Below are 57,671 nucleotides of genomic sequence, written 5' to 3' on the forward strand. Positions count from 1 at the left end.
GCAGTCCGATCCGGCCGATGTAGTAACGCTCCCCGTCGCGCAGGTCGAGCCGCCCGAAGCAGAGCCCGTTCTCGGCCGCGTCGTACCGCGCGACCTGCCCGGCGTACCGGGCCGCGGCGGCCTCCCGCTCCAGCCGCCCCTGCCGGGTCCCGCCGGTCTCCCGCAGCACACCGGTCAGCTGCTGCCCGGCGTACGCGCGCAGCGCCTCCACACGGGCGTGAAGCATGTCGAGACGGTTCTGCTCGTGTGCGATCTCAACTCTGGACAACGGTGTACTGACCCCCTGCGGGCGGTGGTGGGCGGCAGCCCAGGGTGCCTTACAACGGGGCGAAACGGGAGCCGTGCAGGTCCGGGCAGGTACGGGCACGGGCGGGAAGGCGCCCGGACCGGTCCGGGCAGGCGCGGGAAGGCGCCGGAAGGCGCCGGAACGGCCCGGCACGGGCAGCGGACCGTGCCGGGCGGGTCCGGGCCGGTGTCAATCCCCTCGGGCGGCGATCCTGCGCACCGTCTGCAGCAGGTACTCCTTGCGGTTGAGCGGATTGCGGTCGGTGCGCGGCCGGTCCGGGACCGTACCGACGACGGCCCGGTAGCAGTCGAAGTCGGATTCCAGGACCCCTTCGCCACGCGTCAGGGCCGGAAGCTGCTGTTGCAGTTCATGGACCCGGGCCGCCGGGATCTCTCCCTCCAGCACACCGGCCGCACCGTGCACGGCCGGTGTTCCGGGGACGGCCCGCAGCCGTGCGAGTACGGGCAGGAGCGGGCCGAGCAGGTCGGCGGGGAATTCCAGGCGGAAGCGGTGCATCGGCTCGTACACCGTGGTGCCGGCCCGCTGCAGCGCGCTCATGAGGACCAGCGGGGTCAGATTGCGGAAGTCCCCGGCGGTGCTCGACATGCTCTTGTCGAAGACGGCGTGGGAATGGCTCTGCCGGGGCCAATAGCCGGAATGCGTCATGGTGACGACGCAATCGGTGACCTGCCAACCGTGGATTCCCTGACGCAGGGTCTCGCCGACGGTCTCCTCCACCGCCCTCATCAGGGAGAACGGCATCGATCCCAGTTCCACCTCCCGCCGGTATTCGATACCGCTTCCGATCGGGGCGGGATCGACGCGAAGGCCGATGGTCGCCAGAAAGGGATTGGGGTCCTGATCGCCGACCTCGTACGCCGAACCACTGCCGTTCGGCCGCTCCAGACAAATGGTCGTGGTCTCGCGGAAGGTGACGTCGATTCCGAATTCATCGGCCAGCGTCGCCTGGATGACTTCCTTCTGCACCTCGCCGTAGAGCGAGACGGACACCTCTTTCCGGATGTCGTCCTGACGCAGATTGATCAATGGGTCCTGCTCGGCGAGCTGTGCGAGTGCGAAATGCAGCTCGCCCCTGCTCGCCGGAGGACAAGGGACCACGACCGATTCCAGTGTCGGCGGGGCGAACCAGCGGTCCGGCGCGCTCGTCCCCGGTTCGCCGACCGTATCGCCGATCCGGATGTCCCCGAGGCCCCGGAGCTTCGCGATGCGGCCCGCGCCGACCGCGGGCTCGCGCACGGCCGCACCGCGGTCGAAGACGCTGATCCCGGTCACCTTCCCCTCGCCGCGCCCGTCGCCCCGTTTCCCGTCGCCCCGCTTCCCCTCGCCCTTCCCGTTTCCTTCGCCCTGTCCGTCGCCGTGCTCTCCTCCGCCCCGGCCGAAGGGCACCCGGTCGCGGATCCGTACCGTGCCCGAGAACATCCGGACGTACGCGATCTTCTCGCCGCCCGGACCCCGCTCCACCTTGAAGACGGTGCCCGAGACCGGCCCGTCCGCATCGCCCTCGCTCACCGGCAGCAGCTCCTTGATCCCGCCGATCAGGGCGTCCACCCCGGCGCCGGTGATCGCCGAGCCGAAGAACACCGGATGCACCAGCGCCCGCCCGGTCTGCGCCGACAGCGCCTCGCGCAGCGTGCCGTACGGGAGGGCCGCCGCGCTCTCGACGCAGGCGGCCAGCAGCGCGTCGTCGTGATCGGCGAGCAGTTCGGTCAGCCGGTCCGCGAAGTCCGCGTCGGCGGCGGTGTACGGCGTACAGCGGGCGGCCCTGCCACCGGCCCCGTCGACCTTCCCCATGGCGACGACGGCCGGGGTCAGCTTCTCGGAAATGCCGCGCAGAACGGACTGCTCCCGCGCGCCGCCGCGATCGACCTTGTTGACGAAAACGAGCGTCGGAATGCGCAGGCGGCGCAGCGTCCGCATCAGAACACGGGTCTGCGCCTGGACGCCCTCCACCGCGGAGACGACCAGCACGGCACCGTCGAGCACGTTCAGTACCCGTTCCACCTCTGCGATGAAATCCGGGTGGCCGGGTGTGTCGATCAGATTGACGGTGATGTCGTCGATGGCGAACGAGACGACCGCGGATTTGATCGTGATGCCGCGTCGCCGTTCCAGGGCCAGGGAATCGGTCTGGGTGTTCCCGTCGTCGACGCTGCCGATCTCGTCGATGACACCGGCTGTGTGAAGCAGCCGCTCGGTCAGGCTCGTCTTACCGGCGTCGACATGCGCCAGAATTCCCAGATTCAGCGTGTGCACGAAACTCCATGTATTCGAGAGCGGTGGCAATTTCCGTCTGAATGAACATGAGATTTCCGCGCATGATCTTCTCCTCGGTCGATCGACTGCTGCGGGGAGTACAGCAGGCGCCGCCCCCCACGACAACCGATTTACCGGCGGCTTCACCGGCGGCGGGTCGTCACTCCGCTTCCGGGGCCGCGGCGGTGCTGGAACGGATGACGAGGCGGGTTGGGCGGTTCCCGGGCCACCGCGGCGGGAGCGGCCGAACGCCGTCCGGTGCGTCCGAGCAGCAGCCGGGCCGCCGTCTCGCCCTTGTCGTCGGTGGGCTGGTGCACGGTGGTGAGGGGTACGGACGCGGTGGCCGCGAGGGGCCGCCCTCCTCGACGTCGCACCGATCGTCATCGGGGCCGACGTGCAGATCGGTCCGAACGTCCAGCTCCTCGCCCCGACCCACCCGGTCGAGCCCGAGCCCCGCCGGGCGAAGTGGGCGGCGGCACGGCCCATCACCATCGGTGACAACGTCCGGCTCGGCGGCGGGGTCATCGTCTGCCCCGGTGTGACGATCGGCGAGAACACCGTGGTCGGCGCGGGTGCGGTCGTCACCAAGGACCTGCCGGCCGATGTCGTCGCGGTCGGCAACCCGGCCCACGTGGTGCGGGAGATCCGAACCGGCCGGGAGTCCGTCCAGGACGGCCCGGCCACCTGACGGCCAGCCGGCGGGTGGGTCGGTGGCACGACGGGCCGACGTCCCGCCCGCGCGTCGACCACCCCGGCCCGCACGCCCGCCGCCCCTCGATCACACCGAGGCGGTCGAGGGCAAGCACCCCGGCTTTCGGCGCGTCGCCGGTTCACAAGCACCGCCACGCGGATTCGAGGGGTGATTCCCGACAGCACCCCAGCGGGCGTCGCACCTTTGCACCTCACCGTACGCACCGAGAGCACCATCCGAACCACCCCTGTTCCAGGCGTCGTTCACGTCAGTCCGAGGGATGGCCGCCGGGCGGGAACACGGCCGGACGGCGGTACCGCCATGCCAGCAAACGGGTGGAAGGGCGCCGCCCAAACCTCGCGCGGCACCGCGTGCAGTCCAACGGGTGATAATCGGCACTTCGCCACCCGAAGGGACCAGGGCTTAGCTCGAATGCGGCGCGTCCCGATGGCGCGGAACCGCATTCCGGCTGACGGTGGATCACGTCGCCACTGCTTCACACTGAGTCGACACCCAGTCACTCTTCGCAGTCGCGGCGGAAGGAATGTGTTCAGATGCGCTCTGCCCGCACACTGTTCGCTTCGGCCGCTGTCACAGCGGTCCTCGCCATCACTGGCCCCTCCGCCTACGCCATGGTCACGGCGGCGGACTCGGGGCCCAACAACGGCGCCACGTCCTCGCGCGGCGACGACCACGGACGTGACGACCACGGCGACCGCGGTGGAGACCGCGGGGGCCGGGACAACGACTACGGCGACCGCGGCGGAGACCGCGGCGGCCGCGACGAGGGCGGTCGCGGTGGAGACCGCGGCGGCCGCGACGAGGGCGGGCCCCGCGGTGGCGTCCACGCCGGTGGCGGCTTCATGGCCGGCATCATCGCCGGCGACCACGACCGCGGTGGCGACGAGGGCGGTCGCGGTGGCGACCGCGGCGGCCGTGGCGGCGACGAAGGTGGCCGCGGCGGCGACGAGGGCGGCCGCGGTGGCGACCGCGGCGGCCGTGGCGGCGACGAAGGTGGCCGCGGCGGCCGTGGCGGCGACGAAGGCGGTCGCGGCGGCGACCACGGCCGTGGCGAGGGCAAGCCCAGTGGCGGTGTTCACGCCGGCGGCGGCTTCATGGCCCGGGTCACCACCGGCGACGAGGGCGGCCGTGGCGGCGACGAAGGTGGCCGCGGTGGCGACGAAGGCGGTCGCGGCGGCGACGAAGGCGGTCGCGGCGGCGACGAAGGCGGCCGTGGCGGAGACCGTGGCCGTGACGAAGGCGGTCGCGGCGGAGACCGCGGTCGTGACGAGGGCAGGCCGCGTGGCGGCGTCCACGCCGGCGGCGGCTTCATGGCCCGGGTCACCACAGGCGATGAGGGCGGCCGTGGCGGCGACGAAGGTGGCCGTGGCGGCGACTACGGCGGCGGCCGTGGCGGCGACGAGGGCGGCCGCGGTGGCGACGAAGGCGGTCGCGGTGGCGACGAAGGCGGCCGTGGCGGCGACTACGGCGGCGGCCGTGGCGGCGACGAGGGCGGCCGTGGCGAGGGCAAGCCCCGTGGCGGCGTCCACGCCGGTGGCGGCGGGATGGCGATGACCGGTAGCAGCCTGGCCGCCGGCTCGGCGCTGCTGCTCGGTGGCGTCGGCGTCGGCGCGTACAAGCTGCGCCGCCGTCAGTCGTCGGGTGGCGCGATCGCCTGACCGGGCCCAGACCGCAGCCGGTCGTCACATTGCCGCGGCCGTCGTCCCCCGGGGCGGCGGCCGCGGCGCCTTCGTTTCCCCACCGGTCGACACCGGCCGAGCCCCAGCACACCCCTCCTCCAGCACCGCGCAAGTGAAAGGCACGTTCCCATGGCCGCGCCGCAGTCGCCCGGTTCCACCCCCACCCGGACCGCCCCCGGAACCACACTAGGCCGCGCCTTGATGTGGCCCGCCGTGACAGCCGGGCTCGGCATGCTCCTCATCTACAACTCCATCAACACCTCGGTCGACGACAAGCCGCCGGCCCCGCCCGCCGCCGTCGCGCCCGCCATGCCCGCACCCGAGATCCTCGGCTCCCATGCAGCACCTCCTCCCGTCACCCCGTCGCAGTCGCCCGTCGGCCCGGCGATGGCACGCTCGGCCCCCGCGCGGCTGCAGATTCCGTCCATCGGCGTCAACGCGCCCTTCACCGACCTGGCCGTCGGCGCCGACGGCCGCCTGAACCCGCCGCCCGCCACCGACCCCAACCTCGTGGGCTGGTTCAAGGACGGCGTCACCCCCGGCGAGCGCGGCGCCTCGATCGTGGCGGGCCACGTCGACACGATGACGGGCCCGGCCGTGTTCCTGCAGCTCCAGTTCCTCAAGCCGGGTGCCGCGGTCAACATCACCCGCGCCGACGGCTCGGTCGCCACGTTCGAGGTCGACACCGTCGAGACGTTCAGCAAGGCGAAGTTCCCGGACAAGCGCGTCTACGCCGACACCCCTTCCGCCCAGTTGCGTCTGATCACCTGCGGCGGCCCGTACAACAAGACGGTCAAGGACTACGAGGACAACGTGGTGGCCTTCGCCCACCTCGACTCGCCCAAGAAGGGCTGACGGCCGCCCTGCGGCGGCCCCGCCGGAAGAACGGCGCACGGGGCGCCGCGGCCCCGGATCCGTGCCGCCCCGGCTTCCGTTGCGCGCAACGGAAGCCGGCCGATGCGTCGATGCACTCCCTCAGTGCCGCGGACCGCCGTCGCCTTGGCCGCCGTCACGAACGTCGCCCGTACCGGCACCGACGAACGGACGGGCGGGAGCCCGAGGTCGGCGCCACCAGTGCACTCGTGATCTTTCCGGACAACACGCATGCGTCGGTCGCAACAAGCGGACATCGCCGGAGACATGGCGCCTCGCATTCCGCTTCGGCCTCGGCAGAACAGCGGCCGACGCAAGAGACGGTGACCGCGTCATATTCCACTTGTCTGCCGCGAACGCATCACCGAGGGCACGGGGCGCACATCTCGCCCCCTCACCTCGGCGTACCAGTTCTGGCCACGAAGACCTGAACCGCTTGATGCCCCCTGGGCACCGTGTGAAGCTCACCTCGGCCGACGACCAAGGCGCGGACTCTCATGCCGCATCGGCAACCGCGCCTGCTCGGTCCGCCCATGAGTCCCACGGCACGGGAGGGGAACAGAATGTCCGGACTCAAGTTCATCGCCGGAGCGGTTCTCACCGTCGGTCTCGCATTCCCGGCCGCCGGTGCGCTCGCGCTCGACGCCAAGGGGGGCGGCGTCACCGCGACGGCACCGTACGGCGGCAAGCCCGGCGTGATATCCGTGTACGACGGCAGCGACGACGGTGACTCGGGCAAGGCGGAGTACTACCGCCGGACCACTGCGGGTACCGAGCGGACTCTGTGGAACCACAGCGGCTACAGGGCGAGGGCCACCTCCGCAGACGGATCAAAGATCATCAAGTTCCAGGCCTGCGACGACAACGACTGGGCTCCTGACGACTGCTCGGGCTGGAAGGCCCCCTGAGGACGGCCACGGATCCCGCCGGGGCCGGCCGACCTCGGCCGGCCCCGGCGGATCGCCTTCCCGCCCTCGGTGCCGCGTGCATCCGAGGCGGCCCGAAGTGTTGATGAGGGAGCAAACGATGGTGACGGCCGGCAATGCAACGGGCCTGCACGTGAGGGGCCTCAGCTATCGGCTGGGCGAACGGGTACTGCTGGACGGCGTCGATCTGGACGTCGGCCCGGGCGAATCGGTGGCCGTCACCGGTCCCAGCGGCTCGGGGAAGTCGACGCTGCTGATGTGCGTCCTCGGCCTGGTGACGCCGGACAGCGGCACGGTAGAAGTGGCCACACACCAACTCACCGGGATGCGCACGAAGCAGCTGGCGCAGGTACGCCGCGAACACATGGGCGTCGTCTTCCAGTTCGGAGAGCTGCTGCCCGAACTGTCCCCTGTGGAGAACGTGGCTCTACCCGTTCTCCTCGACGGCGGCGATCACCGCGACGCGTACCAGCGAGCAGCGGGACTCCTGTCCGAGCTCGGGGTACCGCAGGACGGAACACCGACCGGAATGCTCTCCGGCGGTGAGCGCCAGCGCGCGGCCGTCGCTCGTGCCCTGATCACTGATCCCCACGTACTCCTGGCCGACGAGCCGACCGGGGCCCTCGACCCAGAGGCCCGGGAAGCTGTGGCGGACCTTCTGTTCACCGTGTCCCGGAAACGCGGTTGTGCTCTGCTGGTCGTCACGCACGACCCGTCGGTGGCCGCACGGGCCCAGCGGACGCTCCGCCTCGAAGCCGGTGCGCTGACGGATGCCCTGGACGGAGTGGGCGCGTGAGCACGGTCACCACGGAGCGCCCGCGTACGGGCGGTTCCTCCGGACGGAAACCTCGGGGCGGACGCCTGTGGTGGCAGTTGATCCGCATCGGGGCCGCAGCCGGGCGCGGCACCCCAGGTGACCGGCTGCGCTTCTGGTCCCTGCTCGCTGCCGCGGTCGCGGTCGCCCTCGTCGCCCTGGGGGCCACCGCCGCGCTCGCCACCTACGACGGGCGCGAGGCACGGAACCAGGTGCGGGGCCCCCTGCTCACCGACCGGCAGCGCGACGCCGTGGCGCTGTGGCGGGAAGCGTTCGACATGGCCGGCGAGATCCAGCACACCGTGATCTACCTCCACCCATTGAAGCCGGACGCTCCGCCTCCACCGGGGCTGAGCCACTGGCCGGCCCCTGGGGAAGCCGTGCTGTCCCCGGAACTGGTCCGTGCGGGGAAGCCGGAGCGGATCACCAGCCGGTACGGCCACTACGCCGGCACGATCGCCAAGGAGGGCCTCGTCTCTCCCTCGGAACGCTTCGCATACGTCAGACCCGCGCACACGCCCGACCCTGGAAAGAACAACTCCTGGTGGTACGTCAAGGGGTTCGGGCAGAGCTACCCGATGGGCGAGACACTCAACTCCCGCCCGGTCAGCCATGTGCTGCTCGCCCTGGGCGGTCTGACAGGCGTACCCGCGATCGCTCTGCTGGTGGTCGCCTCCCGGGTCGGCTCACGCACACGCGATCGCCGCAGCGGTCTCCTCCAGGCGCTCGGTGGGACATGGCGGCACCGCGCGATCGTCAACATCGGCGAGGCGACGCTGCCCGTCGCGGCCGGAACGGCACTCGCGATCCTCCCGGCTCTCGCGGCGATGACGACGGACGTCAGGATCCCGCCCACCGGATACCTCCTGGACAGCGACGACCTCCGTTCGGCCTGGGGCATGATGGCCATCGCACTGGTCCTGTCCTTCACGATCACCCTCGGCGTGGTGGTCCTTCTCCATCGCGTCGAACGCAACGGTGCCGCCACCCGGCCCCGGTCGTTCTCCACACGAATTCCTCGGTGGCGGCCCATCGGGTGCGGTGTGGGTGTCTCGGTCGTCGCGTTCAGTCAGTACCTCCGCGGGCCTCCCGGCCTCTTCGCCTTTGTCGGCGGCACCGTTGCCATGTGGGCGCTGCTCCCCTCGGTGGCAGCCGTGGCCGGCCGCCGTCTGGGGAACAGAATCGCGGCACGTGGGTTCCGTACCGGCAGTCCGGGGCAGCTGATCGGGGGGCGTTGGACGGCTGCGCACCCCGGCGTCGTGGTCCGGCTGTCCCTGGCCATGGTGATCGGACTCGGGCTGGTCGGCCAACTCCAGGTGTGGAACAGCCGACTCGGCGACAAGGCAGCCGCAGCACGAGCCTCGGAGGCGCGCGTCGGTGACACCGTGCTCGGTGTCCGGGGTGCGGACCTCACGGCGTCCGGGGTCGAGGAGCTGTCCCGGTCGCTCCCGACCGGCTCCCATCTGCTCGTGGTGAAAGTCGGCCCCGAACAGCAGACGGTGCTTCTTCAGGGATCGTGCGGCGCGCTGAAGTCACTGGGGCTCGCGTGCCCTGGGGAACCGACGGAGCTGGCTGGCGGGGCGGGCCACGACAAACGCGTGGCGGAGATCCGTGCCTGGTACGGGCCGGATCCACGCATTCAGGCGACTCCGGTCGCACCGCGTTTCGATGGAACCCAGGACTCACTCGCCGTGGTCTCCCCCGCCCCGGGTGTGCGCGCCGAGGTGAAGCAGGCGGCGTATGAGCTGGCCCCGGCAGTGACCGTGGAGACTCCGGGAGAAACCTGGCTGGTCGGTGCCTCGAACAAGGCACGGCTGACCAACTGGGTCCTGCTCTTCGGGCTCCTGGGGCTCGCTCTGTTGCTGCTGGCGGGGAGCCTGAGTGCGGCCGCCGAGTTCGGCACGGTCCGGCATGCCCTGGCACCGCTCAGCGTCCTGACCGGAGGTCACGCCGTTTTCCGGTCAGTGGCGCAATGGCATCTGACGGTCCCGCTGCTCATCTCGGCCTGCACCGCCACCGTCATCACGGCCTGGCATTCGTTGTTCTTCATCTCCGTGGTGCAGGAGGGCTATGTGTCCTGGGGCGTGCTCACCGTCGGGGCGTGCGGGTGCGCCGTGCTGGCGGTCGTGGTCGGTGTCCTGGCAGGCCGGTCGGCGACGCGTGCCGCTCAGCGGTGGCGGCCGACCGCGGACTGACGCCTCGCCGGGGCGGGCGAAGGTGTGCACCGGCACGTGTGCTCGGAGGCGCGTCGCACCACAGAACCCCTGGCCGGCGCTCTACAGCCAGCCCTTCTCGCGGGCGATCCGGACCGCCTCCGCGCGGTTGCGGGCCGCCAGTTTCTGGATCGCCATGGAGAGGTAGTTGCGGACCGTGCCCTGGGACAGGTGGAGCGCTGCCGCGATCTCCGCGTTGGTGGAGCCGTCCGCCGCCGTGCGCAGCACATCGCGTTCACGGTCGGTGAGCGGGCTCGCCCCGTCGGCCAGCGCCGCCGCCGCGAGGGTGGGATCGATGACCCGCTCCCCGGCGAGCACCTTCCGTACCGCTGCCGCCAGTTGGGCGGCGGGGGCGTCCTTCACCAGGAAGGCGTCCGCGCCCGACTCCATGGCCCGGCGCAGATAGCCGGGGCGGCCGAAGGTGGTGACGACGACGACCTTCACGGCGGGGAGTTCGCGCCGCAGGACGGCCGCCGCGTCGATGCCCGTCATCCCCGGCATCTCGATGTCCAGGAGCGCCACGTCGATGCGGTGCTCGTGTGCCGCGGCCAGCACCTCGTCCCCGCGGGCGACCTGGGCCACCACCTCGATGTCGGGTTCCAGGCCGAGGAGTGCCGCGAGGGCCTCGCGCACCATGGACTGGTCCTCGGCGAGGAGGAGTCTGATCATGCTCATTCCGTGGATCCTAGGCCGGAACCGAGCGGAACACTCAAGGTGAGGGTGAAGCCTTTACCGGAGCCGCCGGACCGGGTGGTCAGCGTGCCGTCGACCGTGGCGAGGCGTTCGGTGATGCCGGTGAGGCCGTTGCCCGGCTTCGTCCCCGCGGCTCCGACGCCGTCGTCCGCGACGGTGAGTTCGAGGACCCTGCCGTCGAGGGTCTGACGCGGGGCGAGGGTGACCGTGCAGTGCCGGGCGTCGCTGTGACGTACGACATTGGTGACGGCTTCCCGCAGCGCCCAGGCGAGCACCTCCTCCGGCTTCTCGGGGAGGCCGTCGGGGGCCTCGGCCGGTACGTCCGCGGCGATGCCCGCGGCGGCGAGGGCGGTACGGGCTCCGGCCAGTTCGCCGGGGAGGGTCGGCCGGCGGTAGCCGGTGACGGCGCTGCGTACGTCGACCAGTGCCTGACGGCTGACCTTTTCGATGTCCGCGACCTGGGCCGCGGCCTGCTCCGGGTGGTCGGGGAGCATCCGCCCGGCCAGCTCGCTCTTGAGCGTGATGAGCGAGAGCGAGTGGCCGAGCAGGTCGTGCAGATCGCGGGCGAGCCTGAGCCGCTCCTCGTTGGCGGCGAGCTGGGCGACGGTCGCGCGGGCCTCACGCAGCTGGATCGTCGTACGGATCATCTGCCGTACGCCGGTCATCGCGAACCCGCCGAGCAGCGCGGGGAAGACCAGGGCGGTGATGATCTCCCGGGAGTGGTCGCCGGTCAGACCGATCGCGACCAGGACGGCGGTGACGACGGGGATCAGCCAACGGGCGGTCCGCAACGGCATGGTGGCGCCGACGGAGACCGCGACGTACACGAAGAGGACCAGCCACGCGGTGCCGAGAGTCAGCGAGAGGACGGCGGCGAGGGCGCCCAGGAAGGCGATCGTGGAATGGACGAGGCGCCGGTCCAGGGCCTTCGCCGTCTGGCGGAAGACCAGCACGAGATACGCCCCGACGAACACCACCAGGCCGAAGGTGCCGAGCGCCGTCGCCCACGCGGGGTGGTTGCCGTCGATGAGGTCCTTGACGGGAGCGCTCATGAACGCGAGCCAGACACCGATCCAGAGCAGCTTGATCCAGACCTGTCGGCGACCCGTCGGCGGGCGCCCGACGCCCACGGACGTCTCGTCGTCGTTCACGCCTTCAGGGTGTCCTTCCGGTAGAGCCAGGCCGCCCCGCCCGCGAAGATCAGGAAGTAGACGCAGAGGATGGCGACGTCCTTGGCGTGCGGCGATCCGCCCATCGCGATCGCCTGGCCGAGAGAAGCGTACGCGTGCGTCGGGAGCCATTCGGAGATGTTCTGGAGCCACTGCGGGAAGGTGGCGCTCGGCATCCACAGGCCGCCGAGGATGGAGAGACCGAAGTAGATGATCATCGTGATCGGGCGGACCGCGTCACCGCTGGCGATGTAGCCGATGGCGACCCCGAGCGCGGCGAACACCAGTGAACCGGCCCAGATGACCCCGGCCAGCGCGAACCACTGCCAGGTCTCCACCCGGACGTGCTTGACGGCGGCGGCGACCAGGAAGACGACGACGATGCAGGGCAGGGTGACCATCGCCGCGCCGGCGATCTTCGCCAGGACGTAGCCCCGGCCGGGCAGTGCGGTGAGCCGGAGCTGGCGGACCCAGCCCTTCTCGCGTTCCTTCGCGATGCGTTCACTGTTGCCCATGAGGACGGCGGTCAGCGCGCCGAAGGAGGCCATCGAGACCATGAAGAACGCCTGGAAGGTGAGATCGGTGTGCGGGATCCTGTCGCTGGTGTTCTGGGTGCCGGAGATCAGCAGATAGATCACCGAGGGGTAGATGACCGAGAAGAACATGAACTTCTTGTTCCGCAGAGTGCGGGTCACTTCGAGCCTGATGAGAGCCCACGAAAGGTGATTCAGCATGCGGTCCTGGCCTCCTCGGCCTCGGTGATGGCTACGAAGGCCTGCTCCAGGCCGAGTCCCGCGACTTCGAGTTCGCGCGGGTAGAGGCCGAGCCCGTAGACCGCGTGGACGGTCGCGTCGGCATCGTGCGACTGGATACGGACCCGGTTGCCGGTGATGTCGAACGTGGCGAGGAACGGCAGCCCGCGCAGGGCCGCCTCGTCGACCGGACCGTCCAGCTCGAAGGAGATCCGGCGGGCCCCGGCCTTCGCCTTGATCTCGGCGGCGGTGCCGTCGGCCAGCAGCCGGCCCTTGTGGAGGACGAGGACACGGTCGGCGATCGCGTCGGCCTCTTCGAGGTAGTGGGTGGCGAACAGGACGGTGCGGCCCTGCTCGGCCTGCTCGCGCATCGTGGCCCAGAAGGCCTGGCGCGCGGTGACGTCCATGCCGGTGGTCGGCTCGTCGAGGACGATCAGGTCGTTGGCCCCGGCGGTGGCGAGCGCGAACCGTACGCGCTGCTCCTGGCCGCCGGAGAGCTTGTTGACCATACGGTCGGCGATCTGCGCGATGCCGGCGCGGGACAGCACCTCGCCCACCGGGTAGGGCTTGGGGTGCAGATCGCAGGCGAGGCGGACCAGTTCCTCGACCTTGACGTCCTCCATCAGGCCGCCGGTCTGCAGCATCGCGCCGACACGGCCCGCGGCGATGGCGTTCTGCGGGGTGGTGCCGAAGACCCGGACCGAGCCGGAGTCGGCGGTGCGCAGTCCGAGCAGCAGATCCAGCGTGGAGGACTTCCCGGCGCCGTTGGGGCCGAGGAGCGCCACGGTCTCACCGGGATGGAGGTCGAGGGTGAGCCCGTCGACGGCACGAACGGCTCCGTACGCCTTGCTGACCCGGTCGAAGCGGACCGCGGCGGTCTTCGCCCCGATGGCCTCGGTTGCTGTCGTTGTCATGCGTCCAGCGTGGCGGATCGAGGGGTACGCCCGGCAGGGTCGCGGATCGTGGAATCGGGATGACAGATGTCATGCCGAGCACATGACTCCACGGCCGGGCCCGCGCATGAACCCGGCCCCGTCATCGGAACGCCGCCCTGCACGCACGGGGCCCCGCCCCTGCCCGTACACGCACACGGCCCCGCCCCCGGCCGGAGATCCGGGCGGGGGCGGGGCGGGTGGGGTGCCGTTCGCCGCTGTGGGGCGGTTATCCGTTGCCGTTCAGGTTGATCGTGGCCGTCCGCTCGGCGGTGGTCTTGCCGAGCAGCGCGGTCTGCATGGCATGCGCCACATCGTCCGCACTGAGCTGGTGCTGCTTGCCGTCGCCCTTGGTGATCATGACACCGTTGAAGACGCCGTCGCACAGGGTGTCGATGGCCTTCTTGTCGTAGTGCTCGACCAGCCGGCCCTGGACCGGCACCATGGTGAGGATCTGCGGCAGCGACTTGGCCGGGCCGAACTGGATCTGCTTGGGACCGGCCTTGATCGTGATCAGACCGGACATCGCGGGCTTCGCGAACTCCCTCATCGCCCGGTCCAGTTCCGCCTGGTTGATCGTGGGTTCACGGGTGGTGACGGGCAGTTTGACGGTGGCCGCCTTGCCGGTCTGCACCTGGGCCCGGTAAGCGTCGCGCACCGAGATCATCGAGCGGTTGACATCCAGCGCCTTGCCCGACTTGCCGGGTACGGCGACGGCCTTGCCCGGCTCGAACGTGATCGTGCCGTCGTTGGCCGAGCCGGAGACGCCCGCCAGATCCGCCAGCGCGACACCGAGCTTCTCCTCGTCGACCGGGATCACCGGGTCGACGACGCGCTTGCCGCCGAAGAGGGACCCGATGACGGAGACCGGGTTGTAGTCGCTGCCCGCGGCGGACCGCACGGTCTCCTGGCTGTCCAGGCTGAGCCCGGCCTTGTCCGGTGCGAGCTCGGTGTTCTTGCCGTCCACCGACAGCTGGAGGGGCGCCACGGCGCGCTTGCCGAGAGCGGCGTCCAGCTTCGCGACGCCGTCGTCCTTCGTGCCGCCGCCGATGTCGACGCCGAGGACGGTGGTGCCCTTGGGGACGTCGGAGTGGTTCATCAGCAGCCCGGCACCGTACGCGACACCGAGCAGGCCGACGATGCCGGCGCACAGGAGGACCAGCTTGGAGCGGCCCTTCTTCTTCGCGGGCGCGGGCGCCGGGGCGGGGCGCGCCGCGGCGGGGGCCGGCGACGGGACGGCCGGACCGCCGGGGCCCGCCGGTCCGGTGCCCATCGCGTCGTCCGCGATACGGGGCGTCAGATCGGGGCGTCCGCCGCCGGGGCCGCCCGCGCTCGCGAACGGGGACGGGGAGCGGTGCTCCGGCGGAACGACGGGGATGCCGCTGGTGAGCGTGTCACCGGAGACGTTGCCGCCGGGCCCGGCGGCGGCCGGGCCCGCGAACTGGGGCGTCAGCACCGCCGTGTCGTCGGACATCCGCGGGGGCGTGCCACCGGGGCCGCCGGAGCCCGGCCCGCCCGGCTGGCCGGAGCCCGGTGCGCCCGGTGCGCCGAGGTTCGGGGTCAGGGACGAAGTGCCGGTGACCGGGCCCGTGGTGGGTCCCGAGGGGCCCGGCGTACGCACTCCGAGGTTCGGCGTGGGGCGCGAGCCGCCCGCGCCGAACTCGTCGAGGGCGCTGCCGCCGGGGCCGGGCGCGTCCTGGTCGCCCGTGCGCTGCGGACCGTCCGAGAAGTACGGCAGGTCGGGGCGGGGCGGGGCGGGCGCGGCGCCCTTGGGGCCGTCGGCGCCGCCCGGCGCGCCGCCGGTGCCGAGGACCGAGGTGTTCATGGGGGCCTTGCGCGGGGCGAACCAGTCGCTGCCGCTCTTCTCCCTGGCCGGCTTCTCGGCGGTCGGTTCCGCGGTCGCCGGACCGGCCGACGCGTCGGCGCCCGGCGCGGCGTCGGAGGCGTCCGGCGTGCCGTTCGGCGCGGGCGGGCCGGGGCGCGGGATGGTGCCCGTGCGCTCGGCGTCGGCGGTGTCGGCGTCGCTCATGGGCGTACGCATGACCACGGGCGGGATGGGACGCGAGCCCGGGATGTTGATCCGGATGCGCGTCGTCAGCGTCGTCTCGGTCCTCGGCTCTTCGGACTGAGGCGGGTCCGCAGGCTCCAGGGCCCCCTCCGGGGCGTCCTGCGAGGGGTGCAGCGACGGATACTGGCGGGATCCGTACGGCGGCGTCCCCGAGGGGTACGCGGCTCCTCCGCGCCCCTGGGGCCCGGAGGACGAACTGTCAGTTTCACGACTCAAAGCAGGTTCTCCCGGTTGGCTCCGCCGCCCGTACTTCCCCCATGCCGCAGGCCAGGGGACGGCTCGGCGCGCGAACCACCATACTGGCCGCGGCCGACAGACACCCCGCGACCGGGGGAAACGACCGCATGACCGACGAACGGACAAGGGGCATTACGGGATCGGACGTGGCACATTACTTGCCAGGCCGGCCGCTGTCGGTGCCCGGACGGGGCGACCGCGACATGGTGGCACAGATCACAGCGACGGCCATCCCGCCCAGCATGAAGAGGGTGAGACCCAGTTCATTGCCGAAGACATAGTCGCCTTCCGGCCGTCCGCCGAGCAGCAGAACGACCGAAATCAGCCAGCCCGCCGCAGGGGTCAGAGCACCGAGCTGGGTGTCGAAGACGCGGCGCCCGCCGTAGAACAGCCCGGCGCAGGCGAGCAGCGCCAGCAGCAGTCCGGCGGGGAACCAGGCTGCTTGGACGAGCGCTCCGGCGATCCCGACGAGCGCGCCGAGGACGGCCAGGCCCACGTAGGCGGCGATCCGCCCGGGGTTGAGGGGGGCGGCCAGGCCGGTCGCCGGAACGCCCCCGGAGGGCGCGCCGGAGCGCGGTGCGCGCTGCTTGCCGTCGCTCATCGCTCCGCTCCCGCCACGCCGGCGAACAGGTCGTCCTCGCGCGCCCCTCGCGGGGCTCCGGAGGTGCCGCGCACCAACTCGTAGTACTCGGTGGTGAGGACGGGCTGGCCGAGGTCGTTGGAGAGGGCGAAGAAGGGGCCGTCCACGGCGATCTGGGTGACATGGGCCCGCATCGCCGCGCTCTTGGCCTCGACATGGGCCGAGCCGTCGATCCGAGCGGTGATCCTCGCGTCGTCGACCACACCCGGCACGTCGTCGATGGCGGCGATCCCCGGGAAGGCGTCCGGCGCCGTGTCCCGCAGACGCGTGAAGCCCTCTTCGACGACCGAGCGCGGCACCCGGTTCCAGTAGATCTTGGCGACGGTGTGCGGGGCGTCCGGTCCGGGGCGGTACGCGGGATCGGCGGCGAGCTCGGCGGCGCGCATCGCGACGCGGTGGGCCTGGATGTGGTCGGGGTGTCCGTAGCCGCCATCGGGGTCGTAGGTGACGAGGACCTGCGGGCGCACCGAGCGGATCACCTCCACGAGGTACCCGGCGGCGTCGTCCACGTCCGCGTTCCAGAAGGCGCCGGGGCGATGGTTCTGCTCGGCGCCCATCATCCCGGAGTCGCGGAAGCGGCCGGGGCCGCCGAGGAGCCGGTGGTCGGTGACCCCGAGCTCCTTCATCGCCGCGGCGAGTTCACCTCGGCGGTGGGGGCCCAGGGTGTCGTCCCGGTCCGCCGCGAGATGGGCGAGTCCGGGCGGGATGACCTCACCCTCCTCGCCGAGCGTGCAGGTGACCAGGGTGACCTGGGCACCCTCGGCCGCGTACCTGGCCATGGTGGCGCCGTTGTTGATCGACTCGTCGTCGGGGTGCGCGTGCACCAGAAGCAGACGCCGGGCTGGATGGTCCGTCATGGGGACCACCCTACGAGCCGAACGCCCCGGGGCCGTGCCGGGCGTCGCGCCCCTGGCCCCGTTCCGCCGGCCGGACCCCGGCCGACCGCCCCCGCGCACCGGCCGCCGACGAGTCGGGGCTCAGAACTTGAGGCTTCCGATCATGCCCGCCACATTCGTGGTCAGGTTCGAGATGCTGGGGGCAATGGACGAGCTGGCGAGATAGAAACCGAGCAGTGCGCAGACCACCGCATGTCCGCCCTTCAGTCCGGATTTCCGGATCAGCAGGAAGACGACGATCGCCAGCAGCACCACCGCCGAAATCGAGAGTGCCACGGCGGTTCACCTCCATCAGTACGGTCGGGACGGGCAGCACACATGGAGCCAGCAGGTTCATACCCACCGAGCGCTACGGATCATAACTATCCGTCGGACCGCATTGATCGGGGCACAGCAGCACGAGGGGCGCACGACCGGGCGGTCGGGCACTAGGTTCGGGCCCATGACTTCGCAGAAGATCTCATTTCCGCGTCAGCACGCCAGGACGATGCGATTCACCCTCGGCGCCCCCCGCGCGTTCACCGTGTCACCCGACGGAGAGCGGGTGATCTTCCTGCGGTCGGGATCCGGCACGGACCGGACGGGCCGGCTGTGGGTGCTGGACCTGCCGGAGGGCGGTACGCCCGAGGAACGCGTCGTCGCCGACCCCGAGACGCTGCTGGGCGGTTCGGCGGAGCGGTTGTCGGCCCAGGAGCGGGCCCGGCGCGAGCGCAGCCGTGAGGGCTCCTCGGGGATCGTGGGCTACGCGGTCGACGCGGCGGCCGAGTTGGCCGCGTTCGCGCTCTCGGGGAAGGTGTACGTCGCGGAGTTGCGGGCGGGTACGGCGCGGGCGCTGCCGGTGCCCGGCCCGGTGATCGACCCGCGGCCGTCGCCGGACGGGCGCCTCGTCGCGTACGTCGCCAAGGGCGCGCTGCGCGTCGTGGGCGCCGGGGGCGACGGGGATCTGGCGCTCGCCGAGCCGGAGGGGCCGAACGTCTCGTACGGCCTCGCGGAGTTCATCGCGGCCGAGGAGATGCAGCGCTCGCGGGGCTTCTGGTGGTCGCCGGAGTCGGACCGGCTGCTGGTCGCCCGGGTGGACGACAGCCCCGTACAGCGGTGGTGGATCGCGGATCCCGCGCACCCGGACCGCAAGCCGGCCGAGGTCGCCTACCCGGCCGCGGGAACACCCAACGCCGAGGTGCGGCTCTTCGTGGTGAGCCTGGACGGCACCCGTACCGAAGTGGTCTGGGACCGGACGCGCCACCCGTATCTGGCGCAGGTGCACTGGTCGTCGGCCGGGGCTCCGCTACTCCTCGTGCAGGCCCGTGACCAGCAGAGTCAGCACTTCCTCGCGGTGGACCCGGAGACCGGTACGACCCGGACGGTGCATGTCGACGAGGACCCGGTCTGGCTGGAAATCTTCCCCGGTGTGCCCGCCTGGGCGCCGGACGGGCGGCTCGTGCGGATCGCGGACGAGGGCGGGGCGCGGGTGCTCGCGGTCGGCGACCGGCTGCTGACCGGGGCGCAGCTGCAGCTCCAGGCGGTCCTGGACATCGGTGATTCGGATGTCCTGGTGTCGGCGTCGGCGGGCGAGGAGGCCGTGGAGCCGGAGATCGGCGAGAGCCATGTGTACCGGGTCAACGAGCTGGGTGTCGAACGGGTCTCCGAAGGGGCCGGAGTGCATTCGGCCGTCCGCGCGGGCGGGGTGACGGTGCTGGTCTCCCACTCCCTGGAGCAGCCGGGGGCCCGTGCCGAGGTCCTCCGGGACGGCAAGCGGATCGCCACCGTGGCGAGCTTCGCCGAGGAGCCGGTCCTGTCGGCGCGGGTACGTCTCACCGAGGGGGGCGCACGGCGAATTCCGTGCGCCGTGCTGCTCCCCGATGGGTACAAAGAGTCGGACGGTCCCCTTCCGGTACTGCTGGACCCGTACGGCGGGCCGCACGGCCGACGGGTGGTCGCCGCCCACAATCCGCATCTGACCTCGCAGTGGTTCGCCGACCAGGGTTTCGCGGTGATCGTCGCGGACGGCCGGGGCGCACTGGGGCGTTCGCCGGCCTGGGAGAAGGCCGTCAAGAACAATCTCGTCCTCACCGTGGACGACCAGATCGAGGCGCTGCACGCTCTGGCCGAGCGGTTCCCGCTGGACCTCGGCAAGGTGGCGATCCGCGGCTGGTCGTTCGGCGGATATCTGGCGGCGCTGGCCGTGCTGCGCCGGCCGGATGTCTTCCACGCGGCGGTGGTGGGCGCGCCGGTGACCGACCAGCGGCTGTACGACACCCACTACACCGAGCGCTATCTCGGCGATCCGGCGAAGCAGCCGGAGGTGTACGCGCACAACTCGGTGCTGACGGACGAGGGGCTCTCCGAGGCCGCGGACGAGGCGCGGCCGATGATGATCATCCATGGGCTGGCCGACGACAACGTGGTGGTCGCGCACTCGCTCAGGCTGTCGTCGGCGCTGCTCTCGGCGGGGCGGCCGCACGAGGTGCTGCCGCTCAGCGGGGTGACGCACATGACGCCGCAGGAGCAGGTGGCGGAGAATCTGCTGCTGCTCCAGGTGGACTTCCTGAAGCGGTCGCTGGGGCTGCGGGGGTGACCTGAGCAAGGCGGCGCCGGCCGCGCCCGTCACCAGCCCGGCGGGGGCTGGGACGGGGGCGGCGGACCGAAGACGCCGGGCCGCGGGTAGCCGTACCCCTGTCCGTAGCCCTGGTGGGGCGGGGCAGAGGCGTCCGCGCGGCCCCGCCGGGCCAGCACGATCAGTACCACCGCCGCCGCGATCGTGTCGAAGACCCAGCTCAGCAACGTGAGTTGGTCCTCGGTCCGCAGATCGGCGAAGTGGTCCAGCATCTTGTCATGCGCGGCGCGGACCACTCCCAGCACTCCGGCGGACAGCAGCACACCGGCCGCGATCAGGCCGAACGGCCGTGCGTGCACGGCGTGGAAGAGCGCGCTCGTCCCCGCGAACAGACAGAGCAGCGCGAGGACGGCATTGTTCCAGCCGGGCGGTGCGTCGATCAGCCCCTGGAGGAGCTGGTCCCCGCCCACGTACCAGTCGGGGTAGACGAAGGGGAACCGCACCGCCTGGCGGATCTCCCCGGCGATCACCACCGCTCCCGAGGCGCCCAGCAGCAGAAAGGCGGTCACACTCGCGCCCTGGCCCGGCCGGGTCGGGGTGCGCTCGGAGAAGTCGCGCGGCGGTCTGCGGCCGGCGCCCGCGGTGATGAGCAGCGCGATGGCCACCGCGAGGGCCGCGAAGGCGCAGATCAGGGCGCGGGTGCGGAGATCGTCGGAGAACCGGCCGTTCATCCGGGACGTACCGATGATCCAGAGCCCCGGCAGCCGTACGGCGAGAGTGACCACTCCGGTGGCGACCAGCGCGGTAGCGGCCACCACGGACCGCAGGGCCGCGAACGCGGCGACGACATAGACCAGGAGCAGCACCACGTCGTCGGCCGAGGTCGCGGGCACGGCGGGCAGTCGCGCTTCGCGGTAGCCCGCCCAGTACCGCCACAACTGGCCCGGATCGTCGACCGCCCTGACATCCCGTACGAGCCAGCCCGCGACCATCACCGCGAGCAGGGCGCAGAGAACGGCGCCGGTGACCCTTGCCCCCCGTGTGAGTATCACCCCAGCGATACTCCACCGCCCCCGGCCGCCGGACAAGGGCCGGGCCGCGACAATGCGCGAACGGGCAGCCGGACGGGTGGACTTGAGGACCCTCCGGCCGGTTCACGGCACCCGCACGGCCGTACGCGGACCATGGTGGCGCGTTCGTACACCGGACGTGAGACGGCCGGGTTGTCCCGGCGTCAACGGCCTCCCCCACGATGGGGAGCGGCCTCCCTGTCGCGGGGGAGGCCGTAACGTGCGGGCCGTCAGACGGCCCGGCTGCTACCGGAGGGCGGCGGCCCGTCCTCCTCGTCCTCGGCGTCCCGCGTGCCCGCCCCGCTCGTCCCGTCCTCGCGCGTCTGCGGTGGCGCCCCGGCCTGCTCCACCATCGTCTCCCCCGGCGTCTCCAGCAGCCCCTCCGGCGGCACCACCTGCTTCTCCTCCGCGAAGTGGCACGCCGAGTCGTGTCCGGCGGGTGTGTCCGTCAGCCGGAAGACCGCCGGAACCGCCAGCAGCGGCACCTCCAGTTCGCACCGCTCCCGCGCCTTCCAGCAGCGGGTGCGGAAGCGGCAGCCGGAGGGCGGGTTGGCGGGTGAGGGGACGTCGCCGTGCAGGATGATCCGCTCCCGGTGCTCGCGGGCCGTCGGGTCCGGCACCGGGACGGCGGACAGCAGCGCCTGGGTGTACGGGTGCGTGGGGTGGTCGTAGATCTGCTCGTCGGTGCCGATCTCGACGATCCGGCCGAGGTACATCACGCCGACCCGGTCGGAGATGTGCCGGACGATCGACAGGTCGTGCGCGATGAAGACGTAGCTCAGCCCGAACTCCGTCTGGAGGCGGTCCAGCAGATTGACGACCTGCGCCTGCACGGAGACGTCGAGGGCGGAGACGGGTTCGTCGGCGACGATGATCTCGGGGTTCAGGGCGAGGCCGCGGGCGATGCCGATGCGCTGGCGCTGGCCGCCGGAGAACTGGTGCGGATAGCGGTTGATGTACTCCGGGTTGAGCCCGACGACGTCCAGCAGGTCCTGCACCTTGCGGCGCCGGTCGCCCTTCGGGGCCACCTCGGGGTGGATCTCGTACGGCTCACCGATGATGTCGCCGACCGTCATCCGGGGGTTGAGGGAGGTGTACGGGTCCTGGAACACCATCTGGATGTTGCGGCGCACGGCCTTCAGGGCCCGTCCCGACAGCTTGGTGATGTCGTCGCCCTTGTACCTGATCGCGCCGGCCGTCGGCCGTTCCAGATGCACCAGCATCTTGGCCACGGTCGACTTGCCGCAGCCCGACTCCCCGACGATGCCGAGCGTCTCGCCCGCCGCCAGGTCGAAGGAGACCCCGTCGACCGCCTTGACGGCGCCGATCTGCTTCTTGATCAGGATGCCCTGGGTCAGCGGGTAGTACTTGACCAGGTCGCGGACCTCCAGGATCGGCTCGCGTCCGGCCGCCGGAAACCCGGCCCGCTCCTCGGCGAGCAGGGCGCGGGCCGTCCCGCCCCCTTCGCGCGCTTCCTCCTGCCCCGAGTGGTCAGCGTGCATCGAGCGTCTCCTTCCAGAAGTAGCAGGCGCTCTCACGGTGCTCGTCCACCTCGAACAGCGGCGGGACCTCGCCTCGGCAGATCTCCTGGGCCATCGGGCAGCGCGGGTTGAAGGCACAGCCCGGCGGAATGTGCAGCAGGTTGGGCGGCAGGCCCTTGATCGCGTAAAGCTCCTGGCCCTTCTGGTCCAGGCGCGGGATCGACTGGAGCAGGCCCTTGGTGTACGGGTGGGCGGGGGCCCGGTAGATGTCACGGACGGGGGCGGCCTCGACGATCCGGCCCGCGTACATCACGGCGATCTTGTCGGCGACGTCCGCGACCACGCCCAGGTCGTGGGTGATCAGGATCAGGCCCATGTTCAGCTCGCGCTGGAGCTCGGCCAGCAGGTCCATCACCTGGGCCTGGACGGTCACGTCGAGGGCGGTGGTGGGCTCGTCCGCGATGATCAGCGACGGTTCCAGCGCCAGGGCCATGGCGATCATGATGCGCTGGCGCATTCCGCCGGAGAACTGGTGCGGATAGTTGCCCACGCGCTCCTTCGCGGCCGGGATGCGGACCCGGTCCATCAGTTCGACGGCCTTCAGCCTGGCGTCCTTGCGGGACATCCCGCGGTGGACGACGAACATCTCGCCGAGCTGCTCCCCCACGCTGAGCACGGGGTTGAGGGAGGAGAGCGCGTCCTGGAAGATCATGGCCATCTCCTGGCCGCGGATCCTGCGCCGCTCCTCCTTCCGCATCTTCAGCAGATCGCGGTCCTTGAAGAGGATCTCGCCGCCGCCGATCTTCCCGGGCGGCATGTCGAGAATGCCCATGATCGCCTGTGCGGTGACCGACTTGCCGGAGCCCGACTCGCCGAGGACGGCCAGTGTCTCGCCCTCGGCCACCGAGTAGTCGACCCCGTTGACGGCCTTGGCCACCCCGTCGCGGGTGTGGAACTCCACGTGCAGATCGCGCACTTCGAGCAACATGGCAGTGGGCTCCTCAGCGCAGCTTGGGGTCGAGGGCGTCGCGCACCGCGTCGCCGAGCATGATGAACGCGAGCACGGTGACCGCCAGCGCGCCGGCGGGCCAGAGCAGCATGTGCGGGGCGTTGCGGATGTACTGGGACGCGGCGGAGATGTCGATGCCCCAGGAGACGGCCGGCGGTTTCAGGCCGACACCGAGGAACGAGAGGGTCGCCTCCAGCGAGATGTACGTACCGAGTGCGATGGTCGCGACGACGATCACCGGCGCGACGGCGTTCGGGGTGATGTGGCGCAGCAGCATCCGCGTGTTGGAGGCGCCGAGCGCCCGTGCCGCCTGCACGTAGTCGTTCTGTTTGGCGGTGATCACGGAGCCCCGGCCGATGCGGGCGATCTGCGGCCAGCCCAGCAGCACGATGAAGCCGATGACCGGCCAGACGGTGGCGCTGGTGACCACCGAGAGGAAGACCAGGCCGCCGAGGACCACCGGGATGCCGAAGAAGATGTCCGTGAGGCGGGAGAGGACCGAGTCCCACCAGCCGCCGAAGAATCCCGCCAGGCCGCCGAGGAGGCCGCCGAGCAGGGTGACACCCAGGGTGGCGCAGACGCCGACGGTCACCGAGTTCCTGGCCCCGTAGACGGTACGGGTGTAGACGTCGCAGCCCTGCCCGTCGAAGCCGAAGGGATGACCGGGCTGGGAGCCCTGCTGGGCCTTGGCCAGGTTGCAGTTGAGCGGGTCCTGGTCGGCGATCAGCGACGGCCAGATCGAGATGATCACCAGGAAGAGGATGATCAGCGCGGAGATGATGAAGACCGGGTTGCGGCGCAGGTCCCGCCAGGCGTCGGACCAGAGGCTGCGCGGTTTCTCGGCGGGGCCGGTGCCTTCCGGCCCGCCCGGTGTCTTTTCGAGGGTCGTGCCCTCCTCCAGGGCGAGGTCCATCACGCCTCCCGCTCCGGCTGGTGAGATCGCCTCGTCCGGTGTCTGCTCAGGCATAGCGGATCCTCGGGTCGAGTACGGCGTACAGCAGGTCGACGATGAGGTTCGCCGCCAGGAAGACGAGGACCAGAATCGTGACGAAGCCGACGACGGTCTGCGAGTTCTGGCGCAGGATGCCCTGGTAGAGCTGGTAGCCGACGCCGTGGATGTTGAAGATCCGCTCCGTGACGATCGCCCCGCCCATCAGGGCGCCCACGTCCGTACCGATGAAGGTGACGACCGGGATCAGCGAGTTGCGCAGCAGATGCCGGATCACGACGCGGCGCCCGGGCAGTCCCTTGGCGACGGCGGTGCGGACGTAGTCGGCGCGGGCGTTCTCGGCGATCGAGGTCCGGGTGAGCCGGGTGACGTACGCCAGGGAGACCGAGGCGAGGACGAGTCCCGGGATGAGGAGCTCGTTGAAGGGCGCCTCCGGGGAGACGGACGGCTTGATGACGCCCCACTCCACCCCGAGCAGGAGCTGGAGCAGCAGACCGGTGACGAAGGTCGGGATGGAGATGACGACCAGGGTCAGGATGAGCACGGTGGTGTCGACGGGGCGGCCACGGCGCAGGCCGGTGACGACGCCGAGGCTGATGCCGATGACGATCTCGAAGACGATCGCGACGACGGTGAGCCGGATGGTGACGGGGAAGGCGCTGCCCATCAGCTCGGTGACCTTCTGCCCGTTGAACGCGGTGCCGAAGTCGCCGGTGAAGACATTGCCCATGTAGGTCGCGTATTGCTGCCAGACAGGCTTGTCGAGGCCGAATTCCGAGCGGAGTTGGGCGGCGGTCGCCGGGTCGCACTGGCGTTCGCCGCAGAGGCCCGCGATGGGATCGCCCATCACGTTCACCATGAGGAAGATCAGCAGTGTGGCGCCGAAGAAGACCGGGATCATCTGCAGCAGCCGCCGGATCACATAACGTCCCATGAAGGGCTCCGGGGGTCGCGGGGGTCGGAGGCTCGGGGCTGGGGAGTGACACGCCGAGGGGACGGCGAGGCCGGGCGGCCGGCGCGTTCCTCGGGCCGGCCGCCCGGCCTCGACGGATCACTTGACCTTGATCTGCTCGTACACCGGGACGCTGAACTGGTTCAGCGACACATTGGTGACCCGGTCCGAGTAACCGGCGCTGCCGTTCTGGTACCAGAGCGGGATGACGGGCATCTGGGCCGCCAGGACCCTCTCCGCGTCCTGGAAGGTCGAGACGGCCTTGGCCTTGTCGGACTCGGCGTTGGCCTTGTTGACGAGACCGTCGAACTGCTTGTTGCTCCACTTGCCGTCGTTGGACGAGGCGTCGGTGTAGTACACCGGCTGCAGGAAGTTCTGGATCAGCGGGTAGTCCATCTGCCAGCCGGCCCGCCAGGCGCCGGTCAGCTTCTGCTGGGAGACCTGGCTGCGGAAGTCGGCGAAGGTACCGACGGGGCCGCCGACGCACGCCTTGTTGTTGCCCAGCACCTTGTTGATGCTGTTGCAGACGGCGTCGACCCACTCCTTGTGCGAGCCGGTGTCCGCGTTGTACGAGATCTTGAGCTGGCCGCCGGGGATGCCGCCGCCCTCCTGGATCAGCTTCTTGGCGTTCGCCGCGTTGTACTCGCAGGGCGCGCCGCACAGCCCCTTCTTGAAGCCGCCGCCCGTGCCGAGGACCGGGGAGGTCCAGTCGGAGGCGGGGGTGCGGGTCTTCTGGAAGATCTGGCTGGTGATCTGGTCACGGTTGATGGCCATCGACAGGCCCTGGCGGACCTTGATGCCACCGGGGGTGTCCCACCTCTTGTCGTAGAAGGGGAAGGCGAGGGTCTGGATGATGCCGGCCGGGGTGTTGATGTACCGGTCGCCGAGGTCCGCCTTGACGTTCTTCAGCTGCGAGGCGGGCACATCGTCGACGAGGTCGAGGTTGCCGGCGGTCAGGTCGGTGTAGGCGGTGTTGTTGTCGGTGTAGACCTTGAGGTCGATGCCACCGTTCTGCGCCTTGTCGGTCCCGGGGTACTTGTCCCACTTGCGCAGGTTCATCGACGAGCCCTTGGTGTACGTGTCGATGGTGTACGGGCCGTTGCCGATCGGCTTGGACAACCAGGCGGAGTGGTCGGTGAAGAATGCCTTGGGCAGCGGGGCGAAGGCCGGGTAGCCGAGGGTGTCGGGCCAGAGGGAGAACTTCTGCGACAGCTTGACCGTGAAGGTCTTGTCGTCGACGAGCTTGAGGCCGGAGAGCGTGTTCGCCCTGGAACTGCCGGAGTCCGGGTGGACCTTGTCGTATCCGTCGATGTACCCGAAGAAGTAGGCGTTCTTCTGATTGTTCTTCAGCAGGGCCCCGTAGTTCCAGGCGTCCACGAAGGACTTCGCGGTGATCTTCTCTCCGTTGCTGAAGGTCCAGCCGTCCTTCACGGTGATCGTGAAGTTCTGGTTGTCCTTGGACTCGATCTTCTCGGCGAGCATGTTGGTGGCCGCGCCGGTCTTCGGGTCGTACCTCTTGAGTCCCCGGAAGATCAGGTCGAGGACCTTGCCGCCCTGCACCTCATTGGTGTTCGCGGGTTCGAGCGGGTTCTGCGGGTCACCCCAGGAGGAGCTCACGATTCCGTTGGCCCCACCGCCGCCACCGCCGCCCCCTCCGCCACAGGCCGTCGCCGTCAGGGCGACGGCGACCGCGCATGCGGCCCACTTGGCCTGTGTGGCTCCGCGCATGGAGTGCCTCCTCTTGGTGCTCCGTCTCACTTGGAGTCAAATATCACCTCATAACGCGTATTGCGCATATTTTCTCCACCCATTCGGGCGCGCGGAAAGCGGTCCGAGTGGCGCGCGGGGCTCGGACCCCGCACGGATCGACTCCTCCACCGCACAGCCGCACCCGGCCGAACGCCGCCCCGACGGACATCGGAGCGATAACGGCCCCGCATCGAATGCGCATCGACGACGTACCCACCTGACCGGATGTACGAATTTCGAGACATTGCCGCCCGAATATCGGACTCATTGCCGGACTTGACCCATTTGGCGGCGAACGCACCTTCGAAAAGATCAAACGGAGGCAAAGATACACCCATTCACGGGTAATGAATGGGTCAAATTTCCAAAGAGCGGACCAAGGGCGACAGACATTCATTGACCCTGCATGAATTGCGTTGAAAAAGTCCGGGTAGCCCGTAGGTGTGCCTGCGGAGTCCTTCGACCCTCCGGGCCAGGAGCACCATGACGATTCCAACCCCGCACGCAGCCACTCCCCTTGAGGTGGAGGACGCGAAGCCGCAGCAGACGCCGGACCCTTCGGCGCTCAAGGGCGGCGCCGGCCGTTCGCCGGGAAAGCTCGCCTGGCGGCGCTTCAAACGCGACCGCACCGGCGTGATTTCGGCCTACGTGGTCCTCTTCTTCTTCCTTCTGGCCATCTGCGCGCCGCTGATCGCCAAGGTCTACGGCAAGGATCCGTACACGACCTACGGCCAGAACCAGGAGGGCCTGCTCAACGACTTCGGCTTTCCGATCAAGCCCAACGGCGGTATCAGCGGGGACTTCTGGTTCGGCGTCGAACCCCAGCTCGGCCGCGACCTCTTCACCTTCCTGATCTACGGCATCCGCAACTCGCTGTTCATCGCCGGCGTGACGACCCTCCTGGTGACCGTCCTCGGGATCGTGATCGGCGTGACCGCCGGATACCTGGGCGGGAAGACCGACTACTTCATCGGCCGGGTCATCGACATCCTGCTGGCCTTCCCCTCGACGCTGTTCTTCATCGCGTTCTGGCCGGTCCTCATCTCGATCCTCGTCTCCCCGGAGGAGGCCACCCCGATCTGGCTCACCATCACCAGCCTCATCCTGGTGATGACGGCGTTCGGCTGGGCGTCCATCGCGCGACTGCTGCGCGGGGAGGTACTCGCCCTGCGCGAGCGGGAGTTCGTCGAGGCGGCGAAGGTGACCGGCGCCTCACCGGCGCGGATCATCTTCAAGGAACTGCTGCCCAATCTGTGGACGCCGATCCTCATCCAGGCGACCCTGGCTCTTCCCATGTTCGTCACCGCCGAGGCCGGACTCGCCTTCCTCGGCGTCGGGCTGACCGCGAAGACGCCCGACTGGGGCGTCATGCTGCAACGCGGCGCCGATGTCTATCAGGACGACATCACCTTCATGCTCTTCCCGGGGGTGACGATGGTGGTCTTCGTCCTCGCCTTCAACCTCCTCGGCGACTCGGTCCGCGACGCTCTCGACCCGAAGACCAAGCGCTGACAGTTCCGCGCCGGAACGGAGCGACGGGGCTCCGCCGGATCATTCGTCCCTCTTCATCGACCAGGGCAGGTTGCCATGTCTCTCTCCCGCAGAAACTTCGTCATCGCCACATCCGTCGCGGCGGGCGGCTCCCTCGTTCTCTCCGCGTGCAGCAGTGGTGACGCGGGCGGGGGCGGCGGCAAGAACACGCCGAACGCCGGCGCCACCGAGTACACCGGTTCGACCGTCAAGATCGGCACCAAGGAGGACTCGGCCGGCCCCGCCGCGGAGATTCCCGGCGCCAAGAAGGGCGGGACGATCTACGGCGTCTCCGAGGACGACTTCTCCCACCTCGACCCGCAGCGCATCTACTTCGCGTTCAACTCCACCGCCGCCCTGATGCTCCACCGCGGCCTCACCGGCTACAAGGTCGACTCGAAGGGCGCCCTGACCCTCGTCGGCGACCTCGCCACCGACGTCGGCACCGCGTCCGCCGACAACAAGACCTGGACCTTCACGCTGAAGGACGGGCTCAAGTGGCAGGACGGCAGCGAGCTGACCGTCGACGACGTCCGCCACGGCATCGAGCGCGCCTGGGCACCGTTCATCACCGAGGGCGCCGCGTACGTCCAGCAGGCGCTGACCGGCAAGGGTGACTGGCGCAAGGGGTACGAGGGCCCGTACGGCGGCAAGCACCTGGACTCGATCGTCACCGACAAGGCCCAGAAGACGATCACCTTCAAGCTGGCCGAGCCCCGCCCGGACTTCAACTTCACGCTGGCCATGAGCTCCTACTCGGCCACCCCGGTGAAGCTGGACACCAAGGAGAAGTACGACAAGCAGCCCGTCGCCTGCGGTCCGTACATCGTCAAGCACCGGGCCATCGACAAGTCGATGACGCTGATCCGCAACAAGCACTGGGACCCGGCGACCGACCCGATCCGCAACGCCTACCCGGACACCTTCGAGTTCGAGTTCGGCCCCACCTCGCTGGAGTCCGCCGACCGCTTCATCGCGGACCTGGGCAAGGACCAGCAGATGGTCTCCATCTACAAGTCCGTGCCGGCCGAGCGCATCCAGAAGGTGCTCACCGACCCGGAGCTGAAGAAGCGCACCTTCAACGGCCTGCTCACCGGCACGTACTACTACGCGATCAACTGCAAGCGCACCACGGACGTCGAGGTGCGCAAGGCGCTCAACACCGCCTGGCCTCTGGAGCAGATCCGCAAGATCTACGGCGGTCCGTCCGCGGGCGACTACGCGACCACCCTCCTCAGCCCCGACATCCTGGGCCGCAAGGAGTTCGACCTCTACGGCAAGCTGAAAGCGCCCCGGGGCGACGCCGAGGCGGCCAAGGCGATCCTCAAGAAGGCCGGCAAGCTCGGCCAGAAGGTCGTCTATGCCTACCCGCAGAGCCCGACGTACGACAAGACGGCCGTCGTCATCGAGAGCGCGCTGAAGCAGGCGGGCTTCACGCCGGTCATCAAGGCCGTGGACTCGACCTCGTACTACGACCAGATCCAGCAGGTCGACAACAACTTCGACGTCATGTGGTTCGGCTGGGCCCCGGACTGGCCCACCGCCTACACGATGATCCAGCCGCTCCTCGACAGCGCCTCCGTCGGCAACGGCCAGAACAACGTCTCCCAGGTGAAGGTCGACTGGATCGACGCCGCCATCAAGGAGAACGTCGTCATCAGCGACCAGAAGAAGGCCGGTGAGGCCTGGACCGCGCTGGACAAGCGGATCATGGACGAGGTCGTCCCGATCATCCCGGAGACCTTCCAGCGGCGCTTCTACCTCTTCGGTTCCAAGGTCGGCGGCGCCATGATGGACCCGCAGAACTCCGCGACGCTGCTCTACAAGACGTACGTCAAGGCCTGACGAACGGCCCCCGCGGGGCGTGGGCGGCTCTCCGACCGAGAGCCGGCCGCGCCCCTCCTCCCCCTCGGCATCCGTCAGGAAAACCCACTGCCATGCTGCGCTTCCTCCTCCGCCGCGTCGTCGGCGCCGCGGTCATCCTGCTGATCATCAGCGCCCTGGTCTTCGTCCTCTTCTACACCGCCCCGCGCGACCCCGCACGAGTGGCCTGCGGCAAGGTCTGCACCCCAGAGACACTCGCGCTGGTACGGCACAACCTGGGGATAGCCGACTCGGTACCCGTGCAGTACTGGCACTGGCTGCAAGGAATCTTCGTCGGTCGCGAGTACGAGTCGTACGGGAACTGCCCAGCCCCCTGCCTGGGCTACTCGTTCATCAACCGCGAGCCGGTCTTCGGCACCATCATCGACCGCTTCCCGACCACCCTCTCGCTCTCCGTCGGCAGCGCCTTCGTCTTCGTCATCTTCGGTGTCGGCACCGGCATGCTCGCCGCGGTCAAGCAGGGCAAGCTGCTCGACAAGGTCGCGTCCTCCGCTTCGCTCGTCGCCTCCTCGCTGCAGATCTACATCGTCGGCGTGGTCGCCATGTACTTCCTCACCGACCAGCTGCACCTGCTGAACCGGCCGAGCTACACACCGCTCACCGAGAGTCCCGGAGCCTGGTTCTCCGGACTTCTGCTGCCCTGGCTGGTCCTCTCGGTCATCTTCACGGCCAACTACACGCGTATGGCCCGGTCCCAGCTGGTGGAGTCGCTGAGCGAGGACTACGTGCGGACGGCGCGCGCCAAGGGCCTGTCCCGGCGGACCGTCTTCTTCAGATTCGCCTGGCGCGGGGCCATGGGCCCGATCGTCACCATCTTCGGCCTCGACCTCGGCGTCCTCCTCGGCGGCGCCATCATCACCGAGAAGACCTTCAGCCTCCAGGGCATCGGAGCGCTCTCGGTCAAGGCCGTGTCGACCAACGACCTGCCGACGCTCCTCGGCGTGCTGATGGTGGCCGCCACCGCGATCGTGGTCCTCAACATCGTCGTCGACGCCGTCTACGCCCTCATCGACCCACGCGTCCGCCTCGCCTAGGGAGAGATCCAGTGAGCACCCCCTTCCTCTCCGTACGCGATCTGCGCGTGCACTTCTCCACCGAAGACGGCATGGTCAAGGCCGTCGACGGGCTGTCCTTCGACGTCGAGCGCGGCAAGACCCTCGGCATCGTCGGCGAGTCGGGCTCCGGCAAGTCCGTCACCAATCTGACGATCCTCGGCCTGCACCACCCCGACCACACCGAGATCGAGGGTGAAATCCTGCTCGACGGGCAGGATCTGCTGGCCGCCTCGGAGCGGGAGCTGGAGCGGCTGCGCGGCAACAAGATGGCCATGATCTTCCAGGACTCGCTGGCCTCGCTCTCGCCGTACCACACCATCGGCAAGCAGATCGGTGAGACCTTCCGCAAGCACACCGGTGCCTCCAAGCGGGAGGCCAGGGCGCGGGCCGTCGAGATGCTCACCAAGGTGGGCATCCCGCAGCCCGACCTGCGAGTGGACGACTATCCGCACCAGTTCTCCGGCGGCATGCGCCAGCGCGCGATGATCGCCATGGCACTGGTCTGCAACCCGGCGCTGCTGATCGCGGACGAGCCGACGACCGCGCTGGACGTCACCGTGCAGGCCCAGATCATGGACCTGCTCAAGGACCTCCAGCAGGAGACCGGCACCTCGATCATCTTCATCACCCACGACCTCGGGGTCATCGCCGACATCGCCGACGACGTGCTGGTGATGTACGGCGGCCGGTGCGTGGAGCGCGGCACCAAGAAGGAGGTGCTGCGGGCGCCCCAGCACCCCTACACCTGGGGCCTGCTGGGATCCATGCCGAGCCTCGAAGGCCCGGTCGACGTTCCGCTGTCGCCGATCCCCGGCTCGCCCCCGAGCCTCCTCAACCCGCCGTCCGGCTGCCGCTTCCACCCGCGGTGCTCCTTCACCGAGCAGGTCGGCGGCAAGCGCTGTGCGACCGACCAGCCGCCGCTGGAGCTGGCGGCCGGGCGCGGGGCCGCCTGTCACCTCACCGCGGAGCAGCGCACCGAGTTCTTCGCCGACTTCGCCGGCACCCGGCCCAACTGACGTACAAGAGACGGGACTTCCCCACCATGAGCAGCACAGATCCCCTCCTGGACGTCTCCGGACTCACCAAGCACTTCCCGATCAAGGGCGGCTTCCCGATCCGGCGGACGGTGGGCGCGGTCCAGGCCGTCGACGGTCTCGACTTCACGGTCGCCGCGGGCGAGAGTCTGGGCCTGGTCGGCGAGTCCGGCTGCGGCAAGTCGACGACGGGGCGGCTGATCACCCGCCTCCTGGAGCCGACGGCCGGGCGGATCTCCTACCGCGGGCAGGACATCACCCACGCCTCGCGCAAGCAGCTGGCCCCGGTCCGCTCCGAGATCCAGATGATCTTCCAGGACCCGTACGCCTCGCTGAATCCGCGGCAGACCGTCGGCAAGATCATCACCGCGCCGATGGAGATCAACGGCATCGACCCGGCGGGCGGCCGGGAGGCGCGGGTGCGGGAGCTGCTGGAGATCGTCGGCCTCAACCCGGAGCACTACAACCGCTTTCCGCACGAGTTCTCCGGCGGGCAGCGCCAGCGCATCGGCGTGGCCCGCGCCCTCGCCCTGGAGCCCAAGCTGATCGTGGCCGACGAACCGGTCTCGGCGCTGGACGTCTCGATCCAGGCCCAGGTGGTGAACCTGCTGCAGAAGCTGCAGAAGGAACTCGGCATCGCGTTCCTGTTCATCGCCCACGACCTGGCCGTCGTACGCCACTTCTCGCAGCGCGTGGCGGTCATGTACCTCGGCAGGATCGTGGAGATCGCCGATCGCGAGGACCTGTACGGCAACCCGCGTCACCCATACACCAGGGCGCTGCTCTCCGCCGTGCCCGAGGCGACCGCCGACGAGGCACCGGCCCGTGAGCGCATCCGGCTCGTCGGCGATGTGCCGTCCCCGGTCAACCCGCCGTCGGGCTGCCGTTTCCGTACCCGCTGCTGGAAGGCGACGGACAAGTGCGCGAGCGAGACGCCGCCGCTGGTACGGGTGGAGGGCAGCCGGGAAGGACATCTGACGGCCTGCCACTACCCCGAGGACTCCCAGGCCCTGCCGACCGTCCCGAAAGCCCGTGAGGCCTCACAGGGGCCGAAGGCCGACAAGACCGCCGAAGACACCGGGGCCGGCGCCTGACACCCCCTGGCTCCGGCCCCGGGGGCGCCGTCGCCGACCCGGACCTGACCGGTCCGCGGACCGCGGGGCTCCCCCGGCCCGAGGAACCGAGCACGTGAGCCCACTGACCCGAGCCACCCGCGAGCCCGGTTCCCGGATATACGGGAAGGGCGCCCGGAACCGATCGGTTCCGGGCGCTCCCGCGTCCGGCCGAACGGCCGCCGGGCACGGTGGTACGCACGCCCGTCGGGCACGACGAAGGGCCCGGAACCTGCCGGGTTCCGGGCCCTCCATGTCACACGCTCCGTGCTACGAAGCCGCGCCGACGACGTCCTTCTCCTCGGCGAAGTGGCACGCCGATTCGTGCGCGGCCGGGGAGTCCACGGACTTGAAGCGCTCGGGGATCGCCAGCAGCGGCGTCTCCGTGGCGCACTTGTCCTGGGCCTTCCAGCACCGCGTACGGAAACGGCAGCCCGACGGCGGGTTCGCCGGCGACGGGACGTCGCCGGTGAGGATGATCCGCTCGCCGCGCTCGCGGGCCTCCGGGTCGGGGACCGGGACCGCCGACAGCAGCGCCTGGGTGTAGGGGTGCGTCGGGTGGTCGTAGATCTGCTCGTCCGTGCCGATCTCGGCCATCTTGCCGAGGTACATCACGCCGACCCGGTCGGAGATGTGCCGGACGATCGACAGGTCGTGCGCGATGAAGAGGTAGGAGAGGTTGAACTCGTCCTGGAGCTTCTCCATCAGGTTGATGACCTGCGCCTGCACCGACACGTCGAGCGCGGAGACCGGCTCGTCGCAGATGATGATCTCCGGGTTGAGCGCGAGGCCGCGGGCGATGCCGATGCGCTGGCGCTGGCCGCCGGAGAACTGGTGCGGATAGCGGTTGATGTACTCCGGGTTGAGCCCGACGACGTCCAGCAGGTCCTGCACCTTGCGGCGCCGGTCGCCCTTCGGGGCCACCTCGGGGTGGATCTCGAACGGCTCACCGATGATGTCGCCGACCGTCATCCGCGGGTTCAGCGAGGTGTACGGGTCCTGGAACACCATCTGAATGTTGCGGCGGACTGCCTTCAGCGCGCGCCCGGACAGCCGGGTGATGTCCTGGCCCTTGTAGAAGACCTCGCCGGACGTGGCCGTCTCCAGCGTCATCAGCAGCCGCGCGACCGTGGACTTGCCACAGCCCGACTCGCCGACGATGCCGAGCGTCTCGCCCTGGTAGAGGTCGAAGGAGACCCCGTCCACGGCCTTGACGGCACCGATCTGGCGCTTGAAGAGGATGCCCTGGCTCAGCGGGAAGTGCTTGACCAGATTGCGCACCTGGAGGATCGGCTCACCGCGTTCCACCGGGGCCTCGATCGCCGCGACCGCCGCCGTCTCGTCGGCGGCCTCGACCTCCACGACGTCGGTGACGTTCGGGGTGCTGTCCAACGATCCGTCCGTCTTGTCGAGCTCAGCCATGGATCGTCTCCTTCCAGAAGTGGCAGGCGCTGCCGCGGCCGGGCAGTTCGCTGCCGTCCTGCTCGGAGACCGGCGCCAGGGCCGGAATCTCCGTGCGGCAGATGTCCTCCGCCTTGGGGCACCTGGGGTTGAAGGCGCAGCCGGACGGAATCTTGAGCAGGTTGGGCGGCAGCCCCTTGATCGCGTAGAGCTCGTGGCCCTTCTGATCGAGGCGCGGGATCGAGTCGAGCAGACCCCGGGTGTACGGGTGTGCGGGCCGCTTGTAGAGCTCGTGCACCGGTGCCGTCTCGACGATCCGGCCCGCGTACATGACCGCGATCTTGTCCGCGACGTCGGCGACGACGCCGAGGTCGTGGGTGATCAGGATCAGACCCATGTTGAACTCGGTCTGCAGCTCCTTGAGCAGGTCCATGACCTGGGCCTGGACCGTCACGTCGAGCGCGGTGGTCGGCTCGTCCGCGATGATCAGGTCCGGCTCCAGGGCCAGCGCCATGGCGATCATGATGCGCTGGCGCATACCGCCGGAGAACTGGTGCGGATAGTCGTTGACCCGCTCCTTGGCGGCGGGGATCTTGACCCGCTCCATCAGCTCGATGGCCTTGAGCTTCGCCTGCTTCTTGGAGAGTCCCTGGTGGACACGGAACATCTCGCCGAGCTGGTAGCCGACCGAGAGCACGGGGTTGAGCGAGGAGAGCGCGTCCTGGAAGATCATCGCGATCTTCTGGCCACGGATCTTCCGCCGCTCCTCGTAGCCCATCGTGAGCATGTCCTGGCCGCGGTACAGGATCTGGCCCTGCGGGATCTTGCCGGGCGGCATGTCGAGAATGCCCATGATCGCCTGAGCGGTCACGGACTTGCCGGAGCCGGACTCGCCGAGCACGGCCAGGGTCTCGCCCGAGTCCACGCTGTAGTTCACACCGTTGACGGCCTTGGCCACGCCGTCACGGGTGTGGAACTCCACGTGCAGGTCGCGCACTTCGAGGAGCGGGGTGTCGTCCGACCCCCCGGCACGGGGCGCCGGGATGTCTGCTGTCTTGTCCATGATGGTCACGTCGTACGCCCTCCTCAGCGCAGCTTCGGGTCGAGGGCGTCGCGTACCGCGTCGCCAAGCATGATGAACGCGAAGACCGTGAGGCTGAGCATTCCTGCCGGGAACAGCAGCACATGCACGTTGTTACGGATCTCTTCGCTGCCCGACGCGATGTCGATGCCCCACGAGATGGTCGGGTCGGCGAGACCCAGGCCCAGGTAGGAGAGCGTCGCCTCGGCCGAGATGAAGCCACCGAGAGCGATGGTGGCGACCACGATGGTCGGCGCGAGGGCGTTGGGCAGAACATGGCGGAACAGCATCCGGCCGGTCCCCGCGCCGAGAGCGCGTGCCGCCGTCACATAGTCCGCCTGCTTCGCGGTGATCACCGATGCACGCATCACACGGCAGATCGAGGTCCAGCCCAGGAAGGCGAGGGCCGCGATCACGACGTACACCTTGCGCTCGGCGAAGGCGTTCAGGACGACCATCGTGCCGAGCAGGAAGGGCAGACCGAAGAAGATGTCCGTGATGCGGGAGATGATCGCGTCGAGCCAGCCGCCGAAGTAACCGGCGAGCAGACCCAGCAGACCGCCGACGACGGTGATCGTCACGGTGACGCCGACGCCGACGAGGATCGAGGCGCGGGTTCCGTAGATCACCCGGGCGTAGATCGAGCGGCCCTGAACGTCGTAGCCGAACCAGTCCGCCTGGAAGAAGTGCCCGAGGTCGGGCTTCGTCAGGTAGTGGTGAGTCAGATCGCCGGCCCGCGGGTCGGCGCTGGTGAACAGCCCGGGGAAGATCGCGATCACCAGCAGCAGGGTCAGCAGGCTCGCCGATATCCAGAACATCGGGCGGTGGCGCAGGTCGAACCACGCGTCACCCCACAGTCCGCGGGGCTTGCCGTTGGACTCCCCGACCGGAGTGCCCGGCGTCTCGCCGGCCGTCACGGCCGCGTCCACTTCGGCATCCTTGATGCTCTCGTCCTTGGTCACGTCAGGCATACCGGATCCTCGGGTCCAGGACCGCGTAGAGCAGGTCGACAAGCAGGTTGATCACGAGAATGACCAGTACGAATACGGTGACGACACCGACAATGGTGGAGCCTTCACGCTGCTGCAGCGCCCGGTAGAGCAGATTGCCGACACCCTGGACGTTGAAGATGCCCTCGGTGACGACCGCGCCGCCGATGAATCCGCCGACGTCCGTACCGAGGAACGTGATCACCGGGATCAACGAGTTGCGCAGCAGGTGCACACCGACGATGCGACGCCGCGGCAGCCCCTTCGCGAGCGCCGTGCGCATGTAGTCCGCGCGCAGGTTCTCGGCGAAGGTCGTACGCGTCAGTCGGGCGACGTATGCCATGGAGAGCATGGCCAGGACGAAGCCCGGCAGGAGCAACTGCGTGATGTCCATCGAGTCTTCGACGTTTGGCGCGACCCAGTGCAGTGTGTCCGCGAAAATGAACCGGGCCACGTAACCGAGGATGAACACGGGGATCGAGATCACGACCAGCGTGAAGATCAGCACGCCGGTGTCCGGTGCCTTGCCCGCCTTCAGTCCGGCCCATGCGCCGAGGCTGAGACCCACGATCATCTCGATGACCATCGCAACGACCGTGAGACGGATCGTGACGGGGAAGGCGCTCGACATCTCGTCCCAGACGGGACGCCCGCCGAAGGTCTCGCCGAAGTCCAGGTGGAACAGCTTCGCCATGTAGTCGAAGTACTGCATGGGAATGGACTGGTCCAGTCCGAACTTGTGACGCAGCTCGGCGACCTGTGCGGGGTCGGCGGCCTTGTCACCCCACATCGCCCGAATGGGGTCACCGGGAAGGATGTGGACCATAAGGAAAATCAACAGAGTAGTCCCGATGAAAACCGGGATCATCTGGAGCAGTCGCCTAGCGACGTAACGCCCCATCATGCCTCCATGCCGTGAGGGGTCGGCGATGGCCTACACAGGGTCTCCACCGCGGGGTTGTGGGGGGAGGTTGCCGGGCCAACGCCCGCTGGCCGGTGCCGCCATCCGTTCCGGAGGGCGGCACCGGCCGGCAGGTCCCGAAACTTACTTCTTCGACTTCACCTGAACGTCGGTGAAGATGGGGTCGCCGTCCTGGCCGTAAACGATCTTGCCGAATACGTTCTTGGACTGACCCGAGTTGACCTTGTAGAACCAGAGCGGGATCGCCGGCATGTCCTTCGCCAGGAGCTGCTCGGCCTCCTGGTACATCTTCACGGTCTCGTCGAGGGTCTTCGCCTTGTCGGCCTTGGAGGCCAGCTCGTCGAACGCCTTGTTGGAGTAGCCACTGGTGTTACCGGCGGCCGTCGTGCCGTACAGGTCACGCATGAAGTTCGAGTTGACCGGGTAGTCGAGCACCCAGCCACCGCGGTACATGGACTTGACCTTCTTGCCGTCACGGGCGTTCAGGTCGGTCGCGAAGTCCGGCTTGGAGTCGCCGACACACTCGACGCCGGTGGCCTGGCGGATGCTGTTGCAGACCGCGTCGACCCACGCCTTGTGCGGCTGGTCCGCGTTGTACTGGATCGAGATCTTGTTGCCCGGGACGCCGCCACCGTCGGCGATGAGCTTCTTCGCCTTGGCCGGGTCGAACTTCACGATGTCGCCGAGGGCGCCGGGCTTGTAGCCGAGCACACCGCGGGCGACGTACGAGTCGGCCGGGCTACGGGTGCCGTTGAGGACGGTCTTCGTGATCGTCTCACGGTCGATCGCCATCGACAGGCCCTGGATGACCTTGGGGTTGATGTTCTTGAACTGCTTCGTGTAGAACGCCGGGACGATCGACTGGACCGCGGAGTACTCCTGGTCGATCGCGCGGTCGCCGAGGTCCTGCTTGTAGTTCTTCAGCGCGGTCACGGGGACCTGCTCGATCCAGTCGAGCTGGTCCGAGCGCAGGGCCGAGTAGGCGGCCTCGGCGGTGGTGTAGTTCTTGAAGTCGATGCCACCGTTCTTGGCCTTGTTCGGGCCCTGGTAACCGTCGAACTTCCGAACCTTGATCAGCTTGTTGTGGTCCCACGAGACGAACTTGTAGGGGCCGTTGCCGATCGGGTGCTGGCCGGCGGCCTTCGGGTCCTTGAAGAAGGACTCGGGCAGCGGCGCCCACACGTCGTAACCCAGCTTGTACGCGAAGTACGAGACCGGGCCGCTCAGCGTGATGGTGAAGGTGTTGTCGTCAACGACCTTCAGGCCGTCCATCGTGGTCTTCTTCGGGTCACCCTTGTCCGGGTGGACGTCGGAGTAGCCCTTGATGTCCTGGAACCAGCTGGAGTTGGTCTGGTTGTTCTTGACGTTGGCGGACCAGTTCCAGGAGTCCACGTAGGACTTGGAGGTGACCGTGGTGCCGTCGTGGAACTTCCAGCCCGGCTTGAGCTTGACGGTCCACACGGACGAGTCCGCGTTGGGCGTCACGGACTCGGCGTTGACGTACGTGAGCTTGCCGGTGCCGGGCTCGTAGCTGACGAGGCCGGAGAAGATGGCGCCCAGGACACGGCTGCCCTGGCTCTCCTTGGCGTTCGCCGGCTGCAGCGGGTTCTGCGGCTCGCTGAGCTGGGCGGTCAGGATCCCGTTCGGGTCCGCCTTGCCCGACTCCATGCCATTGTCGCTGCCCTTGTCGCTACCACCACAGGCGGTCGCGGCCAGGGCGATGATGGCCGCTCCCGCGACCCACTTGGCGCTCTTGGCACCACGCATGGGTTTCCTCCTCATGAGTCCACTTTTGACTACAAGAAGGGCACTGGAGTGATACACCGACACCCCTGACGGTGATCGTTTCAGTGCCCTGAGTGTGCTCGTGAGTCGGCACTCCCCACAGTGCGTGACCCATTGACCCGAGCTCAATGGAGCCAACTATTAAGTACGACCGGGCTGTAAACCACACTTAAAGGGTCTCGGTTTGACAACATCAGCCTGGCTTCGTTGATCGAAATCCGGACAAAGCGATCCCAGACAGACACGCCCGAAACGGACCGTTACCACATGTTCCGGAGAGCGACGCTCGATATCCGGACACCTCGGTCAGAAAAACGAGTTGACGAAAAGGCCGGGCCCCCACAGTGTCTGCGGGGGCCCGGGTCTCATGTCAATGGCTCGAACAGCTCTTGCCGACGAGCTGTCGGCCTACACGGCGTCAGCGCTTGGCGCGGGACGCGGCGCGACCGCGCTCCTTCTGGTCCAGGACGACCTTGCGGATGCGGACCGTCTCGGGGGTCACCTCGATGCACTCGTCCTCGCGGCAGAACTCCAGGGACTGCTCCAGGGAGAGCTTGCGGGCCGGGACCACGTTCTCCGTGGTGTCCGCGGAAGCCGCACGCATGTTGGTGAGCTTCTTCTCCTTGGTGATGTTCACGTCCATGTCGTCGGCGCGGGAGTTCTCGCCGACGATCATGCCCTCGTAGACCTCGGTGCCGGCCTCGGTGAAGATGACACCGCGCTCCTGCAGGTTGACCATGGCGAACGGGGTCACCGAACCCGCGCGGTCCGCGACCAGGGAGCCGTTGTGGCGGGTGCGCAGCTCGCCGAACCACGGCTCGTGGCCCTCGAAGATGGAGTGCGCGATGCCCGTACCGCGGGTCTGCGTCAGGAACTCGGTACGGAAGCCGATGAGGCCGCGGGACGGGACGATCCACTCCATGCGGACCCAGCCCGAACCGTGGTTCGTCATCGTCTCCATGCGGCCCTTGCGGGTCGCCATCAGCTGCGTGATCGCACCGAGGTGCTCCTCGGGGGAGTCGATCGTCATGCGCTCGATCGGCTCGTGCGTCTTGCCGTCGACCTGCTTGGTGACGACCTCCGGCTTGCCGACCGTGAGCTCGAAGCCCTCACGGCGCATCTGCTCGACGAGGATGGCCAGCGCGAGCTCACCGCGGCCCTGGACCTCCCACGCGTCGGGGCGCTCGGTGTCCAGGACGCGGAGCGACACGTTACCGATCAGCTCGCGGTCGAGGCGGTCCTTCACCTGGCGGGCGGTGACCTTGTGGCCCTTGCCGCCCTTGCCGACGAGCGGCGAGGTGTTCGTACCGATGGTCATCGAGATGGCCGGCTCGTCGACCGTGATCAGCGGCAGCGCGACCGGGTTCTCGGGGTCGGCCAGCGTCTCGCCGATCATGATGTCCGGGATACCGGCGATGGCGCAGATGTCGCCCGGGCCCGCCTTCTCGGCCGGCTTGCGGGTGAGCGCCTCGGTCATCATCAGCTCGGTGATGCGGACGTTGGACATCGTGCCGTCGCGCTTGATCCAGGTGACGGTCTGGCCCTTGCGCAGCTCGCCCTGCTCGACGCGGCAGAGCGCGATACGGCCGAGGAAGTTGTCGGCGTCCAGGTTGGTGACGTGGGCCTGCAGCGGGGCCTCGTCGTCGTACTCCGGGGCCGGGACGTGCGCCAGGATCGTGTTGAAGAACGGCTCCAGGTTGTCGCTGTCCGCCGGGACGGTGCCGTCCTCCGGCTTGGTCAGCGAGGCGACGCCGTCACGGGCGCAGGCGTAGACGATCGGGAACTCGATCTGGTCCTCGTCCGCGTCCAGGTCCAGGAACAGGTCGTACGTCTCGTCGACGACCTCGGCGATCCGGGAGTCGGGGCGGTCCGTCTTGTTGATGCAGAGAATGACCGGCATCTTCGCGGCGAGCGCCTTGCGCAGCACGAAGCGGGTCTGCGGGAGCGGGCCCTCGGAGGCGTCGACCAGCAGCACGACCGCGTCCACCATCGACAGACCGCGCTCGACCTCGCCGCCGAAGTCGGCGTGGCCGGGGGTGTCGATGATGTTGATCGTGATCGGGTCCCCGCCGTCCTTGGGGTGATACTTCACCGCCGTGTTCTTGGCGAGGATCGTGATGCCCTTCTCACGCTCCAGGTCGTTCGAGTCCATCATGCGTTCGTCGAGGTTCTCGGCGGCGTGCGCGGCGAAGGCGCCGGCCTGCCTGAGCATGGCGTCGACCAGGGTGGTCTTGCCGTGGTCGACGTGGGCGACGATGGCTACGTTACGGATGTCGTGGCGCGTGGGCATGGGTGGCTAGCGCTTCTCTCGGGTCGTGGGATCAGGCGTCTCAGTCGGTCTCGGGTCCTCGTACGCCCGCCGGGCGGACGCGCCACGGCTACCCACCATGGTACGGGGCTGGCGCCGTGGCGGCTTCCCCGGCAATTCCTACCGGCCGCAGGACAGGCGCACGGCTTCACGGACCGCCGCCGATGCCCGCCCGGAAAGGGGCTCCTCGCAGCGGAGGATTCCACCGACCGGAGCGGTGGCGGTCACCACGTGGCCGACGGTCGGCTCCCCTCGCCGACCGTGCCCGCAGGAGTAACGGAAATCGGTCTCGATCAGCTGGAACGAGCTGTACGACACATAGTGGTCGGCGGGCCCGCTGAACGCACCGGCCCCGGTGTCGAGCGACGCGTACTCCCCCGGCTTGTCCAGCCCCGCGCCGTCCGGGTTCCCCCGGTCCGCCAGACCGATGTGAACGGCGAGCGCACCGAGTACGACGTCCGAGCTCGGAGCGGGCCCCTCGGTCCTCAGGGACGCCATGTCCGTACGCAGGCGGAGCATCGGCCGGGTGAACCTGACGGTCTTGGTGGTGGTGAGGTGCTGGGCCTCCGTGACCCCGTTGAGCACCGACAGTCGCTGTGTGTTGAACCAGGTGTACGTACCGTCCTGGCAAGCCCGTGCATCCGATACGGGGATGCTGCCCGCGCCGGTCCGCCCGGCTGTCGTCGAACCGGCCGGCCGCGGCTTCTCGCGGGTGGTCGCGTCGCTCGATGCCGATGTGCAGCCGCTCACACCGGCGAGGAGTCCCACGACGAGCAACGCGGCTGTAGTGGCGACAGTCCGTGTCCGCTTCATGTTTCCGCCCCCGTGGTCATGACGTGCGGTGAATTTCACCGGCGGTCACGGCGATGGTCCCCCGGGCGGGCGGCCTGGACTCGGGACCTGAGCAACTTCAGACGTGGCACTCCGAAGCAGCGGGGCTCTGAGGTGGGGTCCGGAGTCGGGGCTCCGGTGTGGGGGCTCAGAGGTGGGGGGAGAGAGCGGCTACCCGGGTCAGCAGGTACCCACGACCTTGCCCGCCGGGGCTCCGGCGGGCAAGGAACTTGAGCCAGTTCTGAGCTTCCGATTCCGCTCCGACCTGCTACTTCTTCTTGTTTGCCGGAGCTCCGGCGGCCTGCGGCTTCTTGAAACCGATGTCCTGGTAGTGGGGTGCCCCGAAACCGAAGGCGCCGACGTTCGCCAGCTTTCTGCTCGTCGCGACGAGCTGCGGACGCTGATAGAGCGGAATCGATCCTGCCGCGGCCCAGATACGGGCGTCCGCCTGCTTCATCAGGTCCTGGGCGGCCCCCTCGTCGAGCTCCGAGGCCGCCTGGTCGAAGAGCTGGTCGATGTGGTCCGTACCGACGCGGGTGTAGTTCTGCTCGACCAGCAGCGAGCCGTCGGTGGCGGGCACCGGCTTGGCGAAGATCGGGCGGTCGTCGGTGGCCGGGTAGGCGGTGGCGGGCCAGGAGTACAGCGCCAGGTCGTAGTCGCCGGAGGCGATGTGGTCCTGGAAGTAGCTGTCGTCGGAGACCTTGGTGACCGACGTGCCGATGCCGATCGAGTCGAGCATCGCCGAGATCCGCTGCCCGACCGCGCGCAGCGGCTCCGACCCCGGTCCCGACGGCAGGACGAAGCGCAGGTTCAGCGGCTTGCCGTCCTTGCCGAGCGGGCCGCGGCGCGCCTCGGCGGCGTGGGCGGGAGCCGCGGTTCCCGCGGGGGCGTACGCACCGGTGGCGCCGCCCGGCCGCTTGTCCTGGGCGGTGACCTCGGAGACAGTGCCCTCGGAGGTGCCGGCCCCGGCCAGGTGTCCGGCCTGGCGCCGCAGAGCGGCGCTGTGGAACGCGGCGGCGGGCGCGGGGGCGAGGATCTGGAGGGCGTTCCCCGCCCTGTCGCCGTCACCGGGCTTGTTGTCGTCGCCCACGATGTACAGGCCGTCGTCGGCGGCGGGCTCGCGCCTGTGGGCGGCGTTGTCGGCCTTGCCGTCGTCGCTCCCGGTGCCTCCGGTGCCGGTGCCGGGCTTGTTGTCGTCGCCCTCGGTGCCGGGCTCGCTGCCGGGCGGGCCGGCCTTCTCGGAGGCAGTCGGCTTGTCGTCCTTCCCGGCGGAGGTCTCCTTGTCCTTCGCGCCCTTCTTCCCGGCCTCGCTGCCCGCCTTGGTGCCGTCCGGCTTCTTGACCGCGCCCTCCCGCGTCCAGCCCGCTTCGGCCAGCAGCGCCCGCGCCTCCTCGGTGTCCTGGCCGCCGAGCGCGCCGCTGCTGTCCTTGTACGCGGGCTGTCCGGCCAGGGCCAGGTGGCTGCCCAGCGGCGCGGCGGGCAGGCCGAGCGGTTTGAGCACGGTGTCGACGAGCTCCTGGCGGTTCAGGGCGCGGGCGACCGCCCGGCGCACCCGGTCGTCGGCCAGCGGCCCGGACTCGCCGTTCAGCGCGAGCTGGGTGTAGGCGGGCTCCAACGACTTGCGGACCACGTACGAGCGCAGCGTGCCCTGCTCGGCGGTGTAGGCCTCGGCCGCCGCCCTGACCTTCTCCCTGGCCGCCTGCGCCGCGGCCGCCTCCTCCTCGTTCGAGCCGTGTGCCACGGCCCAGGAGCGCAGTGCGGCGGCCGGGCCGACCCCGGAGCCGGGGCCCTGGGCGAGCGGCTGCCCGTTCCCGCCGCTGTCGCGGCCCGCCTGCACGATCCGGTGCGCCGCGGCGGCGTCGACATCGGCGACGTCGACCTTCCCCTCGGTCAGCGCCTGGGCACGGTCCTGCGGCTTGACGGCCCGGAAGACCAGCTTGTCGAGCTTGGCGGTCGCGCCCCACCAGCGCGGATTGCGGACCAGGGTGACCTCGCCCGCCTTCGTGTCCACGCCGCCCAGCCGGAACGGTCCCGCGGTGGCCTTGAGGGTGGTGCGCGCGCCGTCGTTGAAGGAGTTCGGGGAGCCGGTCACCTCCTTCGGATACAGCGGGGAGAAGAGCGAGCGCCAGTCCGCGTACGGCTTGGCGAAGGTGACCCGGACCTCCAGGTCGTCGGCGCCCCGCTCGATCTTCTCGATCCGCTCGTAGCCGGCGTTGCGGGCGGTCCAGTACGCCGAGTCCTTGCCGCTCAGCGCCCGCCACTGGGCGACGAAGTCGGCCGCCCCGATGTCCCGTCCGTCGCTCCACACCGCCTGCTGGTTGAGCCGGTAGAGCACCACCTGCCTGGGTTCGCGCTCGACCACCTTCGCGGACTCCAGATAGTCCGGATTCAGCTGCGGCCTGCCCTTGGCGTCCAGGGGGAAGAGCGTCGGCAGCAGGGCACCGGTGATCCGGGTGGTGGCGCTGTCGGCGTCGGCCTGGAAGGCGTTGAGCGTGGTGGGCACGGTGTCGATCGCCCAGTTGACCGTGCCCCCCTGGGCGACCAGGTCCCGGCCCGCGACCGCGATGTCCTGGGGGACGACGGCGCCCGCCGTGCCGCCGTCGTCGGAGCTGCAGCCCGCCAGCACGGGGAGCGTCAGCACACCCGTCGTGAGGAGCGCGAGCGAGCGGCGCTTTCGGGCCGTCCCCCGCGGGACGCCGACGTGGGACATGGCTGATACCTCCGGGGCCGGACCGGCCCATCCGCACCGGAATGGGTCGGATTCTGCATTCTTGGTGTCATATGTAGCTGATCACACTGGTTTCGTCCGTCCACTGAAAGCGCCCCCGCGCGAGCCGCGGCGCAGACACGGCGCAGCGGCCACGAACCTCACCCGGGCGGCGGAACACCCCGCGAGACCGGGAAGGTCCGCACTCTTCACAACGCGGGTGTGACGCGCGACACTCTCAGGCGCATGAACATGACCGCCCGCGACCGCGGAAGTGAGAGCAAGTCATGTCACTGCACGAAGAACTGACGGCGGTTCAGCACCGCCTCGACGACCTCGTCCGCACCGTCGACCGGCTGGAGCGGAGCATCGCGCGGCTGCGCGGGACGGAAGCCGGAGCGACGCCGCTCGGCTCCGCCGAGCCCGGCGGACCCGTCGACGGCGTCATCACGATCAGCGAAGCGCCGTACGACGCCACCCTGTGGACGGACTCGGACGACGAAGGTCTGGGCGTCCGGGGCCGGCACGCCCCCTAGGAGAGTTCCTTGGCCACCGGTACGGAATCAGGAACAGCACCAGGTACAGAACCGCCTCGGCCGCGTGCGCGGGCGACGCGGAGCTCGGGCGTCCACCACGCGTCCCGTGCCGCCATCGCCGCCCGCCATCTGCGCACCGACCGCTGGTGGGCGGCGCCCGCGGCGACGGCGGGCGGGCTCCTCGCCTTCATCGTCTACTCGACGTGGCGGGCCTTCTCGAACGCGGACTACTACGCCGCCCCCTATGTGTCACCGTTCTACTCGCCCTGCCTGGCGGAGAACTGCGCCCCGATGCGGCACGGCCCGAACTGGGAGCTGTTCGGCAGCTGGTGGGGCCTCTCCCCCGCCCTGCTGATCCTGGTCTTCCCACTGGGCTTCCGGCTGACCTGCTACTACTACCGCAAGGCCTACTACCGGGGCTTCTGGGCGTCGCCCCCGGCCTGCGCGGTCGCCGAGCCGCACACGAAGTACAGCGGCGAGACCCGTTTCCCGCTGATCATGCAGAACATCCACCGGTACTTCTTCTACGCCGCGGTGCCGGTCGCCGGGATCCTCACGTACGACACCGTGCTCTCCTTCCGCGACGAGCACTACGCCTGGGGGCACATGGGTCTCGGCTCGCTGATCTTCCTGGCCAACATCACCCTGATCTGGGCGTACACCCTTTCCTGCCACTCCTGCCGGCACATCATCGGCGGCCGGCTGCGGCACTTCTCCAGGCATCCCGTGCGCTACCGGCTGTGGGGCTGGGTGGGGCGGCTCAACGCCCGGCACATGCTCCTCGCCTGGGCCTCGCTGATCAGCGTGGCCCTGGCCGACTTCTACGTGTATCTCGTCGCCTCCGGCGCCTTCGACGATCCGAGGTTTTTCTGAATGACTGAGCTCGAACGGCAGCAGTGGGACGTCGTCGTGGTCGGGGCCGGAGGCGCCGGGCTGCGCGCCGCCATCGAGGCGCGGGAGCGCGGGGCCCGTACCGCGGTCATCTGCAAATCGCTCTTCGGCAAGGCGCACACGGTCATGGCGGAGGGCGGCATCGCCGCGTCCATGGGCAATGTGAACGCCGGGGACAACTGGCAGGTGCACTTCCGCGACACCATGCGCGGCGGGAAGTTCCTCAATCAGTGGCGGATGGCGGAGCTGCACGCCAAGGAGGCTCCCGACCGGGTGTGGGAGCTGGAGACCTGGGGCGCGCTCTTCGACCGCACGCCGGAGGGAAAGATCTCCCAGCGCAACTTCGGCGGCCATGAGTATCCGCGCCTGGCGCATGTCGGGGACCGTACCGGCCTCGAACTGATCCGCACCCTCCAGCAGAGGATCGTCTCGCTCCAGCAGGAGGACCGACGCGAGACCGGTGACTACGAAGCCCGGTTGAAGGTCTTCCAGGAGTGCACGGTGACCCGGATCCTGAAGGACGGGAATCGCGTGTCGGGCACCTTCTGCTACGAGCGCGAGACCGGCCGTTTCTTCGTGCTCGAAGCGCCCGCGGTGATCCTCGCCACCGGCGGCATCGGCAAGTCCTTCAAGGTGACGTCGAACTCCTGGGAGTACACCGGCGACGGCCATGCCCTCGCCCTGCTGGCGGGCGCACCGCTGCTGAACATGGAGTTCGTGCAGTTCCATCCGACCGGCATGGTCTGGCCGCCGTCGGTCAAGGGCATCCTCGTCACCGAGTCGGTGCGCGGGGACGGCGGGGTGCTGCGCAACTCCGAGGGCAAGCGGTTCATGTTCGACTACGTCCCCGATGTGTTCAAGGAGAAGTACGCGCAGTCCGAGGAGGAGGGCGACCGCTGGTACGAGGACCCGGACCACAACCGCCGCCCGCCCGAGCTGCTGCCGCGCGACGAGGTCGCCCGTGCCATCAACTCCGAGGTGAAGGCGGGCCGGGGTTCGCCGCACGGCGGGGTGTTCCTGGACGTGTCGACCCGGATGCCCGCGGAGACGATCCGGCGCCGGCTGCCCTCGATGCACCACCAGTTCAAGGAGCTGGCGGACGTCGACATCACGGCGGAGGCGATGGAGGTCGGCCCGACCTGTCACTACGTGATGGGCGGGATCGCCGTCGACTCCGACACCGCGGCGGCCGTGGCCGTGGCCGGTCTGTACGCGGCGGGCGAGGTCGCGGGCGGTATGCACGGCTCCAACCGGCTCGGTGGGAACTCCCTCTCCGACCTGCTGGTCTTCGGACGGCGGGCCGGACTGCACGCCGCCGAGTACGCGACCGCGGTCTCCACCCCGCCGGTGGTGGACAGCGCGCAGATCGACGCGGCGGCGGCGGAGGCCCTGCGCCCGTTCGGCGCCGGGGAGCACGGCACGGCCGAGGAGCCCGCGGAGAATCCGTACACCCTCCACCAGGAGCTCCAGCAGACGATGAACGACCTGGTCGGCATCATCCGCCGGGCGCCCGAGATGGAACAGGCCCTGGAGAAACTGGCCGCGCTGCGGGTACGGGCACGGCGCGCCGGTGTGGAGGGGCACCGGCAGTTCAACCCCGGCTGGCACCTCGCCCTGGACCTGCGGAACATGCTGCTGGTCAGCGAGTGCGTCGCCCGCGCCGCGCTGGAGCGTACGGAGAGCCGGGGCGGCCACACCCGCGAGGACTGTCCGGCGATGGAGCGCTCCTGGCGCCCGGCCAATCTGCTGTGCCGGCTGGCCGACGAGACCGCCGAAGAGGCCTCGGGCGGCCGGATCGCACTCGTACGGAAGACGACCGAACCCATCCGTCCGGACCTGCTCTCCCTCTTCGAGAAGGAGGAGCTGGTCAAGTACCTGGCCGAAGAGGAGCTGTACGAGTGAACGACTACAACGCGCGGTTCAGGGTGTGGCGGGGGGACGGGGACGGCGGTGGTCTGGAGGACTTCGAGGTCGAGGTGAACGACGGCGAGGTCGTCCTCGACATCATCCACCGGATCCAGTCCACCCGGGCGGGCGATCTCGCGGTGCGCTGGAACTGCAAGGCGGGCAAGTGCGGTTCGTGCAGCGCGGAGATCAACGGCAGGCCCCGGCTGATGTGCATGACGCGCATGTCGGTGTTCGGCCGCGAGGAGACGATCACCGTCACCCCGCTGCGGGCCTTCCCGGTCGTCCGCGACCTGGTGACGGATGTGTCGTTCAACTACGCCAAGGCACGGGAGGTGCCCGCCTTCGTGCCTCCGCAGGGGGTGAAGGCGGGCGACTACCGCATGCAGCAGGTCGATGTGGACCGCTCGCAGGAGTTCCGCAAGTGCATCGAGTGCTTCCTGTGCCAGGACACCTGTCATGTGGTGCGCGACCACGAGGAGAACAAGTCGACGTTCGCCGGCCCACGCTTCCTGATGCGCGTCGCCGAGCTGGACATGCACCCCCTGGACGCCGCCGCCGAGGAGGGACTCGACCGGAAGGCGACGGCCCAGGAGGAGCACGGGCTGGGGTACTGCAACATCACGAAGTGCTGCACGGAGGTGTGCCCCGAACACATCAGGATCACCGACAACGCGCTGATCCCGCTGAAGGAGCGGGCCGTGGACCGGAAGTACGACCCACTGGTGTGGCTGGGGAACAAGATCCGGCGGCGGGGGGACCGGGCGTGAGGCTCAGCCGAGCAGCTTGACGATCGCCTCGGTGGTGTCCGTCTCACCGAGGCGCGGGAAGATCCTCTCGACGCTGTTGCGGTGGGTGTCGGCGTCCATGTCGGTGACCGCGTCCGTGGCGACGGTCACGTGGTAGCCGTACTCGTGCGCGAAACGGGCGGTGGACTCGACGCCGATGCTGGTCGCGACGCCCGCGACGACGATCTGGGTGACGCCTCGGCGGCGCAGCTGGAGGTCGAGGTCGGTGCCGTGGAAGGCACCCCAGTTCTGCTTGGTGACGACGATGTCGTCCTCGCGCGGGCCGAGCTCGGGCACGATGTCCGCCCAGTCGGCCGGCGGCCGGCCGCCGGACTGCGCCGGCGCCTCGTTGCGGCCGGGGGCACCGCCGGTGACGCGGACCAGGACGACCGGGAGGTCCTTGGCGCGGAAGGCGTCGGCGAGGGTCGCGGCGTTCGCGACGACATCGGCGACGGGGTGGACGGTGGGCCGGCTGACGATGCCGTTCTGGAGGTCGACGACGACCAGGGCGGTCTTCGGGTCCAGAGTGGTGGCGGTCATGGTGGAGCTCCTGTGACTCGGGGGTGGAAACCGTTCAGATACGGGTGCGCAGGGCGCGGTCGGTGACGGTCAGGACGATCAGCAGCAGGCCGAGGACGACGGAGACCGCCGCCATGAGGTGGAGCCCGCCGTTGCTCGCCGACCGCCCGTAGGCGAGGGCGATCAGGCTGGACGCGGTGATGGCCCCGATGTACTGGGCGGTGCGCTGGAGTCCGGCGGCGGAGCCGATGTTCTCGGGCGGGGCGTACGACTGGACGGCAGCCTGGTTGCTCGTACCGATCAGCCCCTGCGGTATGCCGAAGCAGGCTCCGGCGAGCAGCAGTACGCCGAGCGGGGTGGAGCCGGAGAAGAACGCCAGCACCCCGGCGCCGACGGTGAGCAGCACACAGGCCAGGGCGAGCGGACCGCGGATCCCCTTCGTACGGGCGCCGAGCAGCGAACAGACCAGCGCGGCGAGCGACATCGGCAGCATCAGCAGTCCGGTGTGCCCGGAGGAGTAGCCCCGTACCTCCTCCAGCCACTGCGTGTACCCGTACATCACGCAGTAGATCAGCAGATAGCTCACACCGTGCCGCAGATACGTACGGGCGAGCGCTCCGTTGCCCGCCAGCATCCGCACATCGATGAAGGGCCGAGGACTGCGCAGCTGCCACCACACCAGGACGCCGGTCAGTGCGGCGAACGGCGCGAGCAGCCACCACATGGGATGGGAGAGATCGAGCAGGAAGACGACCAGCACGGTGAGCGCGGTCGAGAAGAGGCCGATGCCGAGCGGGTCCAGGTCGAGCTTCGGCAGGCTGCCGTCGGCGGCGCGCCCGCGCGGCGGGTCCGCCGGGATCCAGCGCAGCGCGGACCCGAACGCGAGGAGCGCGACGGGCACGTTGACGGCGAAGATGCCGCGCCAGCCGACGGCCATGACGAGCAGCCCGCCGAGAGTGGGCCCGACGGCGGCGCTGCCGAGCGCGGCGAAGGAGAGCCGGGCCAGGACCGGACGCGGGGTCGCGCGGCCGATCCGCCGGGACTCGTCGCGCAGTACCGCCATGGCCGCCGGATACGCCGCCGACGTACCGATGCCGAGCAGCAGCCGGGAAACCAGCAGCCACCCGAAGTCCGGCGCGAACATGCCGACCAGGCCGGATGCCATCACGACGATCAGCCCGGCGAGGAAGACGCGGCGGGGGCCGAGGACGTCGGCGAGCTTGCCGAGCACGGGCTGGGCGACGGCGCTGGCGAGGTAGAGGACCGAGATCAGCCAGACGGTGTCGGCGGCACCGATGCCGAAGTGGTGCCCGATCGCCACCAGGGCCGTGGAGATCATCGTGGTGTTGAGCGGGTTGAGCAGGGAGCCGATGAGGAGCGGGGCGGTGAGGCGGGCGCTGAATCCGGGGGCGGGACACCCTGTGGACGGCGGTACGGGTGCTCCGGCGGACCCCGGCACCGAGGCCACCGTCCCCACCCGCGCCGATGCGGACCCCGGCACCGCCCCGGGTATCGCTGCCGCGGGCGCCTCGCGGCCGGTCGGCTCCCGGCCGGAGGGTCGGCCGGTCACTTCCCGACCAGTCGGTCGAGCAGCTCCGCCGCCTCGGCGACCGTGCGGCGTTCGGCCCCGTCGAGCTCGGCGGCGATGGCCTCGGCCAGCCAGTTGTGCTTGGCGGCCCGGACCGCGGCGAGCGTGGCGAGTCCGGTCTCGGTGATCGATATCACCGACTTCCGGCCGTCCGTCGGATCGGGTGCCCGCTCGACGAGTCCCTGGCTCTCCAGCGCGCCGAGCGTCAGCCGCATGGACTGCGGACGCACGTACTCGGCGCGGGCCAGCGCGGCCGTGGTCGCCGGGCCCTCACCGCCCAGTCTGGCGAGCACCGAGCGCTGGGTCGGCGTGAGCAGACTCTCCGACGACGTGGTGCGCAGCCGCCGCAGCAATCGGCTGACCGTGGCGGTGAGCCGCGACGCCAATTGCTCGGCGGTCGGCTCGGCGCGAGGGTCCGCGGGCCTGGCTTCGGTCGGTTCCGGCATGACTTCACCGTAGAAGATGCACAGGCCATCTTGCAAGGTTGCCTGTCGGTTTTTAGCTGGTCTTGCCCGTCACGCGGCCAGCGATCTAGGGTGAATGCGCTTTCAAAAGAGGGTCGGTACGTGCAACAGCAGGTACTTCGGTACGGAAGAAGAAGCGGACGGTCGGTCGAGTGAGCGCGCCAACGGTGTACGACGTCGCCGAGCGGTCGGGCGTCTCCATTGCCACGGTCTCGCGGGTCTACCGCACCCCTGATTCGGTGCGCGCCCAGACCCGCGAGCGGGTCCTCGAAGCCGCCCGCCAGCTCGGCTACGTACCCAGCGGGAACGCCCGGGGCCTGGCCAGCCGGACCACCGGCGTGCTGGGTCTCTGCTTCCCCGACATGGCCGATCCCGACGCCGAGGCCGACGCGGCGGCCGACAGCGACGCCGACGACGCGGTGATGCTCTACTCCGACCAGATCATCCGCGGCATGGAGCGGACGGCACGCCGGCACGGCTACGCGCTGCTGATCGCCGCCTCGCCGGAGGGCGGGCCGGAGAGCGTCGCGAAGGTCGCGGGACGGGTCGACGGCTTCGCCGTGCTGGCGCGGACCGTGCCGACCGAGGACCTCGAAGTGATATCGCGCCGGCTGCCGGTGGTGATGCTCGCCGGACCCCGCGAGATCGACCACCTCGACCACATCGTCGTCGCGAACGCCGACGGGGAGCGTGAGCTGGCCCGCCATCTGATCGAGGACCACGGGCTGCGCAGACTCGCGTTCGTCGGGGGCGAAGCCGACTCGCCGGACGCCGAGGCGCGGTTCCGCGGCTTCCAGGAGGCGTGCCGCGACGCCGGGCTGCCGGTGCCGGACGAACCGGACCTGCGGGCCGAACTGATGACGCAGGCCGAGGGCGCGCGGGCCGCGGAGGCGTTGCTCGACCGGGGGCCCGAATGGCCGCAGGGCGTGCTGTTCGCCAACGACCAGATGGCGGTGGGCGCGCTGCGCGCGCTGGAGCGGCGCGGGGTGCGCGTACCCGAGGACATCGCGGTGACCGGTTTCGACGGGATTCCGCTCAGCCGGATCGTACGGCCGCCGCTGACGACCGTACGCCAGCCGATCCGCCAACTCGGCGAGCAGGCCGTCGAGTTGCTGGTACAGCGCCTGGGTAACAGCGGGCGCGAACCGGTGTCGCTCATGCTTCCGGTATCGGTGATCCACCGCGCGAGCTGCGGCTGCGCGTGACGGGATCGGCACGCGCGGGCACGAGCCGATCGCGCCCGTCCGGCGGGTGAGGACGAAACCCTCTGCCGCCTGGAGGTCGAAGCGCTCCGGCGCCTGAGGGCGCGGCGGCCACCGGCGACCCCGGCCACCGCGCCGCCGCATCACCCCCGTCCGCCGCCCCCGTCCGCCGCCCCCGCCTCACTGCCCCAGGCGCACCCCGAAGAACTCCCGACGGGCCACCCGCAGCCCCGCCGTCTCCGCCGCCAGCCCCTCGTGCTCGAAGTGCCCCGCGCTCAGCACCAGCAGCTCGTGCTCACCGGCCAGCGCGTTGTGCACGGCGAACTGCCCCGGCGGCGGCACCGAGGGGTCGAACAGCGCCGCGGCCACCAGCGTGGGCAGCTCCAGCCGCGTCGCGGCCGTGGCGGCGTCGAAGTACCGCAGCACCTCCACGACCTCGGGGTGCTCCCGGTGATGACCCCGCACCGCCTCCCCGCTCCCCCCGCACGGCAGCGTGAGCCGCAGCGGATGGTTGCCGAAGGTCGGCACGGTCAGCTGCGCGGCGCCGAACCGGTCGTCCCAGGGCAGGGCCAGCGCGCCGAGCCCGCCGCCGAAGCTCTCGCCGAGGTACCCGAGCCGCGGGCCACCCCGGCCCGGTGCCAGTTCCGGCACCAGCTCGTGCAGCGCCGACGCCGCGCACCACAGGTCCGCCACACAGTCGCCGATGACATAGGTGTCGCGCGAGGCGATGCCGTGCAGCACTTGGCGGTCGGCCACGTCCGGAATGCCCGCCCACAGGCCGCGCGCACCCATGCCCCGTACGCACGGCAGGATCGCCGCCGCCCGGGGCAGCGGCAGCGGTACGTCGGGGCCCGGCTCCTGCCTGCCGCCGTAGCCGTGCCCGATGACGAATCCGTACTCCGCGGCCCCCTCGACGGGCAGCGCGACCCAGCCGCCGAGCCGCACCCCGCCGACCGAGGTGAAGGTCACCCCGTGGATCCGTACGCCGTCGCGCTCCTCCTCCGGCGGGCCGAGCTCCGGTTCCGTGGCGACCTCGCGGGCCTCCTCGTACCGGGCCCGCCAGAAGGCGGCGAAGTCGTCCGGGGCGGCGGGGGCGGGGACGCGCAGCAGGTCGTCGAGCGTGTGCCCGTAGGCCGGATCGAAGGGGAAGTCATGCGCGAACAAAGCCATGGTCACGACAATATCGCCCCCGCCCGCGACCGCCGCAGACCGTCGACCCCCTGGATCAACCGCGCGAAATCGGTCACATCATTCCCAATTTCGCAAACGGCGCGCTTACCGTGCCAAGTTGAACATTCAGGTGTCCAGCGCGTTGCACGAGTGTGACCTAGCACCCTCTTGCGGATTCCCGAACCCCTGTCGCAGAGTGATGTATGCGCTTACAGGCAGCGCATACATTCGGAATGCTCAAGGAGGAGCCCTCCATGCCCCGCACCGCCAGAACCGTCTCGGTCGGTATCGCAGTAGCAGCCGCGCTCACCTTCGGTGTCACCGCGTGCGGCAGCTCCGGTGGCGACGACGTCGCCGCGGACAAGAAGCAGACGATCACCGTCTGGGCCATGGGGGCCGAGGGCGAGAAGCTCGCGGATGTGGCCAAGGAGTACACCAGGGCCAACCCGAACGTGACCGTGAAGGTGACCCCGGTCGGCTGGGACGTCGCCCACCAGAAGCTGGTCTCCGCGGCCGCCGCCGGCACCCTGCCGGACGTGGCGCAGATGGGCGGCAGCTACATGGGCGAGTTCGCCGAGCTCGGCGTACTGGAGCCGGTCGACACCAAGACGTTCAACGAGAAGGACTTCTTCCCGTCCGGCTGGCAGCAGGGTGAGGTGGGCGGGAAGGCGTACGGCGTGCCGTGGTACGTCGACACCCGCGTCCTCTACTACCGCACCGACCTGGCCGAGAAGGCCGGCGTCACCAAGGCCCCGACCAACTGGAAGGAGATGCAGGACCTCGCCTCGGCCTACCAGAAGAAGGCCGGAACCAAGTGGGGCCTGTCCATCCAGCCGAGCGGCCTGGACACGGTGCAGAACTTCTACTCCTTCCTGTACTCGGCCGGCGGCGAGATCGTCAACGACAAGGGCGAGGTCGTCATCGACAGCCCCGAGGCCGTCAAGGCGCTCAAGGAGTACGGCTCGTACTTCGACAAGGGGCTCTCCAACAAGTCCGTGCAGCCCGGCTACGACGTGGTGAAGGACTTCGGCAACGGCCGTGTCCCGATGTTCTTCGGCGGCCCCTGGCACGTCACCCTGCTGAACGAGGGTCAGCCGCAGATCAAGGGCAAGTGGGCGGTGGCCAACGTGCCCGCCGACAAGTCCTCGGTCTCCATGGCCGGCGGTTCCTCCCTGGTCGTCTCCAAGGACAGCAAGCACAAGGCCGCCGCCACCGAGTTCATCAAGTACCTGACGGACACCAAGGGCCAGGCCGACTGGTACAAGCGCACCAAGGACCTGCCGGCCAACACCTCCGCCTGGACCTCCGGCGACCTCGCCGCCGACGCCGACCTCCAGGTCTTCAAGAAGCAGATGGACACCGCCAAGCCCTCGCCCTCGCTGTCCAACTGGACCGAGATCACCGACAAGGTCGACCAGGCCATCGCGAAGGTCACCCAGGGCAAGGCGTCCGCCGAGGACGCGCTCAAGACGGCCCAGTCCCAAATCGAAGGCCTCGTGAAGTAGGAGTCATGCGCACCATGACCTCAAAGGCCGCGGAGTCGGCCAAGGTGCAGGCCGGGCCGGGGGACTCCACGCCCCCGGCCACCGGGCCCACGGGTCGCCGGGGTGGCAGGAAGCACTCGATGGGCGTGCAGAACGTGGCCGGCTGGCTGTTCTCCACTCCCTTCCTCGTCCTCTTCCTCGTCTTCATGGCGTTCCCGATCCTCGCCACGCTGGTGATGAGCTTCACCGACTTCGGGCTGCGCAATGTCACGCACCCGCTGGACGCGAACTTCATCGGCTTCGAGAACTACGTCAATCTCTTCAGCGACGAGAAGTTCCTGAAGTCGCTGTTCAACACGGCGTACTTCGTGGTGATCGGTGTCCCCCTGACCATCTTTCTCGGGCTGGTCGTCGCCGTACTGCTGAACAACGGCATCGACCGGGCGCGGACCTTCTTCCGCGTCGGCTTCTACGCACCGGTGGTCACGACCATCGTCGCGGTCGCCGTCGTCTGGCGGTTCGTGCTCGACCCGAGCGACGGGCTGGTCGCGGGGCTCTTCTCCGAAGTGGGCCTCACCTCACCCGACTTCCTCGGCTCCGAGACGCTCGCCATGCCCTCGATGATCGCGATGGCTGTCTGGCGCAACCTCGGCACGGTCATGGTGCTCTTCATCGCCGGTCTGCAGGCCATCCCCACCGAGGTGCGGGAGGCCGCGCGGCTGGACGGTGCCGGTCTCTGGCAGGAGTTCAAGGGCATCACCGTGCCCCTGCTGCGGCCCACGCTGCTGTACGCCACGGTGATCACCACCATCGGCTACCTCAATGTCTTCGAGGAGCCGTTCGTGATGACCCAGGGCGGCCCCTCGGACTCCACGCTCACCGTCTCGCTGAACATGTACCGCGAGGGCTTCAACTTCTTCCACATGGGCTATGCGAGTGCCATGGCGTATGTCCTCTTCGTAGTGATCATGGGCATCACGGTGCTGCAGCTCCGACTGCTGAAGGACAACACGAAATGAGCGCCACCAGTGCACCGGGCGCCGTCTCGACGGCGCCGTCGAAGAAGCCCGGGGACACCCGGCCGTCCGAGGCGAAACCCGAGGCGAAGAAGGCCCGCAACCTGAGGCGCCCCCTCGTCTACGTCCTGCTCTCGGTCGGTCTGCTGATCATGTCGGCGCCGTTCCTGTGGATGGCGCTCTCGGCCTTCAAGACACAGCAGGAGCTGACGGCCAGCCCGCCCGTGTGGATCCCGACCGAGTGGACCCTGGAGAACTTCCGGAACCTGCTCGACAAGCTCGACCTGCCGTTGTACTTCATGAACTCGGTGATCGTGGCGGTGCTGGTCACCCTCTCGAACCTGGTGTTCTGCTCAATGCTCGGGTACGCCCTGGCCAAGCTGAACTTCGCCGGCCGCAACAAGATCTTCGGCCTGGTCCTCGGCGCACTGATGGTGCCCGGCAACCTGATGCTGCTGCCGCTCTTCGTGCTGATGAGCAAGCTGCACCTGATCGACTCGTACGCCGGTCTGGTGCTGCCGTTCGCCGCCGGAGCCTTCGG

The 57,671-nt window shown here is 69.6% G+C and carries 48 protein-coding genes and 1 pseudogene (2 of these 49 cut by a window edge); 19 read left to right on the plus strand and 30 right to left on the minus strand.

Annotated features, from left to right (window positions below; genetic code table 11):
- The 3 genes from ACZ68L_RS06835 to ACZ68L_RS06845 form a co-directional block, all read right to left on the minus strand.
- On the minus strand, positions 1-226 hold the beginning of the coding sequence (locus ACZ68L_RS06835) for a HelD family protein (RefSeq protein ID WP_469574729.1). The gene continues 2,102 nt to the left of window position 1, outside the view; the window shows 226 of its 2,328 coding nt (coding positions 1-226); its start codon is at positions 224-226; its stop codon lies beyond the left edge, outside the window.
- 249 nt (positions 227-475) lie between these two features.
- Entirely contained in the window at positions 476-2,560 is a 2,085-nt protein-coding gene (locus ACZ68L_RS06840) for a GTP-binding protein (RefSeq protein ID WP_469574731.1), read from the minus strand.
- A 143-nt stretch (positions 2,561-2,703) separates the two neighbouring features.
- Entirely contained in the window at positions 2,704-2,934 is a 231-nt protein-coding gene (locus ACZ68L_RS06845; protein WP_469574733.1) for a hypothetical protein, read from the minus strand.
- Here ACZ68L_RS06845 and ACZ68L_RS06850 point away from each other — a divergent pair.
- Positions 2,910-3,248, plus strand: a pseudogene (locus ACZ68L_RS06850) (DapH/DapD/GlmU-related protein); the annotation flags it as partial. The gene ACZ68L_RS06845 and the pseudogene ACZ68L_RS06850 overlap by 25 nt on opposite strands.
- Before the next feature lie 266 nt (positions 3,249-3,514).
- Here ACZ68L_RS06850 and ACZ68L_RS06855 read toward each other — a convergent pair.
- The gene (locus ACZ68L_RS06855; RefSeq protein WP_469574735.1) at positions 3,515-4,801 is read right to left on the minus strand and encodes a hypothetical protein; all 1,287 of its coding nucleotides are present in this window, start codon (positions 4,799-4,801) and stop codon (positions 3,515-3,517) included.
- Positions 4,802-5,080: 279 nt separating this feature from the next.
- Between ACZ68L_RS06855 and ACZ68L_RS06860 the strand changes: the two genes are divergently transcribed.
- The 4 genes from ACZ68L_RS06860 (at position 5,081) to ACZ68L_RS06875 (ending at position 9,759) form a co-directional block, all read left to right on the plus strand.
- The gene (locus ACZ68L_RS06860) at positions 5,081-5,806 is read left to right on the plus strand and encodes a class F sortase (RefSeq protein WP_469574736.1); all 726 of its coding nucleotides are present in this window, start codon (positions 5,081-5,083) and stop codon (positions 5,804-5,806) included.
- A 581-nt stretch (positions 5,807-6,387) separates the two neighbouring features.
- On the plus strand, positions 6,388-6,732 hold the full coding sequence (locus tag ACZ68L_RS06865) for a hypothetical protein (protein WP_469574738.1): 345 nt from the start codon (positions 6,388-6,390) through the stop codon (positions 6,730-6,732).
- 118 nt (positions 6,733-6,850) lie between these two features.
- On the plus strand, positions 6,851-7,546 hold the full coding sequence (locus tag ACZ68L_RS06870) for an ABC transporter ATP-binding protein (protein WP_469574739.1): 696 nt from the start codon (positions 6,851-6,853) through the stop codon (positions 7,544-7,546).
- Positions 7,543-9,759 (plus strand): permease, encoded by a 2,217-nt coding sequence (locus tag ACZ68L_RS06875; RefSeq protein WP_469574741.1) that lies wholly within the window; start codon positions 7,543-7,545, stop codon positions 9,757-9,759. Before ACZ68L_RS06870 ends, ACZ68L_RS06875 begins: the two co-directional genes overlap by 4 nt.
- A gap of 81 nt (positions 9,760-9,840) precedes the next feature.
- Here the strand turns inward: ACZ68L_RS06875 and ACZ68L_RS06880 are convergent, their stop codons facing one another.
- The 8 genes from ACZ68L_RS06880 to ACZ68L_RS06915 form a co-directional block, all read right to left on the minus strand.
- Complete coding sequence (locus ACZ68L_RS06880) at positions 9,841-10,452, minus strand: response regulator (RefSeq protein ID WP_469574744.1); 612 nt, start codon at positions 10,450-10,452, stop codon at positions 9,841-9,843.
- Positions 10,449-11,621 (minus strand): sensor histidine kinase, encoded by a 1,173-nt coding sequence (locus ACZ68L_RS06885; RefSeq protein WP_469574745.1) that lies wholly within the window; start codon positions 11,619-11,621, stop codon positions 10,449-10,451. The genes ACZ68L_RS06880 and ACZ68L_RS06885 overlap by 4 nt, the downstream gene beginning before the upstream one ends.
- Positions 11,618-12,373 carry an ABC transporter permease gene (locus ACZ68L_RS06890; protein WP_469574746.1) on the minus strand — a complete coding sequence of 252 codons (756 nt, stop codon included), beginning with the start codon at positions 12,371-12,373 and terminating at the stop codon, positions 11,618-11,620. The genes ACZ68L_RS06885 and ACZ68L_RS06890 overlap by 4 nt, the downstream gene beginning before the upstream one ends.
- Complete coding sequence (locus ACZ68L_RS06895) at positions 12,367-13,305, minus strand: ABC transporter ATP-binding protein (protein ID WP_469574748.1); 939 nt, start codon at positions 13,303-13,305, stop codon at positions 12,367-12,369. Before ACZ68L_RS06895 ends, ACZ68L_RS06890 begins: the two co-directional genes overlap by 7 nt.
- Before the next feature lie 247 nt (positions 13,306-13,552).
- Positions 13,553-15,607 carry a peptidoglycan binding domain-containing protein gene (locus ACZ68L_RS06900; RefSeq protein WP_469574751.1) on the minus strand — a complete coding sequence of 685 codons (2,055 nt, stop codon included), beginning with the start codon at positions 15,605-15,607 and terminating at the stop codon, positions 13,553-13,555.
- A gap of 175 nt (positions 15,608-15,782) precedes the next feature.
- Entirely contained in the window at positions 15,783-16,229 is a 447-nt protein-coding gene (locus ACZ68L_RS06905) for a DUF6113 family protein (protein WP_469574752.1), read from the minus strand.
- The gene (gene mshB, locus ACZ68L_RS06910; protein WP_469574754.1) at positions 16,226-17,125 is read right to left on the minus strand and encodes an N-acetyl-1-D-myo-inositol-2-amino-2-deoxy-alpha-D-glucopyranoside deacetylase; all 900 of its coding nucleotides are present in this window, start codon (positions 17,123-17,125) and stop codon (positions 16,226-16,228) included. The genes ACZ68L_RS06905 and mshB overlap by 4 nt, the downstream gene beginning before the upstream one ends.
- Positions 17,126-17,245: 120 nt before the next feature.
- Entirely contained in the window at positions 17,246-17,440 is a 195-nt protein-coding gene (locus ACZ68L_RS06915) for a hypothetical protein (RefSeq protein WP_093896879.1), read from the minus strand.
- Between the two features lie 166 nt (positions 17,441-17,606).
- Here ACZ68L_RS06915 and ACZ68L_RS06920 point away from each other — a divergent pair, with 166 nt between their 5' ends.
- On the plus strand, positions 17,607-19,739 hold the full coding sequence (locus ACZ68L_RS06920; protein ID WP_469574757.1) for an alpha/beta fold hydrolase: 2,133 nt from the start codon (positions 17,607-17,609) through the stop codon (positions 19,737-19,739).
- Positions 19,740-19,768: 29 nt separating this feature from the next.
- On the opposite strand, the gene ACZ68L_RS06925 is transcribed toward ACZ68L_RS06920, so the two are convergent.
- The 6 genes from ACZ68L_RS06925 to ACZ68L_RS06950 all read right to left on the minus strand — a co-directional run bounded on the left by ACZ68L_RS06925 (position 19,769) and on the right by ACZ68L_RS06950 (position 26,907).
- Positions 19,769-20,770 carry a hypothetical protein gene (locus ACZ68L_RS06925; protein ID WP_469574760.1) on the minus strand — a complete coding sequence of 334 codons (1,002 nt, stop codon included), beginning with the start codon at positions 20,768-20,770 and terminating at the stop codon, positions 19,769-19,771.
- Positions 20,771-21,018: 248 nt separating this feature from the next.
- On the minus strand, positions 21,019-22,290 hold the full coding sequence (locus tag ACZ68L_RS06930) for an ABC transporter ATP-binding protein (RefSeq protein WP_469574761.1): 1,272 nt from the start codon (positions 22,288-22,290) through the stop codon (positions 21,019-21,021).
- The gene (locus tag ACZ68L_RS06935) at positions 22,280-23,257 is read right to left on the minus strand and encodes an ABC transporter ATP-binding protein (RefSeq protein WP_469574762.1); all 978 of its coding nucleotides are present in this window, start codon (positions 23,255-23,257) and stop codon (positions 22,280-22,282) included. Before ACZ68L_RS06935 ends, ACZ68L_RS06930 begins: the two co-directional genes overlap by 11 nt.
- 13 nt (positions 23,258-23,270) lie before the next feature.
- The gene (locus tag ACZ68L_RS06940; protein WP_469574764.1) at positions 23,271-24,245 is read right to left on the minus strand and encodes an ABC transporter permease; all 975 of its coding nucleotides are present in this window, start codon (positions 24,243-24,245) and stop codon (positions 23,271-23,273) included.
- Positions 24,238-25,161, minus strand: coding sequence for an ABC transporter permease (locus ACZ68L_RS06945; RefSeq protein WP_469574765.1), 924 nt, complete (start codon positions 25,159-25,161; stop codon positions 24,238-24,240). The genes ACZ68L_RS06940 and ACZ68L_RS06945 overlap by 8 nt, the downstream gene beginning before the upstream one ends.
- A 117-nt stretch (positions 25,162-25,278) precedes the next feature.
- Positions 25,279-26,907 carry a peptide ABC transporter substrate-binding protein gene (locus tag ACZ68L_RS06950; RefSeq protein WP_469574766.1) on the minus strand — a complete coding sequence of 543 codons (1,629 nt, stop codon included), beginning with the start codon at positions 26,905-26,907 and terminating at the stop codon, positions 25,279-25,281.
- A 504-nt stretch (positions 26,908-27,411) separates the two neighbouring features.
- Between ACZ68L_RS06950 and ACZ68L_RS06955 the strand changes: the two genes are divergently transcribed.
- The 5 genes from ACZ68L_RS06955 to ACZ68L_RS06975 all read left to right on the plus strand — a co-directional run bounded on the left by ACZ68L_RS06955 (position 27,412) and on the right by ACZ68L_RS06975 (position 33,525).
- Complete coding sequence (locus ACZ68L_RS06955) at positions 27,412-28,440, plus strand: ABC transporter permease (protein ID WP_469574767.1); 1,029 nt, start codon at positions 27,412-27,414, stop codon at positions 28,438-28,440.
- 75 nt (positions 28,441-28,515) lie between these two features.
- Positions 28,516-30,303, plus strand: coding sequence for an ABC transporter substrate-binding protein (locus ACZ68L_RS06960; protein ID WP_469574769.1), 1,788 nt, complete (start codon positions 28,516-28,518; stop codon positions 30,301-30,303).
- A gap of 92 nt (positions 30,304-30,395) precedes the next feature.
- A complete protein-coding gene (locus tag ACZ68L_RS06965) occupies positions 30,396-31,376 on the plus strand; it encodes an ABC transporter permease (protein WP_469574771.1) in 981 nt (326 codons plus the stop codon).
- A 71-nt stretch (positions 31,377-31,447) separates the two neighbouring features.
- Positions 31,448-32,413: an ABC transporter ATP-binding protein gene (locus ACZ68L_RS06970; protein WP_469575278.1), complete on the plus strand. Its 966-nt coding sequence runs from the start codon at positions 31,448-31,450 to the stop codon at positions 32,411-32,413.
- A 26-nt stretch (positions 32,414-32,439) separates the two neighbouring features.
- Entirely contained in the window at positions 32,440-33,525 is a 1,086-nt protein-coding gene (locus ACZ68L_RS06975) for an ABC transporter ATP-binding protein (protein ID WP_469574773.1), read from the plus strand.
- 288 nt (positions 33,526-33,813) lie between these two features.
- Here ACZ68L_RS06975 and ACZ68L_RS06980 read toward each other — a convergent pair whose 3' ends face one another.
- The 8 genes from ACZ68L_RS06980 to ACZ68L_RS07015 form a co-directional block, all read right to left on the minus strand.
- A complete protein-coding gene (locus tag ACZ68L_RS06980) occupies positions 33,814-34,965 on the minus strand; it encodes an ABC transporter ATP-binding protein (RefSeq protein WP_469574775.1) in 1,152 nt (383 codons plus the stop codon).
- The gene (locus ACZ68L_RS06985; RefSeq protein WP_469574776.1) at positions 34,958-36,016 is read right to left on the minus strand and encodes an ABC transporter ATP-binding protein; all 1,059 of its coding nucleotides are present in this window, start codon (positions 36,014-36,016) and stop codon (positions 34,958-34,960) included. Before ACZ68L_RS06985 ends, ACZ68L_RS06980 begins: the two co-directional genes overlap by 8 nt.
- Before the next feature lie 14 nt (positions 36,017-36,030).
- Positions 36,031-36,996 carry an ABC transporter permease gene (locus ACZ68L_RS06990; RefSeq protein WP_469574777.1) on the minus strand — a complete coding sequence of 322 codons (966 nt, stop codon included), beginning with the start codon at positions 36,994-36,996 and terminating at the stop codon, positions 36,031-36,033.
- The gene (locus ACZ68L_RS06995) at positions 36,989-37,915 is read right to left on the minus strand and encodes an ABC transporter permease (RefSeq protein ID WP_469574778.1); all 927 of its coding nucleotides are present in this window, start codon (positions 37,913-37,915) and stop codon (positions 36,989-36,991) included. Before ACZ68L_RS06995 ends, ACZ68L_RS06990 begins: the two co-directional genes overlap by 8 nt.
- A 144-nt stretch (positions 37,916-38,059) precedes the next feature.
- Positions 38,060-39,703: a peptide ABC transporter substrate-binding protein gene (locus ACZ68L_RS07000; protein WP_469574780.1), complete on the minus strand. Its 1,644-nt coding sequence runs from the start codon at positions 39,701-39,703 to the stop codon at positions 38,060-38,062.
- A 436-nt stretch (positions 39,704-40,139) separates the two neighbouring features.
- Positions 40,140-42,011, minus strand: coding sequence for a translational GTPase TypA (typA, locus tag ACZ68L_RS07005; protein ID WP_469574783.1), 1,872 nt, complete (start codon positions 42,009-42,011; stop codon positions 40,140-40,142).
- Between the two features lie 138 nt (positions 42,012-42,149).
- On the minus strand, positions 42,150-42,842 hold the full coding sequence (locus tag ACZ68L_RS07010) for a hypothetical protein (RefSeq protein ID WP_469574784.1): 693 nt from the start codon (positions 42,840-42,842) through the stop codon (positions 42,150-42,152).
- Positions 42,843-43,128: 286 nt separating this feature from the next.
- Positions 43,129-45,570, minus strand: coding sequence for an ABC transporter family substrate-binding protein (locus ACZ68L_RS07015; protein ID WP_469574786.1), 2,442 nt, complete (start codon positions 45,568-45,570; stop codon positions 43,129-43,131).
- Between the two features lie 284 nt (positions 45,571-45,854).
- Here ACZ68L_RS07015 and ACZ68L_RS07020 point away from each other — a divergent pair, with 284 nt between their 5' ends.
- From ACZ68L_RS07020 to ACZ68L_RS07035, 4 genes are read left to right on the plus strand one after another with little or no spacing between them, the layout of a single operon-like run.
- Positions 45,855-46,103, plus strand: coding sequence for a hypothetical protein (locus tag ACZ68L_RS07020; protein WP_469574788.1), 249 nt, complete (start codon positions 45,855-45,857; stop codon positions 46,101-46,103).
- Positions 46,104-46,112: 9 nt separating this feature from the next.
- Complete coding sequence (locus ACZ68L_RS07025; protein ID WP_469574789.1) at positions 46,113-46,976, plus strand: hypothetical protein; 864 nt, start codon at positions 46,113-46,115, stop codon at positions 46,974-46,976.
- A complete protein-coding gene (locus ACZ68L_RS07030) occupies positions 46,977-48,896 on the plus strand; it encodes a fumarate reductase/succinate dehydrogenase flavoprotein subunit (RefSeq protein WP_469574790.1) in 1,920 nt (639 codons plus the stop codon).
- On the plus strand, positions 48,893-49,669 hold the full coding sequence (locus tag ACZ68L_RS07035; RefSeq protein WP_469574793.1) for a succinate dehydrogenase/fumarate reductase iron-sulfur subunit: 777 nt from the start codon (positions 48,893-48,895) through the stop codon (positions 49,667-49,669). The genes ACZ68L_RS07030 and ACZ68L_RS07035 overlap by 4 nt, the downstream gene beginning before the upstream one ends.
- A 3-nt stretch (positions 49,670-49,672) precedes the next feature.
- On the opposite strand, the gene ACZ68L_RS07040 is transcribed toward ACZ68L_RS07035, so the two are convergent.
- From ACZ68L_RS07040 to ACZ68L_RS07050, 3 genes are all read right to left on the minus strand, one after another.
- A complete protein-coding gene (locus tag ACZ68L_RS07040) occupies positions 49,673-50,227 on the minus strand; it encodes an isochorismatase family protein (RefSeq protein WP_469574795.1) in 555 nt (184 codons plus the stop codon).
- Between the two features lie 34 nt (positions 50,228-50,261).
- Entirely contained in the window at positions 50,262-51,665 is a 1,404-nt protein-coding gene (locus ACZ68L_RS07045; protein ID WP_469574798.1) for an MFS transporter, read from the minus strand.
- A 107-nt stretch (positions 51,666-51,772) separates the two neighbouring features.
- Complete coding sequence (locus tag ACZ68L_RS07050; RefSeq protein WP_469574800.1) at positions 51,773-52,240, minus strand: MarR family winged helix-turn-helix transcriptional regulator; 468 nt, start codon at positions 52,238-52,240, stop codon at positions 51,773-51,775.
- Positions 52,241-52,410: 170 nt separating this feature from the next.
- On the opposite strand from ACZ68L_RS07050, the gene ACZ68L_RS07055 reads away from it, so the two are divergent.
- Positions 52,411-53,463: a LacI family DNA-binding transcriptional regulator gene (locus ACZ68L_RS07055; protein WP_469574801.1), complete on the plus strand. Its 1,053-nt coding sequence runs from the start codon at positions 52,411-52,413 to the stop codon at positions 53,461-53,463.
- 177 nt (positions 53,464-53,640) lie between these two features.
- On the opposite strand, the gene ACZ68L_RS07060 is transcribed toward ACZ68L_RS07055, so the two are convergent.
- Positions 53,641-54,630: an acetylxylan esterase gene (locus ACZ68L_RS07060; protein ID WP_469574805.1), complete on the minus strand. Its 990-nt coding sequence runs from the start codon at positions 54,628-54,630 to the stop codon at positions 53,641-53,643.
- A 254-nt stretch (positions 54,631-54,884) separates the two neighbouring features.
- Between ACZ68L_RS07060 and ACZ68L_RS07065 the strand changes: the two genes are divergently transcribed.
- The 3 genes in view from ACZ68L_RS07065 to ACZ68L_RS07075 are tightly spaced (at most 5 nt apart) and all read left to right on the plus strand, a layout consistent with a single transcriptional unit that may run on beyond the window.
- The gene (locus ACZ68L_RS07065; protein WP_469574807.1) at positions 54,885-56,135 is read left to right on the plus strand and encodes a sugar ABC transporter substrate-binding protein; all 1,251 of its coding nucleotides are present in this window, start codon (positions 54,885-54,887) and stop codon (positions 56,133-56,135) included.
- A gap of 5 nt (positions 56,136-56,140) precedes the next feature.
- Positions 56,141-57,133: a carbohydrate ABC transporter permease gene (locus tag ACZ68L_RS07070; protein WP_469574808.1), complete on the plus strand. Its 993-nt coding sequence runs from the start codon at positions 56,141-56,143 to the stop codon at positions 57,131-57,133.
- Positions 57,130-57,671 carry the 5' portion of a carbohydrate ABC transporter permease gene (locus ACZ68L_RS07075; protein WP_469574810.1) on the plus strand. 379 nt of this gene lie beyond the right edge of the window, so 542 of the gene's 921 nt are visible here — the first part of the coding sequence; the start codon lies at positions 57,130-57,132; the stop codon falls past the right edge of the window. The genes ACZ68L_RS07070 and ACZ68L_RS07075 overlap by 4 nt, the downstream gene beginning before the upstream one ends.

Source organism: Streptomyces sp. NPDC104309, from assembly GCF_055584025.1.

Coding starts and splice junctions, on each gene's coding strand:
- ACZ68L_RS06865 (WP_469574738.1), top strand. CDS start 6,388: ATGTCCGGACTCAAGTTCATCGCCGGAGCGGTTCTCACCGTCGGTCTC.
- ACZ68L_RS06935 (WP_469574762.1), bottom strand. CDS start 23,257: ATGTTGCTCGAAGTGCGCGATCTGCACGTGGAGTTCCACACCCGCGAC.
- ACZ68L_RS06965 (WP_469574771.1), top strand. CDS start 30,396: ATGCTGCGCTTCCTCCTCCGCCGCGTCGTCGGCGCCGCGGTCATCCTG.
- ACZ68L_RS06895 (WP_469574748.1), bottom strand. CDS start 13,305: ATGACAACGACAGCAACCGAGGCCATCGGGGCGAAGACCGCCGCGGTC.
- ACZ68L_RS07020 (WP_469574788.1), top strand. CDS start 45,855: ATGTCACTGCACGAAGAACTGACGGCGGTTCAGCACCGCCTCGACGAC.
- ACZ68L_RS06945 (WP_469574765.1), bottom strand. CDS start 25,161: ATGGGACGTTATGTGATCCGGCGGCTGCTGCAGATGATCCCGGTCTTC.
- ACZ68L_RS07070 (WP_469574808.1), top strand. CDS start 56,141: ATGCGCACCATGACCTCAAAGGCCGCGGAGTCGGCCAAGGTGCAGGCC.
- ACZ68L_RS06955 (WP_469574767.1), top strand. CDS start 27,412: ATGACGATTCCAACCCCGCACGCAGCCACTCCCCTTGAGGTGGAGGAC.
- ACZ68L_RS07030 (WP_469574790.1), top strand. CDS start 46,977: ATGACTGAGCTCGAACGGCAGCAGTGGGACGTCGTCGTGGTCGGGGCC.
- ACZ68L_RS06890 (WP_469574746.1), bottom strand. CDS start 12,373: ATGCTGAATCACCTTTCGTGGGCTCTCATCAGGCTCGAAGTGACCCGC.
- ACZ68L_RS06940 (WP_469574764.1), bottom strand. CDS start 24,245: ATGCCTGAGCAGACACCGGACGAGGCGATCTCACCAGCCGGAGCGGGA.
- ACZ68L_RS06950 (WP_469574766.1), bottom strand. CDS start 26,907: ATGCGCGGAGCCACACAGGCCAAGTGGGCCGCATGCGCGGTCGCCGTC.
- ACZ68L_RS06870 (WP_469574739.1), top strand. CDS start 6,851: ATGGTGACGGCCGGCAATGCAACGGGCCTGCACGTGAGGGGCCTCAGC.
- ACZ68L_RS07050 (WP_469574800.1), bottom strand. CDS start 52,240: ATGCCGGAACCGACCGAAGCCAGGCCCGCGGACCCTCGCGCCGAGCCG.
- ACZ68L_RS06970 (WP_469575278.1), top strand. CDS start 31,448: ATGGTCAAGGCCGTCGACGGGCTGTCCTTCGACGTCGAGCGCGGCAAG.
- typA (WP_469574783.1), bottom strand. CDS start 42,011: ATGCCCACGCGCCACGACATCCGTAACGTAGCCATCGTCGCCCACGTC.
- ACZ68L_RS06920 (WP_469574757.1), top strand. CDS start 17,607: ATGACTTCGCAGAAGATCTCATTTCCGCGTCAGCACGCCAGGACGATG.
- ACZ68L_RS06980 (WP_469574775.1), bottom strand. CDS start 34,965: ATGGCTGAGCTCGACAAGACGGACGGATCGTTGGACAGCACCCCGAAC.
- ACZ68L_RS07060 (WP_469574805.1), bottom strand. CDS start 54,630: ATGGCTTTGTTCGCGCATGACTTCCCCTTCGATCCGGCCTACGGGCAC.
- ACZ68L_RS06960 (WP_469574769.1), top strand. CDS start 28,516: ATGTCTCTCTCCCGCAGAAACTTCGTCATCGCCACATCCGTCGCGGCG.
- ACZ68L_RS06990 (WP_469574777.1), bottom strand. CDS start 36,996: ATGCCTGACGTGACCAAGGACGAGAGCATCAAGGATGCCGAAGTGGAC.
- ACZ68L_RS06860 (WP_469574736.1), top strand. CDS start 5,081: ATGGCCGCGCCGCAGTCGCCCGGTTCCACCCCCACCCGGACCGCCCCC.
- ACZ68L_RS06995 (WP_469574778.1), bottom strand. CDS start 37,915: ATGGGGCGTTACGTCGCTAGGCGACTGCTCCAGATGATCCCGGTTTTC.
- ACZ68L_RS06975 (WP_469574773.1), top strand. CDS start 32,440: ATGAGCAGCACAGATCCCCTCCTGGACGTCTCCGGACTCACCAAGCAC.
- ACZ68L_RS07015 (WP_469574786.1), bottom strand. CDS start 45,570: ATGTCCCACGTCGGCGTCCCGCGGGGGACGGCCCGAAAGCGCCGCTCG.
- mshB (WP_469574754.1), bottom strand. CDS start 17,125: ATGACGGACCATCCAGCCCGGCGTCTGCTTCTGGTGCACGCGCACCCC.
- ACZ68L_RS07010 (WP_469574784.1), bottom strand. CDS start 42,842: ATGAAGCGGACACGGACTGTCGCCACTACAGCCGCGTTGCTCGTCGTG.
- ACZ68L_RS07040 (WP_469574795.1), bottom strand. CDS start 50,227: ATGACCGCCACCACTCTGGACCCGAAGACCGCCCTGGTCGTCGTCGAC.
- ACZ68L_RS06905 (WP_469574752.1), bottom strand. CDS start 16,229: ATGAGCGACGGCAAGCAGCGCGCACCGCGCTCCGGCGCGCCCTCCGGG.
- ACZ68L_RS06930 (WP_469574761.1), bottom strand. CDS start 22,290: ATGCACGCTGACCACTCGGGGCAGGAGGAAGCGCGCGAAGGGGGCGGG.
- ACZ68L_RS06880 (WP_469574744.1), bottom strand. CDS start 10,452: ATGAGCATGATCAGACTCCTCCTCGCCGAGGACCAGTCCATGGTGCGC.
- ACZ68L_RS07065 (WP_469574807.1), top strand. CDS start 54,885: ATGCCCCGCACCGCCAGAACCGTCTCGGTCGGTATCGCAGTAGCAGCC.
- ACZ68L_RS07000 (WP_469574780.1), bottom strand. CDS start 39,703: ATGCGTGGTGCCAAGAGCGCCAAGTGGGTCGCGGGAGCGGCCATCATC.